53 protein-coding genes (2 of these 53 cut by a window edge) are annotated in these 56,864 nt (G+C 62.6%); 34 read left to right on the forward strand and 19 right to left on the reverse strand.

Annotated features, from left to right (window positions below; all coding sequences use genetic code 11):
- Window positions 1-63 carry the 3' portion of an HDOD domain-containing protein gene (locus G471_RS0108575; protein WP_028994994.1) on the forward strand. The gene continues 777 nt to the left of window position 1, outside the view, so only the last 63 of its 840 coding nucleotides appear in the window; its start codon lies beyond the left edge, outside the window; its stop codon occupies window positions 61-63.
- Here the strand turns inward: G471_RS0108575 and G471_RS0108580 are convergent, their stop codons facing one another.
- Window positions 64-1,221 carry an NnrS family protein gene (locus G471_RS0108580; RefSeq protein WP_028994995.1) on the reverse strand — a complete coding sequence of 386 codons (1,158 nt, stop codon included), beginning with the start codon at window positions 1,219-1,221 and terminating at the stop codon, window positions 64-66. It lies immediately after the preceding gene.
- 172 nt (window positions 1,222-1,393) lie between these two features.
- Here G471_RS0108580 and G471_RS0108585 point away from each other — a divergent pair, with 172 nt between their 5' ends.
- From G471_RS0108585 to G471_RS0108600, 4 genes are all read left to right on the forward strand, one after another.
- Entirely contained in the window at window positions 1,394-2,650 is a 1,257-nt protein-coding gene (locus G471_RS0108585; protein ID WP_028994996.1) for a nitronate monooxygenase, read from the forward strand.
- A gap of 78 nt (window positions 2,651-2,728) precedes the next feature.
- A complete protein-coding gene (locus G471_RS0108590; protein ID WP_043421250.1) occupies window positions 2,729-3,898 on the forward strand; it encodes a porin in 1,170 nt (389 codons plus the stop codon).
- A gap of 4 nt (window positions 3,899-3,902) precedes the next feature.
- Window positions 3,903-4,334: a type 2 periplasmic-binding domain-containing protein gene (locus tag G471_RS0108595; protein WP_051295380.1), complete on the forward strand. Its 432-nt coding sequence runs from the start codon at window positions 3,903-3,905 to the stop codon at window positions 4,332-4,334.
- 93 nt (window positions 4,335-4,427) lie between these two features.
- Complete coding sequence (locus tag G471_RS0108600) at window positions 4,428-4,868, forward strand: CBS domain-containing protein (protein ID WP_028994999.1); 441 nt, start codon at window positions 4,428-4,430, stop codon at window positions 4,866-4,868.
- Here the strand turns inward: G471_RS0108600 and G471_RS0108605 are convergent.
- The 3 genes from G471_RS0108605 to G471_RS0108615 form a co-directional block, all read right to left on the reverse strand.
- The gene (locus tag G471_RS0108605) at window positions 4,862-5,593 is read right to left on the reverse strand and encodes a tRNA pseudouridine(65) synthase TruC (protein WP_028995000.1); all 732 of its coding nucleotides are present in this window, start codon (window positions 5,591-5,593) and stop codon (window positions 4,862-4,864) included. The two genes, G471_RS0108600 and G471_RS0108605, sit on opposite strands and share 7 nt — an antisense overlap.
- Window positions 5,586-6,569: an HpcH/HpaI aldolase/citrate lyase family protein gene (locus tag G471_RS0108610; RefSeq protein ID WP_028995001.1), complete on the reverse strand. Its 984-nt coding sequence runs from the start codon at window positions 6,567-6,569 to the stop codon at window positions 5,586-5,588. The genes G471_RS0108605 and G471_RS0108610 overlap by 8 nt, the downstream gene beginning before the upstream one ends.
- Window positions 6,570-6,637: 68 nt before the next feature.
- Window positions 6,638-7,630, reverse strand: a complete 993-nt coding sequence (locus G471_RS0108615; RefSeq protein ID WP_028995002.1) for a malate dehydrogenase — start codon at window positions 7,628-7,630, stop codon at window positions 6,638-6,640.
- 224 nt (window positions 7,631-7,854) lie between these two features.
- Here G471_RS0108615 and G471_RS0108620 point away from each other — a divergent pair, with 224 nt between their 5' ends.
- The 14 genes from G471_RS0108620 to G471_RS0108685 all read left to right on the forward strand — a co-directional run bounded on the left by G471_RS0108620 (window position 7,855) and on the right by G471_RS0108685 (window position 22,465).
- Window positions 7,855-8,583, forward strand: a complete 729-nt coding sequence (locus tag G471_RS0108620) for a GntR family transcriptional regulator (RefSeq protein WP_028995003.1) — start codon at window positions 7,855-7,857, stop codon at window positions 8,581-8,583.
- 130 nt (window positions 8,584-8,713) lie between these two features.
- A complete protein-coding gene (gene sdhC / locus G471_RS0108625; RefSeq protein WP_028995004.1) occupies window positions 8,714-9,094 on the forward strand; it encodes a succinate dehydrogenase, cytochrome b556 subunit in 381 nt (126 codons plus the stop codon).
- A complete protein-coding gene (gene sdhD / locus G471_RS0108630) occupies window positions 9,091-9,438 on the forward strand; it encodes a succinate dehydrogenase, hydrophobic membrane anchor protein (protein WP_028995005.1) in 348 nt (115 codons plus the stop codon). The genes sdhC and sdhD overlap by 4 nt, the downstream gene beginning before the upstream one ends.
- A 2-nt stretch (window positions 9,439-9,440) precedes the next feature.
- Complete coding sequence (gene sdhA, locus G471_RS0108635) at window positions 9,441-11,225, forward strand: succinate dehydrogenase flavoprotein subunit (protein WP_028995006.1); 1,785 nt, start codon at window positions 9,441-9,443, stop codon at window positions 11,223-11,225.
- A gap of 12 nt (window positions 11,226-11,237) precedes the next feature.
- Window positions 11,238-11,948 (forward strand): succinate dehydrogenase iron-sulfur subunit, encoded by a 711-nt coding sequence (locus G471_RS0108640; protein WP_028995007.1) that lies wholly within the window; start codon window positions 11,238-11,240, stop codon window positions 11,946-11,948.
- Complete coding sequence (locus tag G471_RS0108645; RefSeq protein WP_028995008.1) at window positions 11,948-12,214, forward strand: FAD assembly factor SdhE; 267 nt, start codon at window positions 11,948-11,950, stop codon at window positions 12,212-12,214. Before G471_RS0108640 ends, G471_RS0108645 begins: the two co-directional genes overlap by 1 nt.
- 65 nt (window positions 12,215-12,279) lie before the next feature.
- Complete coding sequence (gltA, locus tag G471_RS0108650) at window positions 12,280-13,578, forward strand: citrate synthase (RefSeq protein WP_028995009.1); 1,299 nt, start codon at window positions 12,280-12,282, stop codon at window positions 13,576-13,578.
- A gap of 99 nt (window positions 13,579-13,677) precedes the next feature.
- Window positions 13,678-16,518, forward strand: a complete 2,841-nt coding sequence (locus G471_RS0108655; RefSeq protein ID WP_425387150.1) for a 2-oxoglutarate dehydrogenase E1 component — start codon at window positions 13,678-13,680, stop codon at window positions 16,516-16,518.
- A gap of 24 nt (window positions 16,519-16,542) precedes the next feature.
- Window positions 16,543-17,778 carry a 2-oxoglutarate dehydrogenase complex dihydrolipoyllysine-residue succinyltransferase gene (gene odhB / locus G471_RS0108660; RefSeq protein WP_028995011.1) on the forward strand — a complete coding sequence of 412 codons (1,236 nt, stop codon included), beginning with the start codon at window positions 16,543-16,545 and terminating at the stop codon, window positions 17,776-17,778.
- Window positions 17,779-17,853: 75 nt separating this feature from the next.
- Window positions 17,854-19,275: a dihydrolipoyl dehydrogenase gene (lpdA, locus tag G471_RS0108665; protein ID WP_028995012.1), complete on the forward strand. Its 1,422-nt coding sequence runs from the start codon at window positions 17,854-17,856 to the stop codon at window positions 19,273-19,275.
- A gap of 101 nt (window positions 19,276-19,376) precedes the next feature.
- Window positions 19,377-20,495, forward strand: a complete 1,119-nt coding sequence (gene zapE / locus G471_RS0108670; protein ID WP_028995013.1) for a cell division protein ZapE — start codon at window positions 19,377-19,379, stop codon at window positions 20,493-20,495.
- Window positions 20,496-20,505: 10 nt separating this feature from the next.
- Complete coding sequence (locus tag G471_RS17135; protein ID WP_051295381.1) at window positions 20,506-21,303, forward strand: hypothetical protein; 798 nt, start codon at window positions 20,506-20,508, stop codon at window positions 21,301-21,303.
- A gap of 234 nt (window positions 21,304-21,537) precedes the next feature.
- A complete protein-coding gene (locus tag G471_RS0108680) occupies window positions 21,538-21,795 on the forward strand; it encodes a YjhX family toxin (protein WP_028995014.1) in 258 nt (85 codons plus the stop codon).
- 16 nt (window positions 21,796-21,811) lie between these two features.
- Window positions 21,812-22,465 carry a GNAT family N-acetyltransferase gene (locus G471_RS0108685; protein ID WP_043421253.1) on the forward strand — a complete coding sequence of 218 codons (654 nt, stop codon included), beginning with the start codon at window positions 21,812-21,814 and terminating at the stop codon, window positions 22,463-22,465.
- Window positions 22,466-22,533: 68 nt separating this feature from the next.
- On the opposite strand, the gene G471_RS0108690 is transcribed toward G471_RS0108685, so the two are convergent.
- From G471_RS0108690 to lysS, 4 genes are all read right to left on the reverse strand, one after another.
- Window positions 22,534-23,805 carry a bifunctional O-acetylhomoserine aminocarboxypropyltransferase/cysteine synthase gene (locus tag G471_RS0108690; protein WP_028995016.1) on the reverse strand — a complete coding sequence of 424 codons (1,272 nt, stop codon included), beginning with the start codon at window positions 23,803-23,805 and terminating at the stop codon, window positions 22,534-22,536.
- A 107-nt stretch (window positions 23,806-23,912) separates the two neighbouring features.
- Entirely contained in the window at window positions 23,913-25,832 is a 1,920-nt protein-coding gene (gene mnmC / locus G471_RS0108695; RefSeq protein ID WP_028995017.1) for a bifunctional tRNA (5-methylaminomethyl-2-thiouridine)(34)-methyltransferase MnmC2/FAD-dependent 5-carboxymethylaminomethyl-2-thiouridine(34) oxidoreductase MnmC1, read from the reverse strand.
- Window positions 25,832-26,350, reverse strand: coding sequence for a hypothetical protein (locus tag G471_RS0108700; RefSeq protein ID WP_028995018.1), 519 nt, complete (start codon window positions 26,348-26,350; stop codon window positions 25,832-25,834). Before G471_RS0108700 ends, mnmC begins: the two co-directional genes overlap by 1 nt.
- Window positions 26,350-27,843, reverse strand: coding sequence for a lysine--tRNA ligase (gene lysS / locus G471_RS0108705; RefSeq protein ID WP_028995019.1), 1,494 nt, complete (start codon window positions 27,841-27,843; stop codon window positions 26,350-26,352). The genes G471_RS0108700 and lysS overlap by 1 nt, the downstream gene beginning before the upstream one ends.
- A gap of 127 nt (window positions 27,844-27,970) precedes the next feature.
- Between lysS and G471_RS0108710 the strand changes: the two genes are divergently transcribed.
- Window positions 27,971-28,909 (forward strand): nucleoside recognition domain-containing protein, encoded by a 939-nt coding sequence (locus G471_RS0108710; RefSeq protein WP_028995020.1) that lies wholly within the window; start codon window positions 27,971-27,973, stop codon window positions 28,907-28,909.
- Here G471_RS0108710 and G471_RS0108715 read toward each other — a convergent pair whose 3' ends face one another.
- Together G471_RS0108715 and prfB are read right to left on the reverse strand one after the other, a co-directional pair.
- Window positions 28,910-29,236 carry a cupin domain-containing protein gene (locus tag G471_RS0108715; RefSeq protein ID WP_028995021.1) on the reverse strand — a complete coding sequence of 109 codons (327 nt, stop codon included), beginning with the start codon at window positions 29,234-29,236 and terminating at the stop codon, window positions 28,910-28,912. It abuts the gene before it with no gap.
- A protein-coding gene (gene prfB, locus G471_RS0108720) for a peptide chain release factor 2 (protein WP_157272470.1) occupies window positions 29,233-30,337 on the reverse strand; the annotation gives its coding sequence in 2 pieces (ribosomal slippage) (window positions 29,233-30,255 and window positions 30,257-30,337; 1,104 coding nt in all). Before prfB ends, G471_RS0108715 begins: the two co-directional genes overlap by 4 nt.
- Before the next feature lie 270 nt (window positions 30,338-30,607).
- On the opposite strand from prfB, the gene G471_RS17145 reads away from it, so the two are divergent.
- The 3 genes from G471_RS17145 (at window position 30,608) to G471_RS0108740 (ending at window position 34,973) form a co-directional block, all read left to right on the forward strand.
- Complete coding sequence (locus G471_RS17145; protein WP_081700175.1) at window positions 30,608-31,798, forward strand: methyl-accepting chemotaxis protein; 1,191 nt, start codon at window positions 30,608-30,610, stop codon at window positions 31,796-31,798.
- A 7-nt stretch (window positions 31,799-31,805) separates the two neighbouring features.
- Window positions 31,806-32,696 carry a nitrate- and nitrite sensing domain-containing protein gene (locus tag G471_RS17150; protein ID WP_051295383.1) on the forward strand — a complete coding sequence of 297 codons (891 nt, stop codon included), beginning with the start codon at window positions 31,806-31,808 and terminating at the stop codon, window positions 32,694-32,696.
- A 144-nt stretch (window positions 32,697-32,840) separates the two neighbouring features.
- Entirely contained in the window at window positions 32,841-34,973 is a 2,133-nt protein-coding gene (locus G471_RS0108740) for a sensor domain-containing protein (protein ID WP_245580535.1), read from the forward strand.
- A 71-nt stretch (window positions 34,974-35,044) separates the two neighbouring features.
- Here G471_RS0108740 and G471_RS0108745 read toward each other — a convergent pair whose 3' ends face one another.
- From G471_RS0108745 to G471_RS17155, 5 genes are all read right to left on the reverse strand, one after another.
- A complete protein-coding gene (locus tag G471_RS0108745) occupies window positions 35,045-36,028 on the reverse strand; it encodes an alpha/beta hydrolase (protein ID WP_028995024.1) in 984 nt (327 codons plus the stop codon).
- 128 nt (window positions 36,029-36,156) lie between these two features.
- A complete protein-coding gene (locus G471_RS0108750) occupies window positions 36,157-36,390 on the reverse strand; it encodes a hypothetical protein (protein WP_028995025.1) in 234 nt (77 codons plus the stop codon).
- A 109-nt stretch (window positions 36,391-36,499) separates the two neighbouring features.
- A complete protein-coding gene (locus G471_RS0108755) occupies window positions 36,500-37,048 on the reverse strand; it encodes a cold shock domain-containing protein (protein ID WP_028995026.1) in 549 nt (182 codons plus the stop codon).
- A gap of 102 nt (window positions 37,049-37,150) precedes the next feature.
- Entirely contained in the window at window positions 37,151-38,839 is a 1,689-nt protein-coding gene (recJ, locus tag G471_RS0108760) for a single-stranded-DNA-specific exonuclease RecJ (protein WP_028995027.1), read from the reverse strand.
- On the reverse strand, window positions 38,836-39,873 hold the full coding sequence (locus G471_RS17155; protein ID WP_051295384.1) for a hypothetical protein: 1,038 nt from the start codon (window positions 39,871-39,873) through the stop codon (window positions 38,836-38,838). Before G471_RS17155 ends, recJ begins: the two co-directional genes overlap by 4 nt.
- 124 nt (window positions 39,874-39,997) lie before the next feature.
- On the opposite strand from G471_RS17155, the gene G471_RS18325 reads away from it, so the two are divergent.
- The 5 genes from G471_RS18325 (at window position 39,998) to nudC (ending at window position 46,606) form a co-directional block, all read left to right on the forward strand.
- On the forward strand, window positions 39,998-42,484 hold the full coding sequence (locus tag G471_RS18325) for a hybrid sensor histidine kinase/response regulator (protein WP_051295385.1): 2,487 nt from the start codon (window positions 39,998-40,000) through the stop codon (window positions 42,482-42,484).
- A 253-nt stretch (window positions 42,485-42,737) separates the two neighbouring features.
- Window positions 42,738-43,370, forward strand: a complete 633-nt coding sequence (gene upp / locus G471_RS0108775; RefSeq protein ID WP_028995028.1) for a uracil phosphoribosyltransferase — start codon at window positions 42,738-42,740, stop codon at window positions 43,368-43,370.
- Window positions 43,367-44,608: a uracil-xanthine permease family protein gene (locus G471_RS0108780; RefSeq protein WP_028995029.1), complete on the forward strand. Its 1,242-nt coding sequence runs from the start codon at window positions 43,367-43,369 to the stop codon at window positions 44,606-44,608. Before upp ends, G471_RS0108780 begins: the two co-directional genes overlap by 4 nt.
- A gap of 12 nt (window positions 44,609-44,620) precedes the next feature.
- Entirely contained in the window at window positions 44,621-45,832 is a 1,212-nt protein-coding gene (locus G471_RS0108785) for an MFS transporter (protein ID WP_043421263.1), read from the forward strand.
- A gap of 15 nt (window positions 45,833-45,847) precedes the next feature.
- Window positions 45,848-46,606, forward strand: coding sequence for an NAD(+) diphosphatase (gene nudC, locus G471_RS17165; protein ID WP_043421265.1), 759 nt, complete (start codon window positions 45,848-45,850; stop codon window positions 46,604-46,606).
- Here the strand turns inward: nudC and G471_RS0108795 are convergent.
- Window positions 46,603-47,601, reverse strand: coding sequence for a LysR family transcriptional regulator (locus tag G471_RS0108795; RefSeq protein ID WP_028995031.1), 999 nt, complete (start codon window positions 47,599-47,601; stop codon window positions 46,603-46,605). The genes nudC and G471_RS0108795 overlap by 4 nt on opposite strands.
- A 125-nt stretch (window positions 47,602-47,726) precedes the next feature.
- Between G471_RS0108795 and G471_RS0108800 the strand changes: the two genes are divergently transcribed.
- Window positions 47,727-47,960: a hypothetical protein gene (locus G471_RS0108800; RefSeq protein ID WP_157272471.1), complete on the forward strand. Its 234-nt coding sequence runs from the start codon at window positions 47,727-47,729 to the stop codon at window positions 47,958-47,960.
- A 41-nt stretch (window positions 47,961-48,001) separates the two neighbouring features.
- On the opposite strand, the gene G471_RS0108805 is transcribed toward G471_RS0108800, so the two are convergent.
- Together G471_RS0108805 and G471_RS0108810 are read right to left on the reverse strand one after the other, a co-directional pair.
- Window positions 48,002-50,698 carry a bifunctional acetate--CoA ligase family protein/GNAT family N-acetyltransferase gene (locus tag G471_RS0108805; protein ID WP_028995033.1) on the reverse strand — a complete coding sequence of 899 codons (2,697 nt, stop codon included), beginning with the start codon at window positions 50,696-50,698 and terminating at the stop codon, window positions 48,002-48,004.
- Window positions 50,699-50,811: 113 nt separating this feature from the next.
- A complete protein-coding gene (locus tag G471_RS0108810) occupies window positions 50,812-51,219 on the reverse strand; it encodes an OsmC family protein (RefSeq protein ID WP_028995034.1) in 408 nt (135 codons plus the stop codon).
- Window positions 51,220-51,238: 19 nt separating this feature from the next.
- On the opposite strand from G471_RS0108810, the gene G471_RS0108815 reads away from it, so the two are divergent.
- The gene (locus tag G471_RS0108815) at window positions 51,239-51,760 is read left to right on the forward strand and encodes a class I SAM-dependent methyltransferase (RefSeq protein WP_028995035.1); all 522 of its coding nucleotides are present in this window, start codon (window positions 51,239-51,241) and stop codon (window positions 51,758-51,760) included.
- Here G471_RS0108815 and G471_RS0108820 read toward each other — a convergent pair.
- A complete protein-coding gene (locus G471_RS0108820) occupies window positions 51,753-52,355 on the reverse strand; it encodes an arylesterase (protein WP_028995036.1) in 603 nt (200 codons plus the stop codon). The two genes, G471_RS0108815 and G471_RS0108820, sit on opposite strands and share 8 nt — an antisense overlap.
- Between G471_RS0108820 and G471_RS0108825 the strand changes: the two genes are divergently transcribed.
- The 4 genes from G471_RS0108825 to G471_RS17175 all read left to right on the forward strand — a co-directional run.
- Entirely contained in the window at window positions 52,354-53,019 is a 666-nt protein-coding gene (locus G471_RS0108825; protein ID WP_028995037.1) for an ABC transporter ATP-binding protein, read from the forward strand. The genes G471_RS0108820 and G471_RS0108825 overlap by 2 nt on opposite strands.
- Before the next feature lie 372 nt (window positions 53,020-53,391).
- Complete coding sequence (locus tag G471_RS0108830; RefSeq protein ID WP_245580541.1) at window positions 53,392-55,005, forward strand: PHA/PHB synthase family protein; 1,614 nt, start codon at window positions 53,392-53,394, stop codon at window positions 55,003-55,005.
- A 69-nt stretch (window positions 55,006-55,074) separates the two neighbouring features.
- A complete protein-coding gene (locus tag G471_RS17170) occupies window positions 55,075-56,388 on the forward strand; it encodes an ATP-binding protein (protein ID WP_051295386.1) in 1,314 nt (437 codons plus the stop codon).
- A protein-coding gene (locus tag G471_RS17175; protein WP_051295387.1) for an HD domain-containing phosphohydrolase crosses the window boundary here: on the forward strand, window positions 56,385-56,864 show its 5' end (the start). 1,068 nt of this gene lie beyond the right edge of the window; only the first 480 of its 1,548 coding nucleotides appear in the window; it begins with the start codon at window positions 56,385-56,387; the stop codon falls past the right edge of the window. The genes G471_RS17170 and G471_RS17175 overlap by 4 nt, the downstream gene beginning before the upstream one ends.

Here is a 56,864-nt window from a genome sequence, read left to right on the forward strand (position 1 = left end):
TTCAACTTCCTGTTTGGCCGGATCGAGGCGCGCTCACGCAACCTGACCCGGATCTTTTCCTGATCAGTGCTCCCGGCCGTCGATACGCGGTTTCAGCATCATCGGGATATAGCGCCAGCCGAGCAGGCCGAACGCCAGTAGCCAGCAGCTTGCGGCGGCGTGGATGCTGGCCAGGTAAAGGTTGGGCGCGAATTGCGGAAGGCCGACGCGGATCGTCAGCGCCGCCAGCATGAGGTATAGGATGCTCCGGTCCAGCCCCGAAAACACCACTTTCCTGCCGGTATGCCCGTTGGCGATGCGGATGATCATCGCCGGGATGACGCAACCCATGGCGCCGAAGGTGAATAGGTGGGTAGTCACCGAGCCGACCCAGGCGGGGGCGACGAATTGCGCCAGTGCGGACAGCAGCAACTGACCGGCGATGGACAGGTAGCCGACGTACATGATGCCGATGTCGATGCGGCGCAAGGCCAGCAGCGGTTTCCAGAAGACGAAGCGGACCATCAGCAGTAAACCCAGTGCCAGCGACAAGGCGGCGCCAATGTTTGCGGGCAGCAGGAAGCTGCCGACCAGGATCAGGCCAATCAGTTTGATCGGCATGTCCAGTCGCGGCTGGCGCAGGATCTGCACCTGGAAGGCGGCTTTCATGAACTGGGTCAGGGTGCGTTCGAGCATGACCAGGAAAGCCAGCCGGAACAGCGCCAGCGTCATCTCGCTGCCGGCGCCGAAGTCGCCGTGCAACATCAACTGCTTGGCGACGATGAAGGCCGGCAACAGGACGACGAAGAAGGCATTGTCGCGGTAACTGTCCTGGTCCCGGTAGCGGATCAGTGTCCACAACAGCATGGCCACGATGCTGCCGAGAAAAAGGTTGTTGGACAGCAGGAGCAGGGGGGGCGGCCAGGCGCCACCGTAGCTCATGCCCAGGCGTTCGAGCAACCAGGCAATAGTGAGAAAGGCGAGGGCGGTGCCGTGGTGGCCGCGGATATTGACCCAGTTCTTGGTCGAGGTCAGCAGGAAGCCGCCGAGCACCGCCCAGCCGAAGCCGAAAAACATCTCGTGGGCGTGCCAGCGCAACGCGTCGACCGGACTCGAATCGAGGTTCGCGGCACCGGAATAAACCATCGCCCAGGCCAGCGGCAGCAGCGCACCGGCGAGACAGCCGAGCAGGAAAAAGGGGCGAAAGCCGACCAGCCAAACCGGGTGATGCAGGAATCTCATGGCGCAACCGTTTCAAATAATGCGTAAAACGTCGCAACTTTACCAAGTGGGCGTGGCCGAATATTTGATTTATCCGATGGCGGCGCACAGTCGCCGGGACATTGGCGTAAAATCACGCCCTTGACCGGGCATGGAGAGAGACATCAGCCCGGCAGGTTTTTTAAGGACAAAGATGAAGCGTGTTGATGATTTCCGCTTGCGTTTCGGCAAGCACGAGCTGGTTCCGATCATGATCGGCGGCATGGGGGTCGATATTTCGACCGCCGATCTGGCCCTGGAGGCGGCGCGCCTCGGCGGCGTCGGTCACATTTCCGACGCGATGATCAACACGGTCTCCGATCGGCGCTACGAAACCAAGCACGTCAAGGAAAAGCTCGCGCTGTACAAGTACAACGTCAATAACGAGGACAAGTCGCCGGTCAAGTTCGACCTCGGTCGCCTCGAAGAAGCGACCCGCCTGCACGTCGAAGCGACGATGGCACGCAAGCAGGGCAGCGGCATGGTCTTCATCAACTGCATGGAAAAGCTGACCATGAACGCGCCGCGCGAGACCCTCAAGGTCCGCATGTCGGCCGCGCTCGATGCCGGTATCGACGGCATCACGCTGGCCGCCGGCCTGCATCTCGGCTCCTTCGGCCTGATCGAGGATCACCCGCGTTTCCGCGATGCCAAGCTTGGCATCATCGTTTCCTCGGTCCGCGCCCTGCAGCTCTTCCTGAAGAAGAGCGCACGCACCAACCGCATGCCCGACTACATCGTCGTCGAAGGCCCGCTGGCCGGTGGTCACCTCGGCTTTGGCATGGACTGGGCGCAATACGACCTGGCGACCATCGTCGCCGAGGTCATGCAGTACCTGAAAGATGAGCATCTCGATATTCCGGTGATTCCGGCCGGTGGCATCTTCACCGGTACCGACGCGACCCAGTTCCTTGAGGCCGGCGCAGCCGCCGTCCAGGTGGCGACGCGCTTCACGGTGGCCGAGGAATGTGGCCTGCCCGACGCCGCCAAGCAGGAATACTTCAAGGCGACCGAGGACGACATCGAGGTCAACCAGATCTCGCCGACCGGTTACCCGATGCGCATGATCAAGTCCAGCCCGGGTATCGGCGACGGCATCCGCCCGAATTGCGAAGCCTATGGCTACCTGCTCGACGCCACCGGCAAGTGTTCCTACATCACCGCGTACAACCGCGAAGTCGCCGCGCACCCCGAGGCACGCAAGGTCAAGGTCTGGGACAAGACCTGCCTGTGCACGCACATGCGCAACTTCGAAATCTGGACCTGCGGCCAGCTGACCTGGCGTTTGAAGGACACGACCCGCAAACTGGACGACGGTTCTTATCAGATGCTCAGCGCTGAACATATTTTCAAGGATTACCAGTTCAGTACGGATCAGCAAGTGGCCTTGCCGGAGCCTTCGGCAGGCTAATTCAAACGGAGGCCAGGCATGCCCGGGCTAGGAAATCGTTTCTGTCGCCGGGGGGGCTGGCAGCGTCTGGCCTTCCTGTTGTCCTCCGGTCTGTTCTGCGCCGCTGCGCTGGCGGCGCCCGGTGATTCCTTCAGTATCCAGGGCTTTGGTACGCTGGGCGCGGTGCGCACTACCACCGACCAAGTCGAATTTGTCCGCGATCTGTCACAGGCGCGCGGGGCAACCGACAAATGGACCGGCAAGACCGATAGCGCCCTGGGGCTGCAGGCCAACTGGCAGGTTAATCCCCAGTGGCAGGCGGTGGCGCAGGTGCTTAGCCGCTATCGCTTCGACCGGACTTTTCATCCCGAAATGGCTTGGGCTTTCGTCAAGTTCGAGCCCTCGCCCAACCTGAGTTTGCGGGCCGGTCGCCTGGGAACCGAATTCTTCATGCTGGCCGATTCGCGCTGGGTCGGCTATTCCTTCCTCACGGTCCGTCCGCCTGGCGACTATTTCTGGCATCTTCCGTTCTACAGCATTCACGGTGCCGATGCCTCGCTGGCTGTTTCGCTCGGTGAGGGAGTCGTTCGCGGCAAGGTGTTCTACGGACAGTCGCGCGGTCACATTCCGCTGGCCGACGAGCAGTGGGATATCCGTCGCTCGCCCATGCTTGGCGGCTATCTCGAATATCAACTGGGCGGGCTTCAGCTGCGCGGCAGTTACGCCAATATTCGTTTCCGCAACGATCTGCCGCTGGCGCCGGTGCTGGCCAGAGAGAAAAACATTGTTTTGCCGGCCGCTGCTGCCGAATATCTGAAAACCCGCGATACCCGAACGCATTACTATTCGCTCGGCCTGGTCTATGACAAGGGGCCGTTCCAGGCGCAGTTGATGCTGAACCACATCGACCAGGGGACCCGCGCGTTGAGCGATTCGAATGCCGGTTATCTCTTGCTGGGCTACCGGATTGGCAAGATGACGCCGTTTGTTGGCTATTCGCGCGTTCTCTCCAGGAAATATGCTAAACCCGAGCTCGGTGATCCTCTCTCGAATGACGTGGCAGCGTATGTGATCGAAGATTCGCACTCCGATCAGAAAACCATTTTTGCCGGTGCCCGCTGGGATGTTGCCCGCAATGTCGCGCTCAAGGCGCAGTGGGACGGTATCCGTGGCGATTCGTCCTCGCTCTTTCCTTATCGCAAGGATGACCGTAGCCGCTGGGATGGGCGCATGGATGTCTTCTCGTTAAGTCTGGACTTCGTGTTCTGAGCACATGCGCCGACTTCTTTTCAAGATTTTCCTCGTTCTGCTGGCCAGCCTGGGGCCGGGTATCGCCCTGGCCGAACTGGTCGTGGTCGTCAACGCGCGTAATGGCGTTGCCGCGATGACGCGTAACGAGGTCATCAACGTCTTTTTCGGGCGCAATCGTCAATTCTTCAACGGGGTTGAGGCGATGCCGGTTGATCTTGACGATGCTCATCCAAAGCGTGCGCAGTTCTACAAACTACTGGTTGGCAAGGATGTTTCGGAGATCAACGCCTATTGGTCGCGCCAGGTGTTCACCGGGCGCATGCAGGCCCCGCCGCGTCTCGCCTCGACCGAGGAAGTCGTCAAGTGGGTGGCGGCCAATCCCGGCGGTATCGGTTTTGTCGAGTTGTCACGGGCTGACGCACGGGTGCGCGTGGTTTATGAACTAAAGCGTTGACCGGCTTGTCTCCAATCTTGTGCCGACAGTCATAAAGCCACAATATACGGCTGTCAGGCTGACACCTGATTCATAACGACAAGGAGACAAGACATGCCCAGAAGAATGATTTCCGATGTGCTCGAGGGTCGCCCGCTGATCACGGCAACCCCGGACATGACCGTTCGTGCAGCCAGTCGGCTGATGGCGGAAAAAAGGATAGGTGCGCTGCTGATCCTGTCGGGCGGTAGCATTGCCGGCATCTTTACCGAGCGCGATGCACTGAACAAGGTGCTGGCGGCTGGCCTGGATCCCGATGCCACAAACCTGTCAGCGGTGATGGTGGCGGACCCGCTGACCATCCGCGAAGACAAGCCCTTGTCGCATGCGCTGCACATGATGGCCGAGGAAGGTTTCCGCCATGTGCCGGTCGTCGACGCTGGCGGACGGGCGGTCGGCATGGTTTCGGCGCGCGATGCGCTGGGTCAGGACATGATCGAGCTTGAAGGCGACATGCGCCGCATGGAGGCGCTGGAGTCGTCGATCGGCTACTGAGCCAGGGGCCAGTCGAAACGTTCGAGCAGGGCGGCGAAGCTGTCGCCCGGCGGGCATTTCAGCTTGATGCTTCGGCCATCCACCGGGTGGCTGAAGCCCAGTTGCGTACACGCCAGCAGCAAGCGGTCGCAGCCCAGGGTTTCCGCGAAATAACGGTTGTGCCTGCCTTTGCCGTAAGTGGCGTCGCCGATGATCGGGTGGGCGATGTGCTTGAGGTGGCGGCGCAATTGATGTTTGCGGCCGGTGACCGGTTCCAGTTCAAGCAGCGCGTAGCGGCTGACCGGGTAGCGGTCGACCTCGACCGGTAATTCGATGCTCGCCAGACGGCGGAAATGGGTTAGTGCGGCCTGGGCTTCCTGGCTGCTGCGTGCGCCCTGGAATTCGTAATCGTCGCGCTGGCGCGTCAGCGGGTGATCGATAGAGCCGTTCTCGGGCGGATGGCCGCGAACGACGGCGAGATAGCGTTTGCTGACCTGACCCTCGGCAAACTGCCGGCCGAGCAGGCTGGCGATTTCCGAACTCAATCCGAACAGCAGGATGCCCGATGTGCCGCGGTCAAGCCGGTGCGCCGGCCAGACTTTCCGGCCGATCTGGTCGCGCAGGATCTGGATCGCGAAACGCGTTTCGTGGCGGTCGATCTCCGAGCGGTGGACGAGTAGCTTGGCCGGCTTGTCGATGGCGACGATATGCTCGTCGCGGTAGAGGATTGGCAGGGTTTCAGGCAAAGAAACGCTGCTTCGCTGCGTCGGGAAGCTCCATGCCGGTGACGTGGGCACGGTCGAGCAACTCCCAGTAATAGCGGTAGGAGGCGCGGTCGTGCAGCTTGCCGGCGTGCTGGATCGGTCCCCAGTCCTTGTCCTGGGCGGCGATCAGAATTTCGCTGGCAGCCTGGACTTCGGAAAAGTCCGGACGCATGGCTTCGACGATGGGCTGAATCTGATTGGGGTGGATGCTCCACATGCGCAGATAGCCGAATTCGCGGCGGGCACGCAGCGCGTCGTTGCGGATGGTGTCGATGTCCTTGAGTTCGGTGGTCACGTTGTGCGACGGCACCACGCCGCAGGCCAGGGCGGCAGCGCTGATTTCGCACTTGGCGCGGGCGACCAGCGGATGGTCGAACTGGCCGGGGCTCTTCATGGCGCTGCCGGGAATCGCGCCGTGGTGACCGGAAACGAAGTCCATCAGGCCGAAGTCGAGCGATTCGACACCGGGCAGGGCAGCGATCTGCCAGACTTCGCGCAGGGCGCCGTGAGTTTCGATCAGGACGTGAACGGGAATCGGCTGGGCGATGCCGCAGCGCTGCTCGATCTCGCGCAGGGCGGCGATCTGCGTCTGCACATCGGCGGCGCTGCAGGGCTTGGGCAGGGTGATGAAGGGCAGGCGACGGCCGGCGATGCCGACCAGGATTTCCAGGTCCTGGCGCCAGTGGGCGTGGGTCACGTCGTGAATGCGGGCGCCGACCCGGTGGTAGCGGTTGTCGTCGGACAGGATCAGCGCTGCGGCCATTTCGGCGTGTTCGCGCTCGGCGCCAGCATGGGCGCCGTCTTCGCAATCGCAGGTGATGTCAAAGATCGGGCCGAGTTCCTGCTGCAGTTGCAGGGCCTTCTTCATCAGTTTTTCCGAACCGGCGTAGTGATCGACGGCGGGCAGGATGGGGAAGGGTTTTTCACCCGCGAACAGGACGTGCTTGGGATGGCGCATGGAATATCGTCGGACAAATGAAAAAGGCCGCGGTATTTTACCGCGGCCTTTCCGGGTGCTGAAAAGGATTACAGCATGCTGGCGACGGCGGCGCGCTCGTCTTCCAGTTCCTTCAGGGTGATGGCGATCTTGCTCTTGGCGTAGTCGTCGATCTCCAGGCCCTTGATCAGGGTGAAGGTGCCGTTCTTGCACTCGCACGGGAAGCCGAAGACCAGGCCTTCCGGGATGCCGTAGCCGTTGTCGGCCGGTGCCGGGATACCCATCGTGACCCACTCGGAAGAACCGAGGTGCCAGTCGCGGATGTGGTCGATGGCGGCGTTGGCGGCCGAAGCAGCGGACGACAGGCCACGGGCGTCGATGATGGCGGCACCGCGCTTGCCGACGGTCGGCAGGAAGACGTCGTTGTTCCAGGCGGCGTCATTGATGAGGCTCTTGACGCTGTCGCCGTTGGACGTGACGAAACGGTAGTCGGCGTACATCGACGGCGAGTGGTTGCCCCAGACGACCAGTTGCTTGAGCGAGGAGACCGGACGGCCGGCCTTCTGGGCCAGTTGGGTCAGCGCACGGTTGTGGTCGAGGCGCAGCATGCCGTGGTAGTTGTTCGGGTTGGTGCGGCCAACCTTGATCGCTGCCGAGCGGGCGATGTAGGCGTTGGTGTTGCAGGGGTTGCCAACGACCAGGACCTTGACGTCTTCCTTGGCGTTTTCAGCGATGGCCTTGCCCTGAACCGTGAAGATCGCGCCGTTGGCGGTCAGCAGGTCGGCACGTTCCATGCCGGGGCCGCGCGGACGGGCGCCGACCAGCAGGCAGACGTCGGCGTCCTTGAAAGCGACGTTCGGGTCGTCGGTGGCGACCATGCCGGCGAGCAGCGGGAAGGCGCAGTCGTCGAGTTCCATCATCACGCCCTGAACAGCCTTCTGGGCTTGCGGCAGGTCGAGCAATTGCAGGATGACCGGCTGGTCCTTGCCGAGCATTTCGCCCGAGGCAATACGGAACAGCAGGCTATAACCGATCTGGCCGGCGGCGCCGGTGACGGCAACACGCATGGGGGCTTTGGACATGAGTCGCTCCTGGTCTTGAGTAGCTTGGTTAAATTGTGTTTGCGCATCCAGTTGCCGAATTTTTCTGAGCTTGCGTTGGGTCGGCAGTGGAAGCGCGGATGTTAGAAGTTCGGCGTGGCGCTGTCAATTCATCATGTGTCTTATATAAGACAACTTTTCGTGGACGCTGCACCGGAATTGTGCTGAAATCCCGGGCCATGACCCGTGATGCAAACCGTTCCGCAATGCGCTCGACGGCGCCTACGTTCAGTCCGCTCTACCGGCAGATCAAGGATTTCCTGATCGCCAGCCTGGAGCGCGGCGAGTGGGGGCCGGGCGACGCGATCCCCAGTGAAGGCGAACTGGCGCAACGTTTCAACGTCAGCCAGGGGACCGTGCGCAAGGCCATCGACGAAATGGCGGCCGAAAACATGCTGGTCCGTCGCCAGGGTAAAGGAACCTTTGTTTCCACGCACAGCGACCCGCGTTCCTTCTACCGTTTCCTGCGGCTCTTGCCGGACGATGGGGTGGCTGTTCCGTCGGTCAGCAAACCTTTTTTCTGCGAAAAGATTCCGGCTTCTCCTGAGGTTGCGCGCGAGCTTGGTCTGCGACTCGGTGATCCGGTCATTCATGTCAAGCGTCTGCTCAGTTTTGCCGGCCAGACCGTCGTTTTCGACCAGCTCTATCTGGTGGGCGATCTGTTCAGTGAACTGACGCTGGAGGCGCTGCGCGCCGGCGAACGCTCGCTCTACAGTCTGTTTGAAAGCGATTTCGGCGTGCGCATGATCAGCGCCGAGGAGCGCCTGCGCGCGGTTGCCGCGGACGCGGAAAGTGCCGGTCATCTGGGGGTGGATGTCGGCGCCCCTTTGTTGCTGGTCGAGCGTACTGCTTACACCTATGGCAACAAGCCGGTCGAGTGGCGTCGCGGCCTGTATTGCACGGCACATCACTATTATCGGAATGACCTTGGTTGATCCGGGGTTATGTTGGTCGCAAAAGCACAGCATGACGCGCTTTGCGGGCGTTTTTTAGCTGTATAATTACGGCTCTTTTCAAACCACGTACAAGCGGATAATCCGCACTCTTACGCGAGGGATGGTGTTCATGGCAGAGATGTCCATCAAGAAAAAACGTCCAAAAAACTTGGACTTGACGACCATCAGGTTGCCGTTGCCTGGCAAGGTTTCAATTCTGCATCGTGTCAGCGGTGCCGGCTTGTTCCTGTGCCTTCCGGTAATCGTCTGGCTGTTCGGCGCCAGCTTTGAGTCGCCCGAGGCCTTTTCGGCGGTCACTGGAATGTTGCTGGTTAAGGTGATCATTGCCGGTCTGATCTGGGCCTTCGTGCATCACTTCTGCGCTGGTATCCGCTTCCTGCTGCTGGATCTGCATGTCGGCATCGAGAAGGAAGCCGCCCGCAAGTCGGCGGCGGTCGTGTTCGCTGTCAGCATTCCGCTGACCCTGATCCTGTGGGGGGTTCTGCTGTGATCAATCGTATCGTTGTCGGCGCCCATTACGGTCTCAAGGACTGGATTGCCCAGCGCGCCACTGCTGTTGTCATGGCTGTGTATACGGTGGTGATGGCGGCTGTCCTGCTCATCGCCCAGCCTTCGGGCTTCGAGGCCTGGAAAGCGATTTTCGCCATCGGCGTGATCAAGTTCCTGACCTTCCTGTTCTTCGTCAGCCTCTTCTACCATGCCTGGATCGGCATGCGTGACCTGTGGATGGATTACATCAAGCCGACCGGCCTGCGCCTGTCGCTGCATGTGCTGACCGTTACCCTGCTGGTGGGTTACACCGCCTGGGTTGCCGCGATTCTCTGGAGGCTGTAAGCGTGAGTATTCCTGTTCTGAAATTTGATGCGGTCATCGTCGGTGCCGGTGGCGCCGGTCTGCGTTCCGCAATCCAGTTGTCCGAAGCCGGCCTGAAGACGGCCGTTCTGTCCAAGGTCTTCCCGACCCGTTCGCATACCGTTGCTGCCCAGGGTGGTGTTGCTGCCTCGCTCGGCAACTCCGAGGAAGATCACTGGCACTGGCACATGTACGACACCGTCAAGGGCTCCGACTGGCTCGGCGACCAGGACGCGATCGAGTTCATGGTGCGCAAGGCCAACGAGTGCGTGGTCGAGCTCGAACACTACGGCATGCCGTTCGACCGTACCGACGACGGCAAGATTTACCAGCGTCCGTTCGGCGGCCACATGTCGAACTTCGGTGAAAAGCCGGTGCGCCGTTCCTGTGCTGCCGCTGACCGTACCGGTCACGCCATGCTGCACGCGATGTACCAGCGCAACGTCAAGGCCAACACCCAGTTCTTCGTTGAATGGATGGCCCTGGACCTGATCCGCGACGCCGAAGGTCATGTCGTCGGCGTCACGGCGATGGAAATGGAGACCGGTCAGGTCGTCATTTTCCACACCCGCGCCACCATCTTCGCGACCGGCGGTGCCGGCCGTATCTATTATTCTTCGACCAATGCCTTCATCAATACCGGTGACGGCCTGGGCATGGCGGCACGTGCCGGCATCCCGCTCGAAGACATGGAGTTCTGGCAATTCCACCCGACCGGCGTCGCCGGTGCCGGCGTGCTGATTACCGAAGGCGTCCGTGGCGAAGGCGGCATTCTGCGCAATGCCAACAAGGAACGCTTCATGGAGCGCTACGCGCCGAACGCCAAGGATCTGGCGTCGCGCGACGTGGTTTCCCGCGCCATGACCACCGAAATCAACGAAGGCCGCGGTTGTGGCGTCAACAAGGACTATGTCCTGCTCGACATCACCCACCTCGATCCGAACACCATCATGAAGCGCCTGCCGGGTATCCGTGAAATCGGCCTGCAATTCGCCGGTGTCGATTGCATCAAGGAACCGCTGCCGGTCGTGCCGACCTGTCACTACCAGATGGGCGGCATCCCGACGCATTACTCCGGTCGTGTCGTGACCCCGCAGAACGGCGACTACAACGCTGTCGTTCCGGGCTTTTACGCTGCCGGCGAATGTGCCTGTGCCTCGGTGCATGGCGCCAACCGCCTTGGCACCAACTCGCTGCTCGACCTGCTGGTCTTCGGCAAGTCAGCCGGTGATTCCGCCGTGGAAGACCTCAAGGCCGGCAAGGCCCATCGCGAACTGCCGAAGGACGCTGCCGAGCAGTCGCTGGCCCGCATCTCTGCCATCGACAACCGCAAGGGCGGTGCCAACGTGCACGAAACCCGTCTGGCCATGCAGCGCACGATGCAGAACCACGCTGGCGTGTTCCGTTTCGGCGACATGCTCAAGTCCGGCGTCGAGAAGATCCTCGAAGTCGAGAAGGCCGCTCGCGAGCTCGAGATCAAGGACAAGTCGATGGCCTGGAACACGGCCCGTACCGAAGCCCTCGAAATGGAAAACCTGATCGAGGTCGCCAAGGCGACGATGCTCTCCGCCGAGGCCCGCAAGGAATCGCGCGGTGCTCACGTCCGCGACGATGCGCCGGATACCCCGGAATTCCCGAACGGTCGCAACGACGCCGAGTGGCTCAAGCACACGCTGTTCAATCCGGTCGACAACAGCATCACGTACAAGCCGGTCAACATGCAGCCGCTGACCGTCGAACCCATCGCGCTGAAGACGCGTTCGTACTAATCGGAGAAGAACATGAGCAAACGTACGGTTCAATTCAGCATCTACCGCTACGATCCGGACAAGGACGACGCGCCCTACATGCAGGACATCTCGGTCGAGCTCGAGCCGACCGATCGCAAGCTGCTTGATGCCCTGACCAAGCTGAAGGCGAAGGACGACACGCTGTCGTACCGTCGTTCCTGCCGCGAAGGCGTCTGCGGTTCCGATGCGATGAACATCAACGGCAAGAACGGCCTGGCCTGTCTGACCGACATCGACGAACTGAAGCAGCCGATCGTGCTGCGTCCGCTGCCCGGTCTGCCGGTCATCCGCGACCTGATCGTCGACATGACCCAGTTCTTCAAGCAGTACCACTCGATCAAGCCCTACCTGATCAACAACGATCCGGCGCCGGAGCGCGAGCGTCTCCAGTCGCCGGAAGATCGTGAAGAGCTGAACGGCCTCTATGAGTGCATCCTGTGTGCCTGTTGCTCGACCTCCTGTCCGTCGTTCTGGTGGAACCCGGACAAGTTCGTCGGCCCGGCTGGCCTGCTGGCTGCTTACCGTTTCATCGCCGATACGCGCGACCAGGCGACCAACGAGCGCCTCGACAACCTCGAGGACCCGTACCGTCTGTTCCGTTGCCATACCATCATGAACTGTGTTGACGTGTGCCCGAAGGGTCTGAACCCGACCAAGGCCATCGGCAAGATCAAGGACATGATGGTCGCCCGCGCCGTCTGATGGAACGCCAGGACTACGAACGCCTGCGCTGGCGTTGCATCCGCCGCGCACTGCTCGAACTCGACATCACGCTGACGCGTTTTCTCGACGACGGATTCGATCAGTTGACCGAGGAAGAGCAGGCGGCGTTCGTGGATCTGGTCGCGCTGGAGGACCACGACCTCTGGTACCTGATCAGCGGCAAGGAAGAATGTAACGAGGATGAGGCACGCTTCGTGCCCGTCGTCGAAAAACTACGTAAGTGTTCAGTAAGGTTAGCGGGCTAATTTTGTAACGTTGACCGTATTTTGGCAGCGCAGTGATAACCAACACCTGTAAAGGGAATAAAACCATGACGACCGAACGCAAGGCAACTCTGAGTATCGACGGACAAGCACCTGTCGATTTCCCGATCATGTCCCCGACGCACGGCAACGACTGTGTCGACATCCGTACCCTGGGCGGCAAGACCGGCCTGTTCACCTACGACTCTGGTTTCCTGTCCACCGCCAGCTGCAAGTCCAAGATCACCTTCATCGACGGCGACAAGGGCGAACTGCTGTACCGCGGTTACCCGATCGAGCAACTGGCCGAGAACTGCAACTTCCTGGAAGTTGCCTACCTGCTGAAGAACGGCGAACTGCCGAATGCCACCGAGAAGCTCAATTTCGAAACCACCATCAAGAAGCACACGATGGTACACGACCAGCTGACCCGTTTCTACAACGGTTTCCGTCGTGACGCGCATCCGATGGCCGTCATGGTCGGTGTCGTTGGCGCCCTGTCCGCCTTCTACCACGAAGCCATGGACTACTCGGATGCCGAGCACCGCAACATCAGCTTCAACCGTATCGTGGCCAAGCTGCCGACCATCGTCGCCATGGCTTACAAGTACAACACCGGCGCACCGTTCCTGTATCCGGACAACGATCTGGACTACACCGCCAACTTCATGCGCATGATGTTCGGCAACCCGTGCGAGAAGTACGTGCCGAATCCGGTGCTGGTCCGCGCCCTTGACGTCATCTTCACGCTGCACGCCGACCACGAACAGAATGCCTCGACCTCGACCGTCCGTCTGGCCGGTTCGTCGGGCGCCAACCCGTTTGCCTGTATCTCGGCCGGTATCGCCTGTCTGTGGGGTCCGGCACACGGCGGCGCGAACGAAGCCTGCCTGCAGATGCTGGAAGAAATCGGCGACGTTTCGCGTGTTGGCGAGTACATCAAGCGTGCCAAGGACAAGAACGATTCGTTCAAGCTGATGGGCTTCGGTCACCGCGTCTACAAGAACTTCGACCCGCGCGCCAAGCTGATGCGCAAGGTGTGCAATGACGTTCTCGGCGAACTGGGCCTGGAAAACGATCGCCTGTTCAAGCTGGCCATGGAACTGGAAAAGATCGCGCTGGAAGATCCGTACTTTGTCGAGAAGAAGCTCTACCCGAACGTCGACTTCTACTCTGGTATCGTCCAGAAGGCGATCGGTATCCCGACCGAGATGTTCACCTGTATCTTCGCGCTGGCCCGTACGGTCGGCTGGATGACGCAGTGGGAAGAAATGATCTCCGATCCGGAATACAAGATCGGCCGTCCGCGTCAGTTGTACATGGGCGCTGCCAAGCGCGACGTGGTACCGCTCGCCCAACGCGGCTAATAAAAAGAATCGGGCGGCCGTGGGCCGCCCTTTTTTACATGCGGAGAATTGTCGGACTGCAACCGCAGCGACAGAGAACAAACCCTGGTGGGGACGCCTATGACTACGATGAACGATAAATTCGACAGCACGCTTTACTTTGGCGGTAACGCACCCTTCGTCGAAGAAATTTACGAAAACTACCTCAACGATCCGACCTCGGTTCCGGCCGAGTGGCGCGATTACTTCGATCACCTGGCTCAGATGCCCGGCTTTGTCGCCCGCGATGTGGCGCACGCCCCGGTGGTCTCGGCTTTCGCCGAACTGGCCAAGAGCGGTGGCTTCAAGCCGGCCGCCCCGGCTTCGTCGACGACCGAACACAAGAAGCAGTCGGCCGTCGGCCAGCTGGTCACCGCCTACCGCTCGCTCGGTACGCGCTGGGCCGATCTCGATCCGCTCAAGCGCCTGCCGCGTCCGAAGCTCGACGAACTGGAGCCGTCCTTCTACGGCTTCACCGACGCCGACCTGAACCAGACCTTCAACGTCGGTTCGCTCAAGGGTCTGCCGGAAAACGCCAAGTTCAGCGACATCCTCGAAACGCTGAAGCAGACGTACTGCGGCACCATCGGTGTCGAGTACATGTACATGACCGATTACACCGAGAAGCGCTGGCTGCAGGAAAAGCTGGAAAGCATCCGCTCGCGTCCGACCTTCAACGTTGACCAGAAGAAGCGCATCCTTGAGCGCCTGACGGCAGCCGAGACCCTTGAGCGCTACCTGCATACCAAGTATGTCGGCCAGAAGCGCTTCTCGCTCGAAGGCGGTGAATCGCTGATCGTCGCCATGGATGAGGCCGTGCGTACCGGCGGCGCCATGGGCGTTGACGAAGTCGTCGTCGGCATGGCCCACCGCGGTCGCCTGAACGTGCTGGTCAATACGCTGGGCAAGGCCCCGTCAATGCTCTTCGCCGAATTCGAAGGCAAGAAGAAGAGCGACCTGTCGGCCGGCGACGTCAAGTACCACATGGGCTTCTCGTCTGACGTGCAAACCCCGGGGGGCGCCTGCCACCTGACGCTGGCCTTCAACCCGTCGCACCTCGAAATCGTCAACCCGGTTGTTGAAGGCTCGGTCTATGCCCGCCAGGTTCGTCGCGGTGAAGGCAGCAAGCACAAGGTCATGCCCATCCTGATCCACGGCGATGCCGCCGTTGCCGGTCAGGGTGTCAACCAGGAAATGCTCAATTTCTCGCAGACGCGCGGTTACGGCGTCGGCGGCACGCTGCACATCGTGGTCAACAACCAGGTCGGTTTCACCACCTCCGACCCGCGCGATTACCGTTCCGGCCACTATTGCACCGACATCTTCAAGATGTCCGATGCCCCGATCTTCCACGTCAATGGTGACGATCCGGAAGCCGTGGCGCTGGTTACCCAGCTGGCCGTCGAATATCGCCAGACCTTCCAGAAGAACGTCGTCGTCGACATCATCTGCTACCGCAAGCTCGGTCACAACGAGCAGGACGAGCCGATGGTCACGCAGCCGCTGATGTACAAGATCATTGCCAAGCATCCGGGTACCCGCAAGCTGTACGGCGACAAGCTGATCGCCGAAGGCACGCTGCCGGCCGACGGTCCTGACCTGATGATCAAGGAATACCGCGAGCACCTGGACAAGGGCGAGCTGCTGTACAACCCGGTGCTGGCCGGCTACAAGCATCCGATGACCATCGACTGGACGCCGTTCCTGACGAAGAACTACATCGAGACCTGCGATACCCGTGTGCCGGTTGCCGAACTGCAACGCCTGGCTCAGCGCCTGACCACCTTGCCGGAAGGCTTCACGCTGCATTCGCGCGTCAAGAAGATCGTCGAGGATCGCGCCGCGATGGGCGAGGGCAAGCTGCCGGTCGACTGGGGTATGGCCGAGAACCTGGCCTACGCTTCGCTGCTGGTTTCCGGCTACGGCGTCCGCATCTCCGGTGAAGACGTCGGTCGCGGTACCTTCTTCCACCGTCATGCTGCCTTCCACGACCAGAACCGTACCAACTGGGACACCGGCACCTACCATCCGCTGAAGAACCTGCAGGAAAAGCAGGCCGGCTTCCAGTGCTACGACTCGGTCCTGTCCGAAGAGGCCGTGCTCGCCTTCGACTACGGCTACGCTTCGGCCAACCCGTACGAGCTGGTGATCTGGGAAGGTCAGTTCGGCGACTTCGCCAACGGTGCCCAGGTCGTCATCGACCAGTTCATCGCTTCCGGCGAAGCCAAGTGGGGCCGCGCCTGCGGTCTGGTCATGCTGTTGCCGCACGGCTACGAAGGTCAGGGTCCGGAACACTCATCCGCCCGCCTGGAACGCTTCATGCAGTTGTGCGCCGAAATGAACATGGAAGTCTGCGTGCCGACCACGGCCGCCCAGGTCTTCCACATGCTGCGCCGTCAGGGTGTCCGCATGCAGCGCAAGCCGCTGATCGTCATGTCGCCCAAGTCGCTGCTGCGCCACAAGGATGCCGCCTCGTCGCTGGAAGAACTGGCCAACGGCGAATTCCAGCGCGTCATCGGTGAAGTGGACGACCTCGATGCGAAGAAGGTCAAGCGCGTTGTGCTGTGCTGCGGCAAGGTCTACTACGACCTGGTCAATGCCCGTCGCGAGAAGAAGATCAACGATATTGCCATTGTCCGTCTCGAGCAGTTGTATCCTTTCCCGAAGGAATCGCTCGAACAGGAGCTGGCCAAGTATCCGAAGGCGACCGAAATCGTCTGGGCCCAGGAAGAACCCCGCAACCAGGGGGCCTGGTACTGGATCGCCTCGCGTCACCACCTGGATTCGCAACTCGGCAGCAAGCAGAAGATGCTGCTGGTGTCCCGTCCGGCTTCCTCGTCCCCGGCGGTTGGCTATCTGGCCAAGCACAACGAGCAACAAAAGGCACTGATCGAGTCCGCCCTGGGCAAGATCGAGTACTGATAACTAAAGCAGAGTGGAGTCACCATGAGCATTATCGAAGTTCAAGTTCCGCAACTGTCCGAGTCCGTCGCCGAAGGCACGCTGGCTTCCTGGAAGAAGAAGATCGGCGAAGCCGTCGCCCGCGACGAAATCCTGATCGACATCGAAACCGACAAGGTCGTCCTCGAAGTGCCGTCGCCCGGCGCTGGCGTGCTGGTCGAAATCATCAAGGCTGACGGCGAGACCGTGGTTTCCGGCGAACTGATCGCCCGGATCGACACCGCTGCCGTCGCTGGTGCGGCTGCACCGGCCCCGGCTGCCGAAGCACCGAAGGCTGCTGCGCCTGCCGCCGCCCCGGCCCCGGCCGCTGCTGCACCGGCCGGTACGGCCAGCCCGGCTGCCCGCAAGATCCTCGACGAGAAGGGCATCGCTGCCGCTGACGTCGCCGGTTCGGGTCGTGGTGGTCGCGTGACCAAGGAAGACGCCGTGGCCGCCCAGGCCAAGCCGGCTGCCGGCCCGGTCGTTGCTGCCAAGTCGACCACCTCGCTGCCGGTGCCGCCGACCGGTGTCGCCCTCGGTGACCGCACCGAAGAGCGCGTGCCGATGACCCGTCTGCGCGCCCGCATCGCCGAGCGCCTGCTGCAGTCGCAACAGACCAACGCCATCCTGACCACGTTCAACGAAGTGAACATGGCCCCGGTCATGGCCCTGCGCAAGCAGTACGGCGAGAAGTTCGAGAAGACCCACGGCGTTCGCCTCGGCTTCATGGGCTTCTTCGTCAAGGCTGCCTGTGCCGCCCTGCAGAAGTTCCCGATCCTGAACGCTTCGGTTGATGGCAACGACATCGTCTACCACGGCTACATCGACATCGGTATCGCTGTCGGTTCGCCGCGCGGCCTGGTCGTGCCGATCATCCGCAACGCCGACCAGATGTCGATCGCCGACATCGAGAAGAAGATCGCCGAGTTCGGCAACAAGGCCAAGGATGGCAAGCTGTCGATCGAAGAACTGACCGGCGGTACCTTCTCGATCTCGAACGGCGGCATCTTCGGTTCGATGATGTCCACCCCGATCATCAACCCGCCGCAATCCGCGATCCTCGGCATTCATGCCACCAAGGACCGCGCCGTGGTGGAAAATGGTCAGGTCGTCGTGCGTCCGATCAACTACCTCGCCATGTCCTACGATCACCGCATCATCGACGGCCGTGAAGCCGTCCTCGGTCTGGTGGCCATGAAGGAAGCGCTGGAAGATCCGGCCCGTCTGCTCCTCGGCGTCTGATCGACGTTTGCCGGCGCCAGTGCCTGATTCCAGGCGCTGGCGCTTTTGCACATCTGAAATCTGAAAGGTTTACACATGTCCAAGCAATTCGACGTGCTCGTCATCGGTGGTGGCCCCGGCGGCTATGTTGCCGCCATCCGCGCTGCTCAGCTCGGCTTCAACACCGCCTGTGCCGAATCCAACGCCTATGCCGATCCCAAGGGCGAACCGCGTCTTGGCGGTACCTGTCTGAACGTGGGCTGCATCCCGTCCAAGGCCCTGCTGCGCTCTTCGGAACTCTACGAAGAAGCCAATCATTCCTTCGCCATGCACGGCATCTCGGCCAAGGGCGTCAGCATTGACGTCGGCACCATGATCGGCCGCAAGAACACCATCGTCACCCAGCTGACCGGCGGCATCCGTGGCCTGTTCAAGAAGAACAAGGTCACCGGCCTCAACGGTCACGCCAGCTTCGCCGGCAAGGAAGGCGAACTGTACAAGGTCAAGGTTGGCGAGGAAGAAGTCCTGGCCAAGCACGTGATCATCGCTACCGGCTCCAAGCCGCGCCACCTCGACGGCATCCCGGTCGATAACAAGGTGATCTGCGACAACGTCGGCGCGCTCGATTTCGACGCCGCGCCGAAGCGTCTGGGCGTCATCGGCGCCGGCGTCATCGGCCTGGAAATGGGCTCGGTCTGGCGTCGTCTCGGTACCGACGTCACCGTGCTCGAAGCCGCTCCGGACTTCCTGCCGTTCGCCGACCAGGACATCGCCAAGGAAGCGCTCAAGCTGTTCACCAAGCAGGGCCTGAAGATCACCACCGGCATCAAGCTGGGCAAGGTCTCGGTCGCCAAGAAGGGTGTCACCGTCGAGTACGAAGACAAGGACGGTGCCAAGAAGCTCGAATGCGACAAGCTGATTGTTTCGGTCGGTCGCATACCGAACACCGACGGCCTCAACGGCGACGCCGTTGGCCTGAAGCTGAACGAGCGCGGCCAGGTTGAAGTCAACGGTCACTGCCAGACCAACCTGCCCAACGTCTGGGCGGTCGGCGACGTCGTTCGCGGTCCGATGCTGGCGCACAAGGCCTCGGAAGAGGGCGTCATGGTTGCCGAACTGATCGCCGGTCAGGCCGGTCACTGCAACTTCGAGACGATCCCGGGCGTGGTCTACACCCATCCGGAAATCGCCTGGGTCGGCAAGACCGAACAGCAGCTCAAGGCCGAAGGCATTGCCTACAAGCCGGGCAAGGTGCCGTTCATGGCCAGCGGCCGGGCACTCGGCAACGGCGACGCCAGCGGCTTCGTCAAGGTCCTGGCCTGCGCCAAGACCGACCGCATCCTCGGTGTGCACATCATCGGCAACAGCGCCTCCGAGCTGATCGCCGAAGCTGTCGTCACGATGGAGTTTGCTGGTGCTTCCGAAGACCTCGGCCGCATCTGCCACGCCCACCCGACGCTGTCGGAAATCGTGCACGAAGCTGCCCTGGCCTGCGACAAGCGCTCGCTGCACTTCTAAGCCCGGTTTTTCCGGCACAAAAGGCGGTTGCGGTGACGCAACCGCCTTTTTTATTTGCGAAAATAGCGACTCTTCCCCCAATCCAGAATAACGACGCCTCGATGCCTCATAAAAAACTCAATGTCTCCCCGACCGGGATGCTCGATGCCTACAATGCGCTGCTTGCCGAACGCGGCTATGTTGCCGACGCGGCGCAGATGGCGGCGGCGAATGCCCTGCAGAACCTCTACACCCAGTTGCTGCAATTCAAGGTGCAGCGCGGCAGCACCCTCAAGCGCCTGCTCAGCCCGCCCAAGCCGCCCAAGGGCGTGTATTTCTGGGGTGGCGTCGGGCGCGGCAAGAGCTTCCTGATGGATTGCTTCTACGACTCGGTCCCGTACCGGCGCAAGAAGCGCCTGCATTTCCATTCCTTCATGCAGCAGATTCACCGCGACCTGGAGAAATTCAAGGGCGAGCCCGATCCCATGCTGAAGCTGGCCGAGTCCATCGCCAAGGACGTGCGCCTGCTCTGTTTCGACGAATTCCACGTCTCCGACATCGCCGATGCAATGATCCTCGGCCGCCTGCTCGAAGGGCTTTTTGCCAATGGCGTGATCCTGGTGATGACTTCGAACTACCCGCCGGACCGGCTCTACCCGAACGGCCTGCATCGCGAGAGCTTCCTGCCGGCCATCGCCTTGCTGAACCGCAATCTCGACGTTTACGAAGTCGAAGCCGGCATCGATTACCGCTTGCGCGCGCTTGAGCAGGTCGAGATCTATCACCATCCTGCCGACGATGCCGCCGAAGCCAAGATGCTCGAATACTTCCACATGGTGGCCGGCGAGGAGGGCAAGCGCGGCGGACATATCGAGGTGCTGGATCGCGATATCCCGACGGTGCGGCGGGGGCATGGCGTGATCTGGTTCGACTTCCGCACCCTCTGCGGTGGTCCGCGCTCGCAGAACGACTATCTCGAAATCTCACGCAGTTACCATACCGTGCTGCTCTCGAAGATACCGAAAATGACCGTGCACCAGGCCTCGGAGGCGCGTCGCTTCACCTGGCTGGTCGATGTCTTCTACGACAACAAGGTCAAGCTGATCGCCACCGCCGACTGTGCTGCCGACGCGCTGTACACCGAGGGTACCCAGGCCAGCGAATTCAAGCGTACAGTAAGCCGTCTGACCGAGATGAACTCGCGTGAATATCTGGCCCAGCCGCATATCGTCGCACCCTGAGGAGAAGACCATGCGCCAGCGTCTGCATACCCTGTTCGGCCTGTTTCTGCTGTGCTGGATCGGCATCGTCCAGGCGCAGTCGCTGGAGGTCATCGAACTCAAGAGCCGGACGGTCGATGAAGTGCTGCCGGCACTGCTGCCGCTGGTCGAGCCGGGCGGCACGCTGACCGGCATGAACAACCAGCTGTTTCTGCGCACCTCGCCGCGCAACCGCGAGGACATCAAGCGGGCGCTGGCGGCGATCGACAAGCCGGCCCGGCGTTTGATCATCCACGTGGCCCACGATCGCCAGCAACAGTCCGCCAACCGTGGCGCGGAAGCCGTCGGTCAGGTCATCTTCGGCGGCAAGCCGCAGGCCAGCGTCGATGCGCGCGTCTGGGATACCCGCAGCCAGCGCGGCGAAAATGCCGCCCAGCGGGTGCAGACCGTGGAAGGCGGCCGTGCCTTCATCCAGGTCGGTCGCTCGCTGCCGGTGCCGATGCGCCAGGTTGCCGTCGGTCCGGGCGGTGCCATCGTCAACGACAGCGTCGTCTATCGCGACATCGGCAGCGGCTTCCACGCCAGCCCGCGGGTCAGCGGCGATCGGGTAACGCTGGAAATCTCGCAGCAGGCCGAACAACTGGAAGGGCGGGGCGTGATTGCCGGACAACGACTGGCAACCACGGTCAGCGGCCGGCTCGGCGAATGGATGGAACTTGGCGGCACCGGCCAGCAGGCGAACACGCGCCAGGGCGGTTCGTACAGCGTCGGCACCGGGCAGATGCGCGATGCGCGTTCGATCTGGCTGATGGTCGAGGAAATCGACTGAGCCTGGTGCTGCAGCATGGCTTTTTTCAGGGCTATAATGCAGGCCTTGGCAGCCCAGTGGAACCACGGCGCTGACCTCCATACCTTTTGATAGGCTCAGTATGTTGGAGAGTGTAGCAATCCGATAACACAGTCCCGAAGTCCGGACTGTCTGTTATCGCCATGCAAGAACCGTCGCGATCACCCTGATCAGGGTGGCCGCTGTCCTGCATTTGATTGCTACAGACTCTCAAAAATGAACCTTTCAAGACCCGAGCAGAGGACTTTGCACGTCCTCGCCAAAGGTGGCCGTATCGTCCATAGGCGCGATGAACAGGGCCACATCACTTCCATCGACTGTTACACCCGCGAAGGCTTTGTGCTGGCGGACTGTACGCTTTCCGTCTTTAAAAAGCTGCGAGGCAAGCGCCTGATCAGCTCAAAGGACGGACTCCCCTACCGGATCAACGCAAGCGGTTTGCGCGCCGTTCGTCCGCAACTCGACAATCAGTAATCCACTGGACTGAAACATGAAAACTACGATCAAGATCGAAATCCGTCCTGAAACGGAAGCCGACCATCAGGCGGTCGCGCTGCTCAATCGCGAGGCCTTCTGGAATCTCTACCGGCCGGGCTGCGACGAGCACTACACCGCGCATCGCTTGCGGACGCACGAAGATTTTCTGCCCGACCTGACTTTTGTCGCCGAGGTCGATGGACAGATCGTCGGCAGCATCATGTACGCCCGCTCATGGGTGATCAACGCCCTGGGCGAGCGCGTGGAAACGGCCACTTTCGGGCCCTTGTGCGTGCATCCGGCCTGGCAGCGGCGGGGCGTCGGTACGGCGCTGATCGCTCATACCCGGGCATTGGCGGCGGCGCGGGGCTATCCGGCGATCATCATCCTCGGTGACCCGCACAATTACTGCAAACACGGTTTCAAGACCGGCAAGGATTTCGGTGTCAGCGCCATCGACGGTAGCTACCCCCTGGCCTTGCTGGTACTGGAGTTGCGTCCGGGCTTCTTTGCCGCCAGTCCGCAGTGGAAACTGCAGACCAGTACCGTGTATGAATTCGCTGCTGCCGATGCGGAAGCCTATGACGCGAATTTCCCGCCCAAGGAAAAGAAGCACCAGTATTCGCAGGATCTGTTTTCGATGCTGGTGCGCGCCGTCGTGGCCTAGCGGAAAATCCGAAGCCATGAAAAAACCCGGCCTGTTGTGGCCGGGTTTTTTCTGACTGAGTTCGTCGATCAGGCGGCGTTGAGTGCCTGATCGAGATCGGCGATCAGGTCGTCGACGTGCTCGATGCCGACCGACAGGCGGATCATGTCTTCGGAGACGCCGGCCTTGGCCAGTTCTTCCGGCGACAGTTGGCGGTGCGTGGTCGACGCCGGGTGGCAGGCGAGCGTCTTGCAGTCGCCGATGTTAACCAGGCGGGTGACCAGTTGCAGTGCATCCTGGAACTTGCCGCCGCCTTCGCGCCCACCCTTGACACCGAAGTTGAGGATGCCGGATGCGCGGCCGCCCATGTACTTCTGCACCAGCGCGTGGTCCTTGTGATCGGGCAGGCCGGCGTAGTTGACCCAGCTCACCTTCGGATGCTTCTGCAGGAACTGGGCGATCTTCAGCGAGTTGTCGCAGATGCGGTCCATGCGCAGCGCCAGCGTCTCGATGCCCTGCAGGATCAGGAAGGCGTTGAACGGGCTGATCGCGGCGCCCATGTTGCGTAGCGGCACGACGCGGGCGCGGCCGATGTAGGCGGCAGCACCGAGCGCTTCGGTATAGACGACGCCGTGGTAGGAGACGTCCGGCTCGTTGAGGCGCTTGAACTTCGCCTTGTGCTCGGCCCACGGGAACTTGCCGCTATCGACGATGATGCCGCCGATGGAATTGCCGTGGCCGCCGAGGTACTTGGTCAGGGCGTGCACGACGATGTCGGCGCCGTGCTCGAACGGGCGGCACAGGTAGGGCGACGGCACGGTGTTGTCGACGATGACCGGGACACCATGCTTGTGGGCGACTTCGGCGAGTTTTTCGAAATCGGTGACATTGCCCAGCGGGTTGCCGACCGATTCACAGAAGACGGCCTTGGTCCTGGCGTCGATCAGCTTTTCGAAGGCGTCCGGGTCGCGGTAGTCGGCGAAGCGCACTTCGATGCCGTACTGCGGCAGGGTATGGGCAAACAGGTTGTAGGTGCCGCCGTACAGCGTGGACGAGGTGACGATGTTGTCGCCGGCTTCGGCAATCGTCTGGATCGACGCGGTGATCGCCGCCATGCCGGAGGCCATGGCCAGCGCGGCAACGCCGCCTTCCATCGCGGCGACGCGCTTTTCCAGCACGTCCTGGGTCGGGTTCATGATCCGCGTGTAGATGTTGCCGGCGACCTTGAGGTCGAACAGGTCGGCGCCGTGCTGGGTGCTGTCGAAGGCGTAGGAGGTGGTCTGGTAGATGGGGACGGCGACGGCCTTGGTCGTCGGGTCCGGGCTGTAGCCGCCGTGTACGGCGAGGGTTTCGATCTTCATGCGTGTGTCTCTCTTGCTTTTGTGGTCAAAGGAAAAAGTCTACAGGAGCCTGCGCAGATTAACCATGACCGGCGGATTCTGCCAATCACTTCTGCAGCTAAGCTTATTCACGTGCGGTCGTCGAAGGCATCGTCGTCTTGCGGCCGGGCGCGCGATTTGAGCAGGAAGCGGCCGGGATCGACGGCATCGACGAGGTCGATTTCCAGTGGCAGCGGGTCGCCTTCCAGGCGGCTCACCAGCAGGTCGGCCATCAACGCCGACCAGACGATGCCGCGCGCGCCGAAGCCCTGCACGCACCACAGACCGGGGTGGCGCGGCAGCGCCGGCAGGCGCGGCTGGCCCTGGATCGTGGCCGGGTCGGGGAAGGCGCCGACGATCGGCAGGCGGTCCGGCGACATCGGCCGGAAGCCGGTACGGCCGGCCAGCGGCGCCGGGTCTTCTGGGCCGAGGTAGCCGGGCAGGCTCAGGCGCAGCCGGGCCAGGTTCTCGGCGTGATCGTCGGCGCGTACGGAAGGATCGGGATCGTTCGGCTGCAGCGTGGCGCCGGTCAGGCGGATGCCGTCGACCTCGGGCATCGCATAGCCGTGGCGACAGACAACGTGCGCCAGCGTGCGCGCGGGGTCGGGCGGCAGGTGGGTGACCTGGCCGCGCGCGCTTTTCTGCGGCAGCCAGGCGAATTCGACGAATGCCGGGGCGCCGACGCCGGCGGCCATGACCACCACCGGCGCGCTGGCGATCTCGCTGCCGTCGGCGGCGAGCAGGCGCCAGCCGGTTTGGGTACTTTCCAGGCGGTCGACCGTGACCCCGTAGTGTTCGCGGATGCGCCCGGGAAAAGCCGCCAGCGCGGCGCGGCAGACCGAGGCCGGATTGACCCAGCCACCCTGCGGGAACCACCAGCCGCCAGCCTCGACCGGCAGGCCGAGCATTTCGCCGGCGCGCTCGCGGTCGACGAACTGCAGCAGTTCGGCGGGCAGTTGCAGGCGGTCGACGACACGCTGCTGGGTCGCCTCGTGCAGCGGCTCGCGGCCGAGGTGGAGGACACCGCAGGGTGACCAGCGGGCATCGGGCAGCGATTGCAACAGGGCGCGGGTGGCCAGGTAGCCGGCGCGGGTCAGGCGCGACAGACGGTTGTCGTCGGCGCTGGGCAAGGGGCGCAGCACGCCGGCGACGTTGCACGAGGCGCCGGTGGCCGGTGTCGGCGCACGCTCGATGATGTCGATCTGCCAGCCGGCGCCGGCCAGGGCGCTGGCCGCCGTGCAGCCGGCGATGCCGGCACCGATGACGACGGCGCGGCGGTCGGCCGGCGGTGTGTGGCGATCGGGCCGGCGCGAACGGAAGCGGCCGTGCAGCATCTGTCGCTTGCCGGCGAAACCGGGGCGTTTTTCCAGGTCGAACTCGGCTGCTTCCAGTGCTGCCCGGACGTGGCCGGCAACCGACCAGGTGGCCAGCGTGGCGCCCGGTGCTGCGAGGCGCGACAGCGCGCGGCACAGTTCCGGCGTCCATAGCTCGGGGTTCCTGGCCGGCGAGAAGCCGTCGAGGAAAAAGGCGTCGACCGAGGCGTCGAGCTGGCGCAACTGCGTCGTCGCGTCGCCGAAGAACAGCGTCAGGATGACCTGCCGGTCGTCGAGGAAAAGACGATGCACGCCCGGCGTCAGCAGCGGCCAGCGGGCCTGCAGTTGCGCCGCCAGTTCGGCGAACTCCGGCCAGGCGCGCTGGGCGATGGCGAGGTCGGCGGCGGAAAAGGGGTGCTTTTCGAAGGAGACGAAATGCAGTCGCCGGCAGCGTTGCGGGTCGACACGCCAGGCCTGCCAGGCGGCGAGGAAGTTCAGGCCGAGGCCGAAGCCGGTTTCGAGGATGACGAAGCGGTCGCGCCCCTGCCAGCGCTGCGGCAGTTCGTTGCCGCCGAGGAAAACGTGGCGGGCCTGCGCCGGGCCGCCGTGGGCCGAGTGATAGACGTCGCCGTAGGCGCTCGAGTACGGTGTTCCGTCGTCGGCGAATTCGAGCCGGGCGGGGCGCAGCGGTTCCACTAGTGGAGCAGGCCGGGTTTCTGGTCTTCGGCCGGCAGGGTCGGTGATTCGGCCGCGGCGCTCGGCGCGTAATCGAGCGCCAGCGCCCAGCCGGACTGCTCGGCCGATTTGCGCAGCATGGCGCACAGCGCCTGCATCAGTTCGCCGTTGAGATTCAGCGTGAAGCTGCGCTCGCGGCCTTCGCGGAAGATCAGTCGGGCGACACCATCGCCGGCGGCGGTCAGCGTCGCTTCGCTGGCCAGCAGCGGCGTCGAGCCGAGCGGAAAGCTGGGATTGTCTTCCTTGAACGGCTGGTCAAAGCTCGACTGCGGCGCGGCGGACGCCGCCGGTTTTTCGGCCACTGCCTGCGGCCGCGCCGCCAGATGCCCGGCGAGCATGGTCACCAGATGCGGCCACAATTCGCGCAGGTAACGCCGGGTGATCCATACCCGGAACTCCTCGTTGGCCTGTGTCGCAACGCGCAGGGTCAGCCGATCCTGAACCGCGTCACAAGCCACCTGGAGCTGACGGATTTGCATTATTCCGGGCGCATCGAGGGGAAGAGTATGACGTCACGGATGGCGGGGGAGTCGGTCAACAGCATGATCAAGCGATCAATCCCGATGCCACAACCGCCGGTCGGGGGCAGACCGTATTCCAGCGCGCGGATGTAGTCGGCGTCGTAATACATTGCCTCTTCGTCACCGGCATCCTTGGCCTTCATCTGCTCCTGGAAGCGGGCAGCCTGGTCTTCGGCGTCGTTCAACTCCGAGAAGCCGTTGGCAATTTCGCGGCCGACGATGAACAGCTCGAAGCGTTCGGTGATCTCCGGGTTGCTGTCGGAGGCACGGGCCAGCGGGCTGACTTCGACCGGGTAGTCGATGATGAAGGTCGGTTCCCAGCACTGGGCTTCGGCGCAGGCTTCGAACAGCTGCAGTTGCAGGCTGCCGAGGCCACCCGGCTTGACCTTCTCGCCGAAGGCGACGATCTTGGCCTTGAGGAACTCGGCGTCGGCCAGTTGCGCGTCGGTAAACGACGGCTGCTCACGCTGAATCGCCTGGGTGATGGTCAGGCGGTGGAAGGGCTTGGACAGGTCCAGCTCACGGCCCTGGTACTGGAACACTTCCTTGCCCAGCGCTTCGCGTGCGGCGTGGCGGATCAGGCCTTCGGTGAAGTCCATCAGCGTGTGGTAGTTCGCGTACGCCTCGTAGAACTCCATCATCGTGAATTCGGGGTTGTGGCGGGGCGAGAGGCCTTCGTTGCGGAAGTTGCGGTTAACTTCAAACACCTTCTCGAAGCCGCCGACGACCAGCCGCTTCAGGTACAGTTCCGGCGCGATGCGCAGGAACTGCTGCATGTCGAGCGCGTTGTGGTGGGTGATGAAGGGCTTGGCCGCAGCGCCGCCGGGGATCGGGTGCATCATCGGCGTTTCGACTTCCATGAAGCCGTGGCCGCACATGTAGTTGCGGATCGACTGGACGATGGCCGAACGGGCGCGGAAGGTGAAGCGCGTTTCCTCGTTCATGATCAGGTCGACGTAGCGCTGGCGGTACTTCATTTCCTGGTCGGCCAGGCCGTGGAACTTGTCCGGCAGCGGGCGCAGCGACTTGGTCAGCAGGCGGATCTGGCTGGCCTGGATGGTCAGTTCGCCGGTCTTGGTCTTCATCAGCGTGCCGACGACACCAAGGATGTCGCCGAGGTCCCAGCCCTTGAACGCGGCGTAGACGTCCTCGCCGACCTTGTCGCGGGCGACATAGACCTGGATGCGGCCGGAGACGTCCTGCAGCGTGGCGAACGAGGCCTTGCCCATGACCCGCTTCAACATCATGCGGCCGGCGACCTTGACCTCGACCGGCAGGCCTTCGAGTTCTTCCGCCGATTTCTCTCCGTAGCCGTCGTGCAGCTTCTGCGCGGTGTTCTCGCGCTGGAAGTCGTTCGGGAAGGCGACCCCGCCTTGGCGCAGCTCGGCCAGCTTGGCGCGGCGCTCGGCGATGATGTGGTTCTCGTCTTGTTGCTGTTCGGCGTTGGACATCGGGGAATCCTTGGGTAAATCGGGGTTTGGCGCTGACTGGCGCGGAAAGGGGAGATTTTCGCCGATTCGGGGGGGCGGAACAAGGGAAAGGGGGCAATTCTTCCCGCCGATGCCATAATCCGGCCCCATGGAAATCCTGATTGAAATACTCCTCAAGGCCGGCCGTTCGGCGGTCGAGCTTTCGCTGTTCATCCTGCTGCCGGTGATGGTGGTGATGCTGTCGCTGATGCGCCTGCTCGAAGCGCGCGGCGCGCTCGACTGGGTGGTGGCCAAACTGGCGCCGGTGCTGAAGCCCTTCGGCCTGACCGGGCTGGGCGTGTTCGCGGCCTTGCAGATCAACTTCGTCAGCTTTGCCGCGCCGATGGCGACGCTGACCATGATGGATCAGCGCGGGGCGTCGGACCGCCACATCGCGGCAACGCTGGCGATGGTCTTCGCGATGTCGCAGGCCAACGCGGCGCTGCCGATGATGACCATGGGCCTCGACATCGGCCTGACCCTGCTGTGGTCGCTGCTCGGCGGCCTGACCGCGGCGGCGGCGACCTATTACCTGTTCGGACGTTCGCTGTCGGCGGCCGAGGGCGTGGTCGACGAACACCTTTCGCATCCGGTGGCCGAGAGCGCCAAGGGCGTGCTCGACGTGATCAACCGCGCCGGCGCCGAGGCCTTCAAGCTGGCGGTCGGGGCGATCCCGATGCTGGTGCTGTCGCTGGTGGTGGTCACCGCTTTGCGCACTTTGGGCGCGATCGACCTGCTGACGACCTTGCTGGCGCCGCTGCTTGATGCGCTGGCGATCGACCGGGCGCTGGTGCTGCCGGCGCTGACCAAGTACCTGGCCGGCGGCACGGCGATGATGGGGGTGATGGACGAAATGCGCCGCGCCGGTCAGGTCAGCGTCGAACTGCTCAACAGCAGCGCCGGTTTCCTGATCTCGCCCTTCGACCTGCCCGGCGTTGCCGTGCTGATCGCGGCCGGGCCGCGTGTCGCCAAGGTATGGAAACCGGCGGCGCTCGGTGCCTGCATCGGCATCGCGCTGCGCACCGTCGGCCACATCGTCTTTGCCTGATCAGGCAGCGTAGAAGACGGCCAGCCAGACGGTGACCTGATCGGGCGCCGTCCAGTCGACGCGGTGCTGGCGGTGCGGGGCAATGTCGATGAAATCGCCGGCGCGCAGCTGGCGGGCGTCGGCTTCGTCGGCGAAGCGCAGTTTCGCTTCGCCCTGCAGCAGCACCACCCATTCGCCTTCGTCCTGGTCGTACCAGAAATCCGGCGGGCTGGCCTGCCCGGTGGAAACGATGCGCTCGATGCGCAGTCCCGGGCGCTGCAGAATGCTCGCGAATTGCTCGTCGGCCAGCGCGGCCGACGGCAATCCGGCGAACAGGTTGGGCGTCACACGCCCTGTTTCAGGCTGGCCTCGATGAAGTCGTCGAGGTCGCCGTCGAGCACGGCCTGGGTGTTGCCGGTCTCGAAGTTGGTGCGCAGATCCTTGATCCGGCTCTGGTCGAGCACGTAGGAACGGATCTGGTGGCCCCAGCCGATGTCGGACTTGGCATCCTCCAGCTTCTGCTGCTCGGCCTGCTGCTTGCGCAGTTCGAACTCGTAGAGGCGGGCGCGCAGCATCTGCCAGGCTTCGTCGCGGTTGCGGTGCTGCGAACGGTCGTTCTGGCACTGCACGACGATGCCGGTCGGGACGTGGGTCAGACGCACGGCGGAGTCGGTCTTGTTGATGTGCTGACCGCCGGCGCCGGAAGCGCGGTAGGTGTCGGTACGCACGTCGGCCGGGTTGATCTCGATTTCGATCGAGTCATCGACTTCCGGGAACACGAACACCGAGGTGAAGCTGGTGTGGCGGCGGGCGTTGGAGTCGAACGGCGACTTGCGGACCAGGCGGTGGATGCCGGTTTCGGTGCGCAGCGTGCCGTAGGCGTGGTCGCCGGTGAACTTGACGGTGGCGCTCTTGATGCCGGCGACGTCGCCTTCCGACTCTTCCATGACCTCGACGGAAAAGCCCTTCTTTTCACCGAACTTCAGGTACATGCGCAGCAGCATCGACGCCCAGTCCTGGGCTTCGGTACCGCCGGCACCGGCCTGGATTTCCAGGAAGCAGGGCATCGGGTCGGACGGGTTGTTGAACATCCGGCGGAATTCGAGCTTGCCGACCTTTTCCTCGATCCCGGCATTGTCGGCTTCGACTGAGAGCAGCGTGTCGTCGTCGCCTTCTTCCTTGCCCATGGCAAAGAGTTCACGGCCGTCGTTGATCGCGCCATCAACGTCTTCGAGGACGAGAACGATGTCTTCCAGGGCCTTCTTCTCACGACCGAGTTCCTGGGCACGCTTGGGGTCGTCCCAGATCTTCGGGTCTTCCATCTCCTGGTTGAGGAGGGTCAGACGCTCACGTTTGTGATCGTAGTCAAAGATACCTCCGTAGCTCGTCGGCGCGCTGCGCCAGGTCGTCGAGCTTGTTGGAGATGCTGTTCAGCCGTTCTGCTTCCATGAGACAAATTCCAATGCTTTGAAAAGACGCAATTATAGCTGCCGGGCACGGCGATGCCGACCGGATTGTGCATTGTCGGGGAGGGCACCATGCCGGTGCGTGCTTTGCGGCGATGCGCATCTGCGATGCCCCGATTTTGGGATTTTTGCTGTATCAGCGAATGGTGTTTTTATTTATCTCGTTGATTCCAATAGTGATGATTTTTGGATTCCGGTTGGCAAGGCTCTTGCATATTGCACTGCACAACAGTCAATCAATGACGAGGGCCCCATGACAGAGAGCGATGTGCCTGTTTCACGACCTTTGCTGGTCAATTTACGTAGTCCCCAGCTTGCCTGCTGGTTGCTGGCGGTCACCGCCGGCGCCGCCATCGCGCTGGGATTTGCCGGTGGCTGGCCGGCTTACCTCGGCTGGCTGGGTGGTGGCGTGTTGCTGCTGTCGGCCTGGTTGTCGCTGCGTCTGGTCCGTGGCCTGGAGCAGGGGCTGGTGCAGATCGACCGCTTCGCGCTGGAGTTGGCCGGCGGCAAGCTGGTGGCCCGTCTTGACGGCCGCGATTGCGGCGTTCTGGCGCCGCTGGCCGAGCGCCTGAACGGCATGGCCCGCTCGCTGGCCGGGCTGTTCCTGGTTTTCGCCCGGATGGCGCAGGAGATTTCCAGCGTCGCCAGCGAGAGCAAGCAGAACGCCAGCGGCGGCGATGCCGGTGTGCGCCGGCAGCGCGACATCACTTTTTCCTCGTCGGCCACGCTGGAGCAATTGACCGTCAGTCTCGGCGTCACCAGCGACAGTGCGCAGGGCGCCGCCGGCGTCGCCGAAGCATCGCGGCAGATGGCGCTGGCCGGCGCCAGTCGGGTCGGCAGCCTGTCCGACAGCCTGTCCGGCCTGGCCGCGACGGTGGAGCGCACGGCGGCCGGCGCGGCACGACTCGGCGAGCGCTCGCGCGAAATCGATACCATCGTTGGACTGATTTCCGATATTGCCACCCAGACCAATCTGCTGGCGCTCAATGCCGCCATCGAGGCGGCGCGCGCCGGCGAGCAGGGGCGCGGTTTTGCGGTTGTCGCCGACGAGGTGCGCAAGCTGGCTGAACGGACCAGCGTTGCCACCCGCGAGATCGGCGAGCGTATCGAGGGCGTCCGGCACGAAGTTGACGGGATGATCGCCGCCATGGCGCAGACCCGCGACGAGGCGACGAACAGCCTGACCGATGCCGGCGAGGCGGTTGGCGAATTGCGCCGGGTCGAGGAAAACGCCCAGCGCACGCTGGAACTGATCCGCGACATCGCGGCCGCCAGCCGCGAACAGAGCGAGGCCGGGCAGAACATCGCCCGCGACATCGAGCAGGTGGCGCAACTGGCCGATGCCAACGAGCATCTGGTCAGCGAGAACAGCGAGCTGTCGCGTTACCTGAGCGAGCTGGCCGGGCAGTTGAACGGCGCCCTGAACCAATATCAATACGAGTGAGGCAACCATGGATTGGGTCATTTATTCGCTCCTGGGCGCAGCCGTGCTGATCGCGCTGCTGACGCTGGTGCAACATCACCGGCACAGCCGGCGCGACGCCGGCCAGTCGCTCGAACTCAACCTCGACGCCTGCCGGACCTTGCTGGCACTGACGGCGCATTTCCAGCAGCACCGCGGCATGAGCTCGGCCTGGTTGGCCGGTGACAAGGGATTCGGCAGCAAGCTGGAGAACAAGTCCCGGGAAATCGAGGGCCTGTTCCTGGCACTGCGGCCGCTGGCCGACAGCGAGTCCGGCAAACCCCATTCCTGTCTGACGGCCAACGAGCTCAGCCTGTTCCGGCATCGCTGGGGCGGTTTGCGCGAACGCCTGGGGCAGTTGTCGGTCGAGCAGAGCATCGTCGAGCACAGCCAGTTGATCGAACAGTTGCTGCGCTGGCTGGCCGCCCTTGGCGAAGCCCGCCTTGAGCCGCTGGTTGCCGGACGCGGTGAACGCAACCTGGTACGCAATTACGCGATCCGCCTGCCGGCGCTGACCGAATGCCTGGGCCAGGCGCGCGCCGTCGGCCTCAGCGTGACCACGCGTGGCCACTGCTCGGCGGTTGCCCGGGTGCGGCTGCTGTTCCTGATTGCCCGGGCCGAATCCATCCTCAAGCAGGCCGGCGAGGGCGGGGCGATGAACCGCCAGGCCGAGCATGCCGTCCAGCACATGGTGCGCTTGCTGCGTCAGCGGGTGCTCGGGGCCGGTGGGGTGGCGGTTGGCGCCCAGGAATACTTCGACGACGCAACGCGCGCAGTCGATGCGGTATTCGCGTGGATTGCCGACAACGGCCGGGTGTTGTCCGATGCCGGAATTGGTGCATCGGTCGGGCGCCCGGGGGGCAGTTATGCGCTTTCCTGAATCATTTGCACCGTGCTGGTGCGTCACTGTTCGGAAGCTGGCGAATTATTATGTTTTTCCCGGAAATACTGCGAAAAGTGCTTGAATTTGAGCAGGCAAGATTTTTGCTTATGATTCATCGTACTGACTCAATGTATCTGCATCGTGAACGATATTGCACCACCCAACGGTTTTCTTCCTGTCCTGCGCAAGCGTCGTGAATCTGCCTGGAATGGCATCGACACTGATCGCGTGCTGCAGGTGCTTGTGCACAACCTGGATGGGATGGTCTTTCGCTGTGCCATTGACGAGCAGTGGACGATGCATTTCGTCAGCGATGGCAGTCGCGAGCTGACCGGATACTGCCCGGACGAACTCGAATACAACAAGGTCACGTCGCTGGAGGTGATCACCTATCCGGAAGACCGGGCCGTGGTCCGCCGGGCGATTTCGACGGCGATGGCCGGCAGCGGCCGTTACCGTGTCCAGTACCGGATCGTGCATCGGCGCGGTGCGGTCAAATGGGTGCTTGAACGCGGTGCCGTGGTGCTCGACGAGAAAGGGCAGCGGGTACTCGAAGGCTTCATCGAGGATGTCACCGAACAGGTCGAGAGCCAGCGTCAACTGGCCGATGCCGAGCTGCGCTACCGCAGCATTTTCGAGGATTCGGTGGTCGGCATGTTCCAGACCTCGATCGACGGTCATTACCTCGCCGCCAACCGGGCCTTGGCCGGACTCTACGGTTACGAGACGCCGGACGCACTGATCGCCGGCCTGTCCGACATCGCCGGCCGACTCTACGTCGAGGCCGGGCGTCGTGAGGAATTCAAGACCCTGATCCGCGAGCACGGGCGGGTGACCGATTTCGAATCCGAGGTCTATCGCCGCGACGGCAGCCGCATCTGGATTTCCGAACATGCCCACGTGGTGTACAGCCCGGAAGGCGAGGCGCTGTATTACGAAGGGACGGTCGAAGATGTGACCGCCCAGCACAATTACCGCCAACAACTCGAATACCAGGCGACGCACGATCCGCTGACCGGGCTGCCCAACCGCAATCTGCTCCAGGACCGACTGCAGCAATTGCTCAACCTGGCCCAGCGTCGGGGGACCAAGGGCTCGCTGGCCTTCGTCGATCTCGACAACTTCAAACTGATCAACGACAGCCTGGGGCACGGCGCCGGCGACAAACTGCTGGTCGAAGTGGCCCGCCGACTCAGGTCCTGCCTGCGCGATACCGACACCGTCGCCCGTTACGGTGGCGACGAATTCGTGCTCATCCTCGGCGACGATGGCGGCCTCAGCGACACCTTGCACATCCTGCGCCGGGTTCGCAACGCGATTGGCGAACCGGTCATGCTCGATGGCCAGGAAGTCCGCGTCGATTGCAGCATCGGCGTCAGCGTCTTTCCCGATGACGGCGCCGAGCTCGGCGTCCTGCTCCGCCATGCGGACGCGGCCATGCACCATGCCAAGAAACTGGGCAAAGGGCAGTTCCAGTTCTACACCGAATCGCTGAATGCCGAGGCGCGTGATCGCCTGGCGCTCGACTCGGCGCTGCGTCGGGCAGTCGAGCAGGAAGAGTTGCACGTCGTCTATCAACCTAAGGTCGATGCGCGAGGCCGTCCCTTCGGTTTCGAGGCCCTGGTCCGCTGGGAGAGCGCCGAATTCGGCAGCGTGTCGCCGGTGCGCTTCATTCCGCTGGCCGAAGAGAATGGGCTGATCGGACAACTGACGGTTTTCGTGCTGCGCACCGCCTGCCGGGAAGCGGCCAGGTGGCGGGCTGCCGGCCACGGGCATCTGCGCGTGGCGGTCAATATTTCGCCCAGCCTGTTTCGCGAAAAGGATCTGGCCGCGCTGGTCCGCGCTGTTCTCGCCGAAGCCGGCCTGCCGCCGGAAAACCTCGAACTCGAGATCACCGAGGGCGTGCTGATGGGCGACGTCCAGCGCACGCTGGCCGTGCTCAATGAACTGAAAGCGATGGGCGTCTACATCGCGGTCGACGACTTCGGCACGGGTTATTCCTCGCTCGCCTACCTCAAGCGTTTCCCGATCGACATTCTCAAGGTCGACCGCTCCTTCGTGCTCGAATGCGATCAGGGCAATGGCGGACTGGCGATTACCCGCGCCATCGTTTCACTGGCGCACAGCCTGAACCTGCGGGTAGTCGCCGAAGGGGTTGAACAGCAGACTCAGCTTGCCGTGCTCAATGCGCTCGGTTGTCAGGAATTCCAGGGTTATTACTTTGCCCGGCCGATGCCGGTCGAGCAAATCGCCGCCTATCTGGCCGGTGGTTGAAAAAATGCCGGACCCCGCGATCAGCGTCGGGAATCCGGCAAAGGCCGGCACCGCGGTGTGCCGGCGGGGGTTCAGGCCTTGTTCAGACTGAGGATGCTCGATTTTCGGTATTCCTCGTTCGGGAAGACGCGACCGCTCACCAGGGTCTCGAAAATGTGCTCGAAGACAATGCCGGGTTGGCCCTTCTTGAGGCCGGAACGGAAGTAGGAATGCCCTTTGGGCGGATCGTAAAGTGTATTGACGTCATCGCAATCGACGGCGTAGACGTTCTTCGGCGTCAGCTCCATGTTTTCCGGTCCGGAGTGGCCAAGTCGGCGTGAAGCCTCGCCGTTCTTCAGGTTGGAGACCTTGCTGGCGCGCAGCGCCAGGTCGTCGGAGGCGTAATAAACGATGACGTTGCGCGAGGCATGGCTGATCAGTTCGCCTGCCTCACCCTTGTGCAGCGATTCGTTGAGAATGTCGGCGGCGACCATGAAGGTGTTGCGGAAGAGCAGCGGTAAACCCTGCGGCTGGTCGTAGTGTTTCCAGTTGGAGAGCGTCTGGCGCAGTACCCGGTTGCCCATCGAATGCGCCAGCAGGTTGATCCGCTTCAGGCAGGGATCGTCTTCCGGGTTGTATTCGACCGAGTTGCGCCATTCCATGAAGCGCTGCATCACCCGGGCGAAGGTGAAGGCACTCTGGTCGGCAGCCTTCTGGTCGTCCCAGTAGTCCTTGATGATGCCGAGGTCGGCGTCGCATGGCCAGACCAGCGGCAGCACCAGGACTTCACCAGACTTCTTCTTGTCGCACAGCTTCTGCAATTCCTCGGTCGCTGCGAAAACATCTTCCGGCAGATTGGAGAAACCGTGGATGTATACCAGCACCTGCCGGACTTTCGCCGCTTTCAACGACTTCAGCAGGTTCATGCTGCCGATTTCCTCGTATTTCCCCTTCTTGTGTCGGGTGCAGCAGAAGAAGCTGCGGCTCGACGAATTGTTCTGCAGGTCGAACACGAAATCCTTGTTCAGCGCGGGTTCCGTGTTAACCGTCGGCATGCGGCTGGTGATGAACAGCATCGGCTTTCTCCCGTGAGTATTTGCGTAGCGCCTCCGCAGGCGATTGTCATCAAGCTTAGTAGCTGAATGGAATATGTCAATCGGTTTGTTTGGGCGTCGCGGGCGACGGCGTGCTGCCGGAAATTGGGTCAGGTTTCGGCGATCTGGCGTAGTCGCCAGTTATGTTCCGCGGCGCGCCGGGAGATTTCGCGGTTGAGCGCTGTCTGTTGCTGGCCGAAGGCGTCGCGTTCGCCATGATTGCGGCTGGCGGCTTCAATGCTGCGCAAGCAGCGCCAGCGATAGCCTTGGCGGGTCCGGAACAGTCGCATCTCTTCCTTGGGGTGATGCACACGGCAGCAATAGCAAAACAGCATCTCTGTCATTACAACCTCGCGGGAAAGGTGTCGTTGCCAGATCAGCTTGCCAATGGCGTGTTACGGCAGGATGAAGGCTGTGCTTCCCGCTCGAGACGTCTGCTGTGACGGCTGAGGGTTAGCAGGGGCCGGCTTCGCAAGGCCAGCCATCGCCATCCCCGTCCATTTTTACGTCCGGGCAGTGACGCAGAAAATATTTCGCTTCGGCGCACGACGTCATCTGGGAACAGTGCTGGCGCCCGTCGCATCGAAAGCTTGGCGAGGCTGGTCCGGGCGTTGCTATCTGGGGCGCCGGCGGTGCGAGGATACGGTCGCGCTGGATGAACGCGGTGTAGCTGTAGTAGCCGAGACCGGCAATCAGCAACGCCGGTAACAGCCGTCCGAGCCAGCCTGTTCCGCGCCGTTCTTCAGCGCGCCGGGGTGGCTGCGCGCCTTGCGCTGCTTTTCCGACCGTTGTCCGATCGTGACAAAGCAGCCGTTTCGCCTGCTTCTTGCCGTCGGCGCTGGTTTCGATTTCGAAGCTCAGGCGTTCGCCGATGCGCGGACGGATGCCGTCGCGCGGGAAGGCGGAGACGTGAACGAATATTTCCGGACCGCCGTTGTTCGGCGCGATGAAGCCGAATCCGCGGTCGTCATTCCATTGTTTGAGCGTGCCTTCGATGCGCATGATGTTTTCGCTGGTTCAGTACGGCCGATTATGTCGATCGGTTTCCCGTCATGCAATTGTTTTTCCCGATCCGCCGGAAACAGGGGGGGGCAGGTGGTCGGCTTACTCCAGGTACTCGATCATCAACTGCGGATTCTCGACGCCCATGTATTCATTGACCGACAGCCGATAGGCAGCGCGGGTGTTGTGGCCGGGCTGGGTCGAGAAATTGAACTGGATCGCCTCGATCCGGCTGTTGCCCTTGCGCAGCCGCAGTTTCAGGTGCTTTTCCTTGAGCACGCGCTGTTGTTCGACTTCGAATTCGTCGACGAACAGCGGCGCCGGGAAGCCCTGGCCCCAGATTTCGTTTTCCAGGAGCTTGGCGGTTTCCAGGCTGATGTAGCCGCCTTCGAGTGGGCCGTCGGTTTCCAGCGTGCGGGTGAGGTCGGACGGGGCGAGGAGTTCGCCGGCGACTTCGGCGAACATGGCCTGGAAGCGTTCGAAATCGCCGGCCCGGAGGGTCGCGCCGGCGGCCATCGCGTGGCCGCCGAAGCGGACGAGCAGGCCGGGGGCGCGCTTGGCGACGAGGTCGAGCGCGTCACGCAGATGCAGGCCGGGGATTGAGCGGCCGGAACCCTTGACGATATCGCCTTCGCCCTGGGCAAAGGCGAACACTGGCCGGTGCAGCTTGTCCTTGATGCGCGAGGCGAGGATGCCGACGACGCCTTCGTGCCATCCCGGGTCGAACAGGGCGACGCCGGGTGCGGCGGCATCGACGTCCATCGACTCAAGCAGGGCGAGCGCCTGTTCCTGCATGCCGGCCTCGATTTCGCGGCGTTCGCGGTTGAAGTTGTCGAGTTCCTGGGCGATGTTGAGCGCCCGCGCCGGGTCGTCGGTGAGCAGGCATTCGACGCCCAGACGCATGTCGGCGAGGCGGCCGGCGGCGTTCAGGCGCGGCCCGATCAGGAAGCCGAGGTCGAAGGCGGTGGCTTTGCGCGGATCGCGCCCGGCCGCCTTGAACAGCGCCGCGATGCCCGGCTGCAGCCGGCCGGCGCGCATGCGCTTGAGGCCCTGGCTGACCAGGATGCGATTGTTGCGGTCGAGTTTGACGACGTCGGCGACGGTGCCCAGCGCCACGAGGTCGAGCAGGTCGGCGAAGTTCGGTTCCGGGCGCTCGGCGAAAAAGCCGCGCTCGCGCAATTCGGCGCGTAGTGCCAGCATTACGTAGAACATCACGCCGACACCGGCGATGCATTTCGACGGGAAGTCGCAGCCGGGCTGGTTGGGATTGACGATGCAGTCGGCGTCGGGGAGCGATTCGCCGGGCAGGTGATGGTCGGTGATCAGCGTGGCGATGCCGTGCTGCTGGGCGCGGGCGACGCCTTCGAGGCTGGCGATGCCGTTGTCGACGGTGATGATCAGGTCCGGCGATTGCTGCGCAGCGACATCGACGATCTCCGGCGACAGCCCGTAGCCGAGCTTGAAGCGGTCGGGCAGCAGGAAATCGACGTCGGCACCGAGCGCTTTCAAGGCGCGCATGCCGACGGCGGTGGCGGTGGCGCCGTCGCAGTCGTAGTCGCCGATGATCAGCATTTTTGCCTCGGCCTCGATGGCGTCGGCGAGCAGGCTGGCGGCGTCGCCGGCGTGGGTCAGCGCGGTGGGCGGCAGCAGGGATTTCAGCTCGTAATCGAGTTCGGCCTTGTCGGTAACGCCGCGCGCGGCGTAGAGCCGGGCGAGCAGGGGATGCAGGCCCTGTTGTTCGAGTTGCCAGACGGTACGCTGGGGCGCGCTGCGGGTGACGATGCGGGTCAAGACGGTCTTCCTTCCGGCGCTGTGGCGGCCAGCGCGTTGGCAATGGCGGCCGGCGAGCGGCCCTTCTTCCAGAATTTCCAGCGCTCGCCGCCGGTGATTGTCCACTGCAGCCGGCCGTAGATGGTCGGGGCGACGATGTCGAGCTGGTGCACGGTCTTGCCCTGTTGCGCGCGCAGCGGGGCGAACCAGTGGCTGTCCAGATCGGTAAACGCCTGCCGCCAGCCTTCCGGGTTTTCGTAGAGGATGGTCGGCAGCAATTGATCAAGCACGACCAGCGGCGCCTGCACCTTGGCGGCGAGCACTTCACCCAGATTTTCCGGTCGGCCATGCACGGCCAAGCAGGCAGCGCGGCCCAGGCCGACGGCCAGCGTATCATCGGCGAACAGCGCATCGAAGGCTGCCGCCGGCTGCCCGGCAGTCCCCGCACCCCACAACCACAGGCTGTTGATCGCCGGCTTGCCGGCGCCGGCCCGCGCCGCGTTGACCGGGTGTAAATGCAGGAACATCTGCACTTCGTTCAGCCAGCGGTGCAGCGGCGAAGTCTTGTCGCTCAGGTCGCTGTCCATGCGCCGCCCGGCGACGGCGGAAAGCGGCGCAGCGACATGCTCGGCCGGCTGATGCAGACGCAGATACCAGCGCCGCGCCGTCGCCGCATGAAACACGCCGATGTCGGCGAACTCGGCATTCAGCGCTGCCACCAGCGCCTGCGCCTCAGTCTCGTCCACATCGAAAGCCCCGGCATCGGCAAGCACGATGCGCTCGTGATGAAAACGCAGATGCACCGGATCGGCGCACAGCCAGTGCCCATCTTCGGCGACCGCACCCGCTTCGCCCAAGCGCCGGAACGCCGCCGGTCCACCAGCCGGCACACCGAACAGCTCGACCAACGATTGTTCGAGCGAAACCGGCGCCGAACGCCGGAACACCGCATGCCCGTCCAACCACTCGAAACCCGGCGCCGGCAACTTGTCCAGCGTCAACGGGTCGCCCGGTTCGGGCCAGATCAATTCGGGAACAAGCAGGGTCAGGCGCACGGTACAGCACTCATCGGGGGAAGGCGCGAGTTTATCACTGCGGCGGGGGGCGCTTGCGGTGGGTGTTGATCAGTGGTTGATAAACCACTGGACGATGTCTTGCGCCCCATAGTAGTGTTTCTTCATGCTCAAGCAGCTCCTCAACCTCTTAAATCGCGTCCCGGTAACGCTCGTCTTGCTCGGCATGACCTTGGCGACCTTCGTGTTTTATGTTGCCGCCGAGAAACGTATCGATGCCGCCAACGAACAGCGACATGCCTCGCTGCTATTGGCGGAAGAATTGCGCCAGTCATCCGACGACCTGACACGTATGGTGCGAACCTACGCTGTAACGGGCAACCCGATCTACAAGCGGCATTTCCAAGAAATCCTCGATATCCGCGACGGTAAAAAACCACGTCCGGTCAATTATCAGTACGTCTATTGGGATCTGGTCGGTCCCAGCGACCAAAGACCTCGCCCATTTGCCGAGGCAATCCCTTTGATGGCACTGATGCAGCAGGCCGGGTTCGCCGAGCCGGAATTCGCCAAACTGGCCGAGGCCAAGAGTGATTCGGATGAACTGGCAAAGATCGAGCTCGCCGCCATGGCATTGCTGGAAAAAATGCAGCCGCCGGCACCAGACGATCAACAACGCACCGTCGAGATGCTGCACGACGCCCGCTACCATGAAGCCAAGCTGGGTATCATGAGATCAATCGGAGAAGCCATTGTGCTCTCTGACCAGCGCACGCTCGCTGCTGTCAATGCAGCTGAAAAAAGAGCTTTCCAACTGCGTGTTGTATTCGTCTTGCTTGCCGTATCGTTGGCATGGCAACTGTGGCGTCTGCGGAGGCGTGAAACAGAGCGCACGATAGAACTCAGGGTTGCGCATGATGACGTCAAAAAACATATTGACGAATTGTTATCAAGCCGAACCCGCTTACAAACGAGTCAGGAGAGCCTGTCTCATATCATTCGCTCGCCAGAGCTGAGTGCCAGTCTGGATGACGCCTTTGCCTTTGTATTGGAAAAGATAGCCGGCACCCTCGATATTGCCAGAGTCAGCATCTGGCAACTGAGCGAAGACCTTCAAACAATTCACTGCCGTGATCTTTGGGGGGCAACAGGCCAAAAACATACATCAGGGTTTGCCTTGTCGAGAGCCGATTACCCCGCCTACTTCAAGCACATCGAGAGGGACGAGCCAATTGTTGCCAATGACGCACACACCCATGCTGGCACCTGCGAGTTTTCCGCTGACTATCTGATACCGCTCGGCATCAACTCAATGCTTGATGTGCCAATTCACGTCAACGATAAACTTTGGGGCGTCATGTGTCTCGAACACATTGGCAAGGCTAAGGTATGGGAACCGGAAGATATTGCCTTTATCACCAGCGCGGCCGCGCTGGTAGCGCTGGCCATTGAAAAGAGCCGCCGTCGCCAGACTGAAGACAATCTTCGGATTGCCAAAGAAGCCGCGGAGGCCGCCAACATTTCAAAGAGTACCTTCCTGGCCAACATGAGCCACGAAATCCGCACCCCGCTCAATGCCATCACCGGCATGGCACACATCCTTCGCCGTAGTGGCTTGGCCCCGTTGCAGATAGATAAAATCAACAAGATCGAAAGCGCCGGCAAGCATCTGCTTGAGGTCATCAACGAGGTACTCGACCTGTCCAAGATCGAAGCAGGCAAGTTCGTCCTGGAAGACCTCCCGGTCCATGTTGAGGCCCTGCTCGTCAATGTTGACTCGATGCTCGGCCAGAAAGCCCGCGACAAGGGCCTGCGCTTCAACATCGAAACGAGTTCCTTGCCTCAGTTTCACGGTGACCCCACTCGACTGCAACAAGCCCTGCTCAACTATGCCGCTAATGCCATCAAGTTCACGGAGCGGGGTCATGTCACCCTGCGAGTAACGCAAGAAGCCGAAACCAACGACACCGCCACGCTGCGTTTCGAAGTTGAAGATACGGGTATCGGCATTAGTCCCGAAGCACAGTCCAGACTCTTCACGGCCTTCGAGCAGGCCGACAATTCGACTACTCGCCAATACGGCGGCACCGGACTTGGGCTGGCTATTACCAAGAAAATCGCCGAAGTGATGGGGGGCGGTGCGGGTGTCACCAGCACGCCCGGCCAGGGCAGCATCTTCTGGTTCACCGCTGTTCTCCAGAAAACGCCCACAACAACTGCACAAGCCACCCATACCGGCAACGAAACCGCCGAGCAAATCCTGCTGCGTGACCATGCTGGCAAGAGCATCCTGTTGGTGGAAGATGAGCCGATCAACCGGGAAATTGCCCAAATGCTGCTGGAGGATGTGGGCCTCGCCGTCGATATGGCGGAGAACGGCCAGCAAGCCGTCGAGAAAGCCTGTTCAGGCGATTACGACGCTATCCTGATGGACATGCAGATGCCGGTGTTGGATGGACTGGATGCAACCCGGCAGATACGGCAATTGTCCGGCTGCGAGACGACGCCCATTCTGGCGATGACGGCCAATGCCTTTGCCGAAGACAAGGAAAGGTGCTTTAACGCAGGCATGAATGACTTTCTTTCCAAGCCGGTTAAGCCAGAAATTCTCTACGCGATGCTGCTCAAATGGTTTGAGCAGCATCGGGGCTGAACGGTTGGTTTGTAGCTGTTTGACCTTCGGTGGAGCGAATGACAGCAACGAGGGGAAGGGGTGGCGGAAGGTGGCGGGGTAGATATTCACTTTCAGCGATACCGGATATCCCCTTTGCCTTGCGTACGCCTGCCTGGTGGCCGGTGATAATTCGTTCGTCGGGAATCCGGATGGAAATTGCGCTTGGTCAACTGCGCGGTCGCCCCGAATCGATTAACCTTCCCCCTTTCTGCAAACGCACGCGAGGTAGTTCATGCCGGTGATCGAAGTCCGCCATCCCCTGGTCAAACACAAAATCGGACTGATGCGGGAAGGCGACATCAGTACCAAGAAATTCCGCGAGCTGACCGCCGAGTTGGCGCGCCTGCTGAGTTACGAAGCCTGCCGCGATTTCGAGCTTGAGCCCCGTCTTATCGAAGGCTGGTGCGGCGAGGTCGAAATCGAGCAGATCAAGGGCAAGAAGGTTACCGTGGTACCCATCCTGCGCGCCGGCATCGGCATGCTCGACGGCATCCTCGACCTGATCCCGAACGCCAAGGTCAGCGTTGTCGGCATTGCCCGCAATCATGAGACGCTGATGCCGGAGCCGTATTTCGAGCGCTTCGTCGGCCAACTCGACGAGCGCCTGGCGATGATCATCGACCCGATGCTGGCTACTGGCGGTTCGCTGATCGCCACCATCGACATGTTGAAGCGCAAGGGCTGCAAGCAGATCAAGGCGCTGGTGCTGGTTGCTGCACCGGAAGGCATCGCGGCGATGGAGAAAGCGCATCCCGACGTGCAGATTTACACCGCCGCCATCGACAGCCATCTCAACGAGCACGGCTACATCATCCCGGGCCTCGGCGATGCCGGCGACAAGATTTTCGGAACCAAGGAATCATGAGTCACACCCACGACCCCGTTTGGCGCACCGCCCTGTCCGGCGCGCAAATCCTCTTCGTCGCCTTCGGCGCGACCGTCCTCGTGCCGCTGCTTACCGGCCTCAACCCGAGCCTGGCGCTGCTCGGCGCCGGCGTCGGCACGCTGATCTTCCAGCTATGCACCAAGCGCCAGGTGCCGATCTACCTGGGCTCCAGCTTTGCCTTCATCGCGCCGGTGATCTATTCGGTGCAGACCTGGGGCATGAACGCCACGCTCGGCGCGCTCGCCGCCGCCAGCTTCTTCTATTACGTCGCCGCGGCGCTGGTCAAATGGCGTGGCGTCGGCCTGATCCACAAGCTGCTGCCGCCGGTGGTGATCGGCCCGGTGGTCATGGTCATCGGCCTCGGTCTGGCCCAGGTTGCGGTCAGCATGGCCACTGGCAAGGCCGGCGATGCCCAGGTCGTGCCCTACGAAACGGCCATCGCCATCGCCGCCATCTCGCTGCTGGCGACCATGCTCACTGCCATCCGCGCGCGCGGCCTGCTCAAGCTGGTGCCGATTTTGGTCGGTGTCGCCGTCGGCTACACCGTCTCGCTGTTCGTCGGTATCGTCGATTTCAGCAAGGTCACGGCGGCGGCGTGGATTGCCGTGCCCGAGTTCGGCACGCCGGAATTCAACCTGGCGGCGATCCTGTTCATGATCCCGGTGGCGATTGCGCCCATCGTCGAGCACGTCGGCGGCATCCTCGCCATCGGCTCGGTGGCCGGCAAGGACTATACCGAAAGCCCGGGCCTGCACCGCACGCTGTTCGGCGACGGCCTGGCGGTCAACGTCGTCGGCCTGTTCGGCGGCCCGCCGGTGACCACCTACGGCGAGGTGACCGGCGCCGTCATGCTGACCAAGAACTACAACCCGGTGGTGATGACCTGGGCTGCCGGCTTCGCCATCCTTATGGCCTTCGTCGGCAAGTTCGGCGCGCTGTTGCAGACCATCCCGATGCCGGTGATGGGCGGCATCATGGTGCTGCTGTTCGGCTCGATTGCCGGCATCGGCCTGAAGACGCTGCTCGACGCCAAGGTGAACCTGACCAGCGCGCGCAACCTGTGCATCGTCTCGGTAACCCTGGTCACCGGCATCGGCGGCCTGGGCGTGACCATCGGCAGCTTCTCGCTGCAGGGCATCAGCCTGTGCGGCGTGCTGGCGGTGCTGCTCAACCTGTTGCTGCCGGCCGAGCCGACGGAGTCAGACAAGGTGCGTTGATCTGCATCCCTGATGACTACCGAGCTTTCCCCACGCGTCGAGCGTTTCTTTCTGGTGACCCTGGCTGGCATCCAGTTCAGCCATGTGCTCGATTTCATGATCATGATGCCGCTCGGCCCGATCCTGATGACCGCTTTCGGCATTGATACGCACGAGTTCGGCTTGCTGGTCGCGTCCTACAGTTTCAGTGCGGCGGTTTCCGGGGTGCTGGCAGCGACCTTCGTCGATCGCTTCGAGCGCAAGCGGCTGTTGCTGGTGGTCGTGGCGCTGTTCGCGCTGGCGACGCTGGCCTGTGCGCTGGCCCCGGGGTATTCGACGCTGCTGCTGGCGCGGGGGATGGCCGGGGTGTTCGGCGGGGTGATGGGGGCATTGATCCACACCATGATCGGCGATGCGATTCCGTTCTCACGCCGGGCGCGGGCCAGCGGCATCGTGGCCAGCGCCTTTTCGCTGTCGACCATTGCCGGCGTACCGCTGTCGCTGTGGCTGGCCAATCATCTGGGCTGGCGCGCGCCGTTCGCGTTGATCGCATTACTGGGCGTTGTCTTCATGCTGGTCGGCCTGCGTTTCCTGCCGGAACTGCGGCATCACCTTGCTGAGGAAAAGCGCGCACATCTGCTCTCCGATACCTTCAGTGTGCTTGCCGATGGCAACCACCTGCGCGCCTTGCTGTTTTCCGCGCTGATCATCTTTTCCGGTTTCACGGTGATTCCGTACATCACGATTTACGCGGTAGGCAACGTCGGCATCGCCCAGGCGGACATTCCCATCGTCTACCTGGTCGGCGGCTTCGCCACCTTCATCAGCGCCCGGCTGATCGGGCGCTGGGCTGACCATCACGGCAAGGTCGAGATCTATCGCCGGGTCGGCCTGCTGGCAATGGTGCCGCTGCTGGTGCTGACGCATGTCGGTGTGCTGCCGCTGTGGGGCTGGCTGATCTGTTCGACCAGCTTCTTCGTGTTGCTGTCAGGGCGGATGATCCCGGCGATGGCGATCATCGCCTCAGCGGCGCAGCCGAAACTGCGTGGCACCTTCATGTCGCTCAACGGTACCGTGCAGTCCCTGGCGATGGGGCTGGCGACGACGCTGGCCGGTTTCCTGGTCAATATGGACGATAGCGGTCGCATGGTCGGCTATCCGCTGGTCGGCTACGTTGCCGTGGTCGCCAACCTGGCGGCGATCTGGTGCGCCTCACGCATCGTCATGCACGGCCGTAACGCCTGACTTTCCGGAGCCATCATGGACAAGACGACTTACTGGATATTGCGTTGCGAGCATCGCTTGCTGTTCCTGGCCGATGGCGCACAGTTCCCGGTGGGCCATGCTGCCGATTTCGGCAATCCGGAGCGGGCGCTGATCGTCAGCGAATCGCCGGAATGTCGCCATGTTGCGGTCGACGTCGCCGAATTCCCGAAAATACCCGGCGCCGAACCGGTTTCCGTGCGCGCCATCTTCACCCTGGCCGGTCCGGAAATTTTCGCGCTCGCCGGTCGGGCGACGCAACTGCTCGACTGGCAGGCCAATCACCGTTATTGCGGCCGTTGCGGCACGCCAACCGAAATCGTGGCGGACGAGCCGGCGATGCGCTGTCCGGCCTGTGGCCTATTGGCTTATCCACGTCTGTCGCCGGCGGTGATGGTGCTGGTGCGCGATGGCGAGAGGCTGCTGCTGGCACGCAGTCCGCATTTCAAGCCGGGCGTGTACAGCGCGCTGGCCGGGTTCGTCGAGCCGGGCGAGACGCTGGAGCAATGCGCGGTGCGCGAAGTGTGCGAGGAGGTCGGCGTCGAGATCGCCAACCTGCGCTATTTCTCCAGTCAGCCCTGGCCGTTTCCCAATTCGCTGATGATCGCGTTCTTCGCCGATTACGCCGGCGGGACGATCACGCCGCAGCCCGGTGAAATCGAGGATGCCGGCTGGTACCTGCCGGCTGAACTGCCGCTGCTGCCCGATCCGGTGAGTATTGCGCGGCGCCTGATCGACGCGGCGCTGGCGACTTAAACCGCGTCGTCGTCGCGGTGCGTGCGCATCGCGGCAAAACATTCCTGCCAGTAATCCAGACAAGCACGAACCTTGGGCAGGCGATGGCGTTCCTGCAGCATCACCGCGTACACGGGGATGCGTTCGCGGTCGGTGTAGTCGGCGAGTACCTGGCACAGTTGCCCGCGCCGGACCAGCGGCGAGACCAATAATTCGTTGAGGCGGGCGATGCCGATGCCTTCGAGCGCCAGGGCGAGGACGATGGAAGTGCTGTCGGCGCGGGTGTGGCCCTTGACCAGCAGGATGTCGGTCCGGTTGCTACGGGCCAGCCGTTTGTCCTTGTTGGCCGACTGCCAGACGGCGGCGGTGCTGTCCCATTCGCTGCTGTCCTGCGTCGATTTCCTGAATGGCCAGCGATTCAGAGACTGGCTGGCGCTGTTGGCAATCAGCCGGTGTTTTGCCAGATCGGCCGGGGTCGCCGGTGTGCCGAACTTGTCCAGATAGCTGGGGGCGGCGTAGAGGCTGCGGCCATGTTCGCCAATTTTCCGGATGACCAGGCTTTCGGCGTTGTCGACGCCGGCGCGGATGGCGATGTCGATGCCGTCGCGAGCCAGATCGGAAACCCGGTCGTCGGCCAGGATGTCGATCTGCAGCCCCGGGTGGCGCGCGTACAGCCCAGGCAGGCTGGGGACGATGACCATCTGGGCGAGGATGGGGCTGATGCAGATGCGGACCAGTCCGCTCGGCCCGGCCAGCTTGCCGCTCAACTCGCTGTCCATTTCGGCGGCGATGTCGAGCATGCGCCGGGCGTGGGCGAGGAAGGTGTCGCCTTCATCGGTCAGCGACAGGCCGTGCGTGCTGCGATGCAGGAGGCGGACGCCGAGTGCGGCCTCCATGCGGGCGATGGCGCGCGATACCTGGCTGACCGGCTCGTTGCGCTCGCGCGCTGCCGCCGAAAGCGTACCGAGTTCGGCAACGCGGACGAAGAGGGCGGCGTCGGTCAGGTTCAGTTGCATGCCTGGCAGTATGAACGGGAATTTATTGTTTTGCAAAAACTGCAATAGCAATCTGCATTTTCGGCGGTTTCCGATATTCGGTTGTAGCAATAAAGTGCGAACCGTTACTTGTGAAGGAGATTGCCATGAGCCAGATCGACCGCCCGGGGGCGCTGCCCCTTGCCGCGCGCGATGCCGAACGGCGGGGTCGCCGCTACGAGCAGGCCGTCGAGCGCGCCGAGGCAATGCGGCGTGCCGAGATCAAGGTGGCGCAGGATAGGCTGATTGCTTTGACTGTTGCGCTGTTGGTCCGCGTGTTGCGGCGTGCAACAGGATATTTGCGAGACTGCCGAGGCAGTCTCGCTCGCCCTGCCGCATGAACACGCGCCGGTGAAAGCGCGCGCTTCGTTTGCGGTCGGTGTCAGCCGGTCAGCGGCTTGACCACGCGCTTGACGGCGGTGTCGTCGGGGTGCGGGTGGATGGTGAAGCCGAGGCTGGTCATCAGGCGGAACATCTTGCTGTTGGTCGACAGTACGTCGCCGACCACGGCGCGGTAGCCCTTGCTGCGGGCGCAGTCGATCAGCGCCGTCATCAGCTTGCGGCCGACACCGCACTTCTGCCAGTCGTCGCCGACGGCCAGCGCGAACTCGACCGATTCGCCGTCCGGATTGAGCACATAGCGGGCCACGCCGATCTGGTGTTCCTTGCCGGTTTCGGCGTTGGGCAGCGTTGCGACCAGCGCCATTTCCCGGTCGTAGTCGATCTGCGTGAAGCGGACCAGCATGGTCTGGGTCAGTTCGCGCAGGGTGTCCATGAAGCGGTAGTAGCGCGATTCGTCGGACATGGCCTTGACGAATTCCTGCTCCATGTCGGCATCTTCGGGGCGGATCGGGCGGATGGTGACGACCTTGCCGTCGTTCATCGTCCAGTCCTGGATCAGGTGCACCGGGTAGGGATAGATCGCCATGTGCGCGTAGCGGTCGCCGCTGCTGTTGGCCGCATGGTCGATGACGATGCGGGCGTCGGCAGCGATGGCGCCGTGCTCGTCGACGATCAGCGGATTGAGGTCCATTTCGATGATCCACGGCAGTTCGCAGACCATTTCCGAGATGCACAGCAGGACTTCCTTGAGCGCTTCACGGTCGACCGGCGGCATGTTGTGGAACTGGTCGAGCACCTTGGAGGTGCGCGTCGAGTCGATCAGGTCCTTGGCCAGGAACTTGTTCAGCGGCGGCAGCGCGACCGAACGGTCGGAGAAGATTTCATTGTCGAAACCGCCGGCGCCGAAGGTGATCACCGGCCCGAAGATCGGGTCACGCAGCACGCCGATCATGATTTCGCGGCCGTGCGGGCGGGACAGGAAGGGTTCGATCGAGACGCCGTTGATCTTGGCGGTCGGATTGCGCTTCTGCACCGTGTCGATGATGTCGTGATAGGCGTTGCGTACCGCCGGTGCGTTCTGGATGTTGAGGCGGACGCCGCCGGCGTCGGACTTGTGCGGCAGGTCGGGCGAATCGACCTTCATCGCCACCGGGAAGCCGATCTGTTCGGCCAGCAGCAGGGCTTCGGTGGCGGTGCGGGCGACCATGGTCTGGGCGACCGGCACCTTGAAGGCGCGCAGGATGGCCTTCGATTCCATTTCCGAGAGCACCTTGCGCCGTTCGGCGAGCAGGGCCTCGATCAGCATCTTGGCGCCTTCGGCTTCCGGCCGGCCGTGCTGGCGGGTCGGTTCCGGCGTTTGCAGCAGCAACTTCTGATTGCTGTAGTACTTGGAAATGTGGTGGAACAGTTCGATTGCCGTTTCCGGCATGCGGAAGGCCGGGATGCCCGAGTCTTCGAGCAGCTTGCGCGCTTCGGAAACCTGGGATTCACCCATCCAGCAGCAGATGATGCGGCGGTTGAGCTTGTCGGAAATCGAGATGATCGCCTGGGCCACGCCCATCGGGTCGGTCATCGCCTGCGGCGAGAGCATGACCAGGGTGCTGTCGACGTTCGGATCCTGCGAGATCGATAGCAGGGCGTCGCGGTAACGTTCTGGGGTCGCGTCGCCGCCGATGTCGATCGGGTTGCTGTGCGACCAGCTGGCCGGCAGCACCTTGTTCAGGTTGCCGATGGTTTCCGCGGCCAGCTCGGCCAGCGGAATGCCGAGGTCGCCCGCACGGTCGGCCGCCATGGCGCCCGGACCGCCACCATTGGTGATGATCGCCAGACGGGCGCCTTGCGGACGGAACTTGGAGGCGAGTGCCTTGGCCGCGTAGAACAGCTGGCCGACGTTCTTGACGCGGACGACGCCGGCACGGCGCACGGCGGCGTCGAAGACGGTATCGGAAACGGCGGCCATGCCCGAATGCAGGCGGGCGGCGTGCGAACCGGCTTCGTGACGGCCGGCCTTGAGCAGGATGATCGGCTTGATCCGCGCCGCCGAACGCAACGCGCTCATGAAGCGGCGGGCGTGGCGGATGCCTTCGACGTACATCAGGATGTAATGGGTGCGGCTGTCGTAGATCAGGTAATCGAGGATTTCACCGAAATCGACGTCGGCGGTCATGCCCAGCGAGATGACCGACGAGAAACCGACCTGGTTGGCCTGCGCCCAGTCGAGCACTGCCGAACACATGGCGCCGGACTGCGAGACCAGGGCCAGGTTGCCGGGCGCGGCGGAAGCGCGGGTGAAGGTGGCGTTGAGGCCGAGTTCGGGGCGGATGATGCCCAGGCAGTTGGGGCCGAGCACGCGCACGTTGTAGGAACGGGCGATTTCCATCACCTTGCGTTCGAGCGCGGCGCCGATGTGGCCGGCTTCGGAGAAACCCGAGGCGATGACGATGACGTTGCGCACGCCGCTGCGGCCGCACTGTTCGATGATCTGCGGTACCGTCTGCGGGCGGGTGGCGATGACCGCCATCTCGACGCGGGCGCCGATTTCCTCAATCGACTTGTAGGCCGGCTGGCCCTGGATCGTCTCGTGTTTCGGGTTGATCGCGTACAGACGGCCCTTGTAGCCCGAGCCGAGAATGTTCTTGAAGATGACGTTGCCGACGGAGTTTTCGCGATCCGAGGCGCCGATCACGGCGACCGACTTCGGTTCGAAAAGTGCGGTCAGATAGTGCTGTTCCAACATGCTGGCTCTCTTTTCAGGCTATTGTTTTTACGGGGATTGTGCAGTGCAATATTTTCTCATACTCGAGTGCGCAATACCATGCAAAAAATGCGGGTATTGCCCTCGGGTTTCACCTAATCGACAAGTTCGCAATCGAGCTGGAAAGACTGCGACAAGGCCCGGTGAACCGGGCATTTGTTGGCGATTTCGAGCAGACGCTGCCGTTGTTCCGGCGTCAGGTCGCCTTCCAGCGTGATGCGGCGCTCGATGCAGTCACGCATTGTGCCGTCGACCTCGACCTTGTGGTGCGACAGTTCGACGTGAACCTTGCGCAGCGCCAGTTCCTTGCGTTCGGCGTACATGCGCAGGGTCATCGAGGTGCAGGCGCCGAGCCCGGCCATGACGAAATCGAAGGGCGCCGGTCCGGCGTCGCTGCCGCCCATGCTGGCCGGTTCGTCGGCAATCAGGCGGTGCTGGCCGGCGATGACTTCCTGCTGGTATCTTCCCTGTCCGTTTTCCCTGACGACAACCGTTCCCGACATGACGCGCTCCGTGAATGAAATGACTCAAATCATACGCCCATCCGGCTGGATCGAACGTTACAGTTCGTGCTTGCCGGACACCGGTCGAATCCTCGACCTGGCCTGCGGTAGCGGGCGTCATGCCCGATTTCTGGCAGGGCAGGGCCGGCAGGTCCTGGCGGTCGATCGCGATGCGTCGGCGCTGGCGGCGTTGAACGACATCGCCGGCATCGAAACCCGTTGCCTCGATCTCGAAGGCGACGTCTGGCCGCTGGCGGGTGAAACATTCGCTGGCATCGTCGTCACCAACTACCTGTGGCGACCACGGCTGCCGGAACTGCTCGGTCAACTGGCGGGCGGCGGCGTGCTCCTCTACGAAACCTTCATGCTTGGCAACGAAGCCTGGGGCAAGCCGTCGAACCCCGATTTCCTGCTGCGCCCGGGCGAACTGCGCACCGTCGCGGCGGCGGCCGGGCTGGCAGAAATCGCCTGGTTCGAGGGCTATGCCGGCGAGCCGAAACCCTGCGTGCGCCAGGCCATCGTCGCCCGCCGGCCTACCTGAGCAGCGGCCGTAGCGCCGGCCAGACGTGCTCCAGCAGCAGCGGCTGGGCGTCGGCAGTCGGGTGCAGGCGGTCGGCCTGGAACAGTTCCGGGCGGGTCGCCACCGGTTCGAGCAGGAAGGGCAGGTAGGCGGTTTTTTCCGCCTTGGCGATGTCGCCGAAGCGCTGGAAGAACTGATCGGCGTACGGCCCGTAATTCGGCGGCAGACGCATGCCGGCGAGCAGCACGCGGGCACCGGATTTTCTGGCGGCGACGATCATCGTCTCCTGGTTGTTTTCCATCTGCTTCAAGGGCAGGCCGCGCAGGCCGTCGTTGGCGCCCAGCGCCAGGATGACCACCGCCGGTTGGTGCGCCTGAAGCGCGGCAGCAAAGCGGGCGCGGCCGCCGGCGCTGGTTTCGCCGGAGATCGACAGGTTGGCGACGCTATAATCGAGGCGCAATTCGCGCAGGCGCTCCTGCAGCAGCGACGGCCAGGCCTGCTGCGGACGGATACCGTAGCCGGCGGACAGCGAGTCGCCCATGACCAGGATGGTTTTGGCGGCCAGGGCTGGCGGCGCGAAGACCAGCAGCGATAACAGGAACAGGAAAGCACGCATGACGGAAAAACCGGTAGTTGAAGTGGTGGGTCTGGGCAAGACCGTCGATAACGGCGGCGAGCCCTTGACGATTCTGCAGGATATTTCCTTTTCGGTCATGCCGGGCGAGACGGTAGCCATCGTCGGCGCTTCCGGTTCGGGAAAATCCACGCTACTCGGACTACTCGCCGGCCTCGATGTTCCCACGGCCGGCGAAATCCGCCTCGATGGCGTGTCGCTGGCCGCGCTCGACGAAGATGCGCGCGCGCTCGCCCGGGGCCGGCTGCTCGGTTTCGTCTTCCAGTCCTTCCAGCTGTTGCCGGCGCTGACCGCGCTGGAAAACGTCATGCTGCCGCTTGAACTGGCCGGCCGCAAGGATGCAGCGGCGCTGGCACGCGACTGGCTGGAGCGCGTCGGTCTAGGTCATCGCCTCAAGCATTACCCGAAGCATCTTTCCGGCGGCGAGCAGCAACGCGTCGCCTTGGCCCGCGCCTTCTCGCCAGCGCCGCGGCTGGTGCTGGCCGACGAACCGACCGGCAACCTCGACGCGGTGACCGGTAAGCAGATCATCGAACTGATGTTCGACCTCAATACCCGGCAGGGCACGACCTTGATTCTGGTAACCCACGACGAAGCAATTGCAGCACGCTGTGGCCGTGTGTTGCGGATTCAATCCGTTGCTTGAAATTGGCGATCCGGGTTGGCTGTTTTGACGCCACCTTGGGGCACGCGATGCCCGTCTGCACGCTCGCCAGGGGACTGCTGTCGCAAGATTGAAACGCTTTTGTAGCAAGCTGGCAGGGTAGCTTCCGGAGGGCTGCGTAAAAAACGCTTACGCTTCATTGTCCGGGGGGCGCTTGCGATACTTGCCAGGGAGCACAGCATGAGTCATCTTGACCGCCGCCACCGTAAAGGCATTTCAGGGCTGCCGGAAATCCCGGCGCCAAAGCCGTTGCCTGATACGGCTCAGATCCATCGGCAGTTGCGTCAGGCCAGGGAGAAGTTGCTGGCCCAGTTTGATCCGTTCGGGATCGGGGTGCCGATCGCGCATGCGCAGATGGCATGGATGCTCCACCCACAGGAACTGGCTGAGCGCCTCTTCCGCCTGTCTACGGATCTCCTCGAATTGCAGGCGCATAGCGTCAAGCGTTCCCTGGGGCTACCGAGCGTCGATCCGGTACTGCCGCAGGCCGATGATGCCCGTTTTGTCGATCCGGTATGGACGGAGTCCGCCAGTTGGGATCTGGTCAAGGAATGGTATCTGGCCTTCACGCACCATATTCAGGACATCCTGTACGAAACCCCCGCACTGTCCGATCGTGAGCGTCGGCGGGCGGCATTCTGGTGGCGGAAGTGGCTGAATGCCGTGGCGCCGACGAACTACCTGTGGTCGAACCCGGTTGCCTTGCAGAAGCTTGTCGAGACGCGCGGCGAGAGCCTGTGGCGAGGTGTTGAGAACATGATGGAGGATGTGCTCTCCGGCAATGTCCGCATGACCAATCCTGATGATTTCAAGGTCGGCGAGAATCTGGCGACAACGCCTGGCGCAGTTGTCTTTCGCAATCACCTGCTTGAGGTGATCCATTACGCACCGAGAAGCGAGCGGGTCGGTGCCGAGCCTCTGGTCATCGTGACGCCGTGGATCAACAAGTATTACATCCTCGATCTGACCGCCAGGAAAAGCATGGTGCGTTACCTGCTCGATCAGGGGGTCGATGTTTTCATCACGAGCTGGAAGAATCCGGACGCTTCGATGCGGGACCTGGCCTTCGACGATTATCTCGTCGAAGGCATCGACCGGATCGTGCAGCTTGCCCGGGAATTCACCGGCCAGTCACGCGTCCATGCGGTGGGCTACTGTATTGGCGGGACGGCACTGGCAAGCTACATGGCCTGGGCCAACCGCAGGTATCCGCCGGAGCAGATGCCGGTTGCCGACTGGACACTGTTTACGACCCTGGTGGACTTTCACAAGCCTGGTGACATCGAAGTTTTCATCGATCCGGGAAGCATTGACCACCTCACCGAGCAGATGGCACGCAAAGGCTATCTCGATGGCAAGGAGATGGCGGCATCGTTCCGCTTGTTGCGTTCGAACAGCCTGGTCTGGCATTACATCGTCAAGGGCTGGCTGTATGGCGAAGCACCGGCAGCGTTCGACGTGCTTTACTGGAACATGGATTCAACCCGCATGCCCTACGCCATGCATGCCTGGTATCTCCGCGAGCTTTACCTGCATAACCGGCTCATCCAGCCGGGAAGCCTGACAGTGGCCGGGCAGCCGATCGATCTCGGCATCATTCGCCAGGCGCTCTACGCGGTGGCCGCCGAAGACGATCATATTGCCCCCTGGCAACAGGCTTTCCGCACCCTGCATCATGTCAGTGGCGACAAGCGTTTCGTCCTGACGACCTCGGGCCATATCCTGGGTATTGTCAATCCACCGGTAAGACCGGCAAAGCGCGCCTACTGGGCCGGGCCGGCACACCGCAAGGCGGATTCCCCGCGCGCCTGGCAGGCGAATGTCAAGCAGCATGCCGGAAGTTGGTGGGAAGACTGGATGCACTGGCTGAAGCCCCGCTTGGGCGAGTCTGTCCCGGCCCGACCGGCGGCCACCGCCGAATTTCCTTCGTTGGCGGCAGCGCCTGGAACCTATGTCCACGAGCACTGACCCGATGCGGGTCGCCGGGGGGTGATCAGTATCATGGGCAACGCGATGGCAGCGCATTCCGGGGGAGCGATGGCGTATCAGGAGACCGGTACGCCAGCGCCTGATGCCGGCCCTGTTCTGGATATTGACAGCGCTATTGGCGAGTTGCCGTGTCACGCCTGCTCGGTCGACCTGGCTGCGCCCGGACACGATATCGACGAAAGCCTGCGCAACAACCCGGAGTTGCCAGGGTGCATCGTCACCGACGGTAGCGATGTCGTCGGCGTGGTGTCCCGTCAGCGCTGGCTGGAAGAGTTGTCGCAGCCATTTCGTGCCGAGTTGTACCTGAATCATCCCGTGGCCAGGGCGGTTGTTTCCTTGTCCGCACCCTGGCTCTGTCTGGCCTCGGCAACGCTCGTCCATGATGCCGTCAGGCAGGCTCTGGCCCGTCCAAGGAAGTTGCTGTTCGAGCCGCTGATGGTGGACTTTCCCGATGGACAGCATCGCTTGCTCGATACCTATGTCCTGTTGATGGCGCAATCGGAGATTTTTGCCCGTGCCCGCGAACGCTCGGAAGCGCTGCGTCGCGATGTCGAATCCTATGCCCAGCAGCTGGAAAGAACCGTCGCCGATTTGCGTGCGACGCAGGACAGCCTGGTCGAAGCTCGTCGCCTGGCGGCGCTTGCCCGTCTGGTGGCCGGCATGGCGCACGAAATCAATACGCCGGTCGGCATTGCGCTGACGGCAGTAACTCACCTTGAAGCCGGCCTGGCACAGTTGCAAGCCAGCGTGGCCGAAGGCCATCTGCGGCGTTCCGAGATGACACGCTTTCTGGAGATGGCCGGGGAAAGCGTATTGCTGGCCCGCAGCAATGTGCAGCGGACGGCTGAACTGATCAGGAGCTTCAAGCGTGTTGCGGTGGATCAGACGAGCGAAGTGCGCCGTCGTTTCAATCTGGCCGATTATCTTGGCGAAGTGCTGCACAGCCTGCGTCCCGTGCTCAAGCGGCAAACCCATCAGGTCCGGGTGGACTGTCCGCCGGACATCGTCCTCGACAGTTATCCCGGGGCACTGGCCCAGATTTTCACCAACCTGACGATGAATGCGCTCGAGCACGCCTTTCCCGAGAACCGTCCCGGGACGATCTCGATCGCTTGCAGTCGTTCGGACAGCCACTTGCACATGGTTTTTTCCGATGATGGTGTAGGTATCTCCGAGAGCGACCAGGTGCATCTGTTCGAGCCATTTTTCACCACACGCGGTCATGCCGGTGGGTCCGGCCTCGGCCTGCACATCGTGTTCAATCTGGTGACCGGGATACTCAAGGGAACGGTCGCCTGTCAAAGCCAGCCTGGTCTGGGCACAAGTTTCGTCATCGATTTGCCACTGGAGGTGCCCCAATGATTGATGACCCGGATAGCGATGAAGATTTCCTGATCGATGAAGATGACGGGCCCGTTCCGCAATGTGCTGCCAGGGCCGCCTGGAAACTGCTCGTGGTCGATGACGAGCCGGATGTGTTCGCGATAACAAAGATCGTTCTGGCTGATTTCTCGTTTGCCGGTGCGGCGCTGGAAATCATTCCGGCATATTCGCGAAGCGAGGCAGAGGCCTATCTGCTGCAGCATGACGATGTGGCCGTATTGCTCCTCGATGTCGTCATGGAAGAAACGGACGCGGGCCTGCGTCTGGTCGAGTTCGTCCGCGTCACCCTCGGCAACAAGCTGGTTCGTATCGTGCTGCGCACCGGGCAGCCAGGCTATGCCCCGGAAAAGGAGGTGATTCTTCGCTATGACATCAACGATTACAAGGAGAAGACGGAACTGACGACCCAGAAATTGTTCACGACCGTCGTCGCATCGTTGCGGGCGTACCAGCAC

It is taken from the genome of Azonexus hydrophilus DSM 23864 (assembly GCF_000429605.1).
Classification (GTDB): domain Bacteria; phylum Pseudomonadota; class Gammaproteobacteria; order Burkholderiales; family Rhodocyclaceae; genus Azonexus; species Azonexus hydrophilus.

Excerpts from the sequence above, each read along its gene's own strand:
- G471_RS0108580 (WP_028994995.1), bottom strand. The coding sequence starts at position 1,221 with ATGAGATTCCTGCATCACCCGGTTTGGCTGGTCGGCTTTCGCCCCTTT.
- G471_RS0108585 (WP_028994996.1), top strand. The coding sequence starts at position 1,394 with ATGAAGCGTGTTGATGATTTCCGCTTGCGTTTCGGCAAGCACGAGCTG.
- G471_RS0108595 (WP_051295380.1), top strand. The coding sequence starts at position 3,903 with ATGCGCCGACTTCTTTTCAAGATTTTCCTCGTTCTGCTGGCCAGCCTG.
- G471_RS0108600 (WP_028994999.1), top strand. The coding sequence starts at position 4,428 with ATGCCCAGAAGAATGATTTCCGATGTGCTCGAGGGTCGCCCGCTGATC.
- G471_RS0108610 (WP_028995001.1), bottom strand. The coding sequence starts at position 6,569 with ATGCGCCATCCCAAGCACGTCCTGTTCGCGGGTGAAAAACCCTTCCCC.
- G471_RS0108615 (WP_028995002.1), bottom strand. The coding sequence starts at position 7,630 with ATGTCCAAAGCCCCCATGCGTGTTGCCGTCACCGGCGCCGCCGGCCAG.
- G471_RS0108620 (WP_028995003.1), top strand. The coding sequence starts at position 7,855 with ATGCGCTCGACGGCGCCTACGTTCAGTCCGCTCTACCGGCAGATCAAG.
- sdhC (WP_028995004.1), top strand. The coding sequence starts at position 8,714 with ATGGCAGAGATGTCCATCAAGAAAAAACGTCCAAAAAACTTGGACTTG.
- G471_RS0108640 (WP_028995007.1), top strand. The coding sequence starts at position 11,238 with ATGAGCAAACGTACGGTTCAATTCAGCATCTACCGCTACGATCCGGAC.
- G471_RS0108645 (WP_028995008.1), top strand. The coding sequence starts at position 11,948 with ATGGAACGCCAGGACTACGAACGCCTGCGCTGGCGTTGCATCCGCCGC.
- gltA (WP_028995009.1), top strand. The coding sequence starts at position 12,280 with ATGACGACCGAACGCAAGGCAACTCTGAGTATCGACGGACAAGCACCT.
- G471_RS0108655 (WP_425387150.1), top strand. The coding sequence starts at position 13,678 with ATGACTACGATGAACGATAAATTCGACAGCACGCTTTACTTTGGCGGT.
- odhB (WP_028995011.1), top strand. The coding sequence starts at position 16,543 with ATGAGCATTATCGAAGTTCAAGTTCCGCAACTGTCCGAGTCCGTCGCC.
- lpdA (WP_028995012.1), top strand. The coding sequence starts at position 17,854 with ATGTCCAAGCAATTCGACGTGCTCGTCATCGGTGGTGGCCCCGGCGGC.
- zapE (WP_028995013.1), top strand. The coding sequence starts at position 19,377 with ATGCCTCATAAAAAACTCAATGTCTCCCCGACCGGGATGCTCGATGCC.
- G471_RS17135 (WP_051295381.1), top strand. The coding sequence starts at position 20,506 with ATGCGCCAGCGTCTGCATACCCTGTTCGGCCTGTTTCTGCTGTGCTGG.
- G471_RS0108680 (WP_028995014.1), top strand. The coding sequence starts at position 21,538 with ATGAACCTTTCAAGACCCGAGCAGAGGACTTTGCACGTCCTCGCCAAA.
- G471_RS0108685 (WP_043421253.1), top strand. The coding sequence starts at position 21,812 with ATGAAAACTACGATCAAGATCGAAATCCGTCCTGAAACGGAAGCCGAC.
- G471_RS0108690 (WP_028995016.1), bottom strand. The coding sequence starts at position 23,805 with ATGAAGATCGAAACCCTCGCCGTACACGGCGGCTACAGCCCGGACCCG.
- G471_RS0108700 (WP_028995018.1), bottom strand. The coding sequence starts at position 26,350 with ATGCAAATCCGTCAGCTCCAGGTGGCTTGTGACGCGGTTCAGGATCGG.
- lysS (WP_028995019.1), bottom strand. The coding sequence starts at position 27,843 with ATGTCCAACGCCGAACAGCAACAAGACGAGAACCACATCATCGCCGAG.
- G471_RS0108710 (WP_028995020.1), top strand. The coding sequence starts at position 27,971 with ATGGAAATCCTGATTGAAATACTCCTCAAGGCCGGCCGTTCGGCGGTC.
- G471_RS17145 (WP_081700175.1), top strand. The coding sequence starts at position 30,608 with ATGACAGAGAGCGATGTGCCTGTTTCACGACCTTTGCTGGTCAATTTA.
- G471_RS17150 (WP_051295383.1), top strand. The coding sequence starts at position 31,806 with ATGGATTGGGTCATTTATTCGCTCCTGGGCGCAGCCGTGCTGATCGCG.
- G471_RS0108745 (WP_028995024.1), bottom strand. The coding sequence starts at position 36,028 with ATGCTGTTCATCACCAGCCGCATGCCGACGGTTAACACGGAACCCGCG.
- G471_RS0108750 (WP_028995025.1), bottom strand. The coding sequence starts at position 36,390 with ATGACAGAGATGCTGTTTTGCTATTGCTGCCGTGTGCATCACCCCAAG.
- G471_RS0108755 (WP_028995026.1), bottom strand. The coding sequence starts at position 37,048 with ATGCGCATCGAAGGCACGCTCAAACAATGGAATGACGACCGCGGATTC.
- G471_RS18325 (WP_051295385.1), top strand. The coding sequence starts at position 39,998 with ATGCTCAAGCAGCTCCTCAACCTCTTAAATCGCGTCCCGGTAACGCTC.
- upp (WP_028995028.1), top strand. The coding sequence starts at position 42,738 with ATGCCGGTGATCGAAGTCCGCCATCCCCTGGTCAAACACAAAATCGGA.
- G471_RS0108780 (WP_028995029.1), top strand. The coding sequence starts at position 43,367 with ATGAGTCACACCCACGACCCCGTTTGGCGCACCGCCCTGTCCGGCGCG.
- G471_RS0108785 (WP_043421263.1), top strand. The coding sequence starts at position 44,621 with ATGACTACCGAGCTTTCCCCACGCGTCGAGCGTTTCTTTCTGGTGACC.
- nudC (WP_043421265.1), top strand. The coding sequence starts at position 45,848 with ATGGACAAGACGACTTACTGGATATTGCGTTGCGAGCATCGCTTGCTG.
- G471_RS0108795 (WP_028995031.1), bottom strand. The coding sequence starts at position 47,601 with ATGCAACTGAACCTGACCGACGCCGCCCTCTTCGTCCGCGTTGCCGAA.
- G471_RS0108800 (WP_157272471.1), top strand. The coding sequence starts at position 47,727 with ATGAGCCAGATCGACCGCCCGGGGGCGCTGCCCCTTGCCGCGCGCGAT.
- G471_RS0108805 (WP_028995033.1), bottom strand. The coding sequence starts at position 50,698 with ATGTTGGAACAGCACTATCTGACCGCACTTTTCGAACCGAAGTCGGTC.
- G471_RS0108810 (WP_028995034.1), bottom strand. The coding sequence starts at position 51,219 with ATGTCGGGAACGGTTGTCGTCAGGGAAAACGGACAGGGAAGATACCAG.
- G471_RS0108815 (WP_028995035.1), top strand. The coding sequence starts at position 51,239 with ATGACTCAAATCATACGCCCATCCGGCTGGATCGAACGTTACAGTTCG.
- G471_RS0108825 (WP_028995037.1), top strand. The coding sequence starts at position 52,354 with ATGACGGAAAAACCGGTAGTTGAAGTGGTGGGTCTGGGCAAGACCGTC.
- G471_RS0108820 (WP_028995036.1), bottom strand. The coding sequence starts at position 52,355 with ATGCGTGCTTTCCTGTTCCTGTTATCGCTGCTGGTCTTCGCGCCGCCA.
- G471_RS0108830 (WP_245580541.1), top strand. The coding sequence starts at position 53,392 with ATGGCATGGATGCTCCACCCACAGGAACTGGCTGAGCGCCTCTTCCGC.
- G471_RS17170 (WP_051295386.1), top strand. The coding sequence starts at position 55,075 with ATGGCGTATCAGGAGACCGGTACGCCAGCGCCTGATGCCGGCCCTGTT.